This window comes from Alphaproteobacteria bacterium RIFCSPHIGHO2_01_FULL_41_14 (assembly GCA_001767855.1).
GTDB lineage: Bacteria > Pseudomonadota > Alphaproteobacteria > UBA7879 > UBA5542 > 2-01-FULL-41-14.
In genome coordinates, this window is record MEMF01000002.1 from 335,001 (window position 1) to 392,671 (window position 57,671).

Consider the following 57,671-nt stretch of genomic DNA (forward strand, 5'->3'; position numbering starts at 1 on the left):
GATAAAGAAAGGGAAAGGGAAAAGTGCGTTTTTCCTTGCACAGCTGCCATATTTATTTTACGATGAGCCCATGATTATCGTTTCTGCCTTACAAACGGGATTACCTGTTATCACAGCCTAGCTTCGGCATACATTTTTTTGTATGCCGCGCAACTCACCTTATGTTTTCCATAGCGCGGTTTTTACCCATTATTATTTATTAAGGAACAGCTCTATGATTCGTATTGAAAAAATCTCTAAAAAATATGCCGACCAACAAGTGCTTTCACATGTTACGTATCACTTTCCCGAAAAAGAACGGATTGCCCTGATTGGGGCCAACGGGCAAGGCAAAACGACGCTTTTAAATATTTTAACCGCCCTTGACGAGGCGGACGAGGGGCAAGTCATTACCCCTAAAAACTTTCGACTGACCTTTTTGCCCCAATCTTATAATGAACACCCCAAGAGTACCTTATTAGAAGAGTGTTTATCGGGGCACAAAGACTTATATGCCTATCGGGAGAAGATGGAAGAGTGCTTGACAGAGATGGGTGCCCATTATTCGGAAGAAACCTTTGACGCCTATGAGAAAACTTTGGCTCTGTACGAAGTCAATGGCGGCTACCAGATCGAAGGGCGGGCTGAAAAGATCCTCATTGGGCTGGGGTTTAAGGAAGGCGGATTCAAGCAAAATCCCCAAGAATTATCAGGGGGGTGGCGCATGCGTCTGGAGCTCGCGAAGATCCTGATCTCTGACCCTGATCTCATTATTTTAGATGAGCCAACCAACCATCTGGATTTGCCCAGCATTGAATGGCTTGAAAATTATTTGATGAGCTTTAAGGGAACCTTGTTATTTGTTTCCCACGACCGCGTGTTTTTGAATAGCCTCTCCACCATTACGGTGCATTTGCACAAAGGAAAACTGCGTGAATACAAGGGGAACTTTGATTCTTTTTTAAAGCAACGTGAGTTGCTCAAAGCAGGACAAGAATCCTCCATTAAGAAACTCGAGACCCAAAAACAACACATGCAAAAGTTTGTGGACCGATTTCGGGCCAAATCGTCCAAGGCAGCGCAAGCCCAGAGTCGTATCAAAATGATTCAGCGTATTGATGCCTCCTTAGAGACTATTTCTGTGGAAGAGGAAGCACGGTCCTTTCATTTGCCTAAGCTGGCCTATCCCAAAGGTGGAAAAGAAATTTTAAAGATGGAAGGGGTGACCATAGGGTATACCCAGCCTCTTTTGTCGAATGTCTTTTTACACCTGATGCGGGGTCAGAAAATTGGCTTGATTGGGGCAAATGGGATCGGAAAAAGCACGCTTCTTAAAACAATTTCTGGAATGATTCCTGCCTTAAAAGGACAGGTCACTCTGGGTACAGAAGTAAAAATAGAATTCTATACGCAAGAAGCAGCAGAACAAATTAAATCTCAAGAAACGGTTCTAGCCACCTTGCGTGCAGAGAATCCTGCCTTAACAGAACAAGAGTTGCGAGCCCTCCTGGGAGCCTTTTTGTTCAAAGGCAATGATCTTTCAAAAAAAACAAAAGTTCTTTCAGGAGGAGAACGCGCCCGTCTTGTGTTTGCGTGCATTTTTGGGCGACTGCCGAATTTCATTCTGATGGACGAGCCCACCAATCACCTTGATATGCTCAGCAAAGATGTGCTGGCCGAGATGTTGCGCCAGTATTCAGGAACGGTTTTATTTGTGTCGCATGATCGTGATTTTGTGGAACATGTGGCAGATGATGTACTGGAGATAGAAGACGGGCGCCTCAGGCGCCCCGTATAAAGTCGGGTTGGAGAAAAAAATAAGGGGTTGAAGTAGCTACTTCAACCCCAAAAGGATTTTGTTTGAGGTTTTTATTTATTTAGCCGACGATCAGATGAAAAATTATATCACTTTCAACTTGTGTACTAAAAAAACATAGGATAGTTTGGACTCTAAGTTTAATTAAAGAGGAAAATATGAAAAAAATCATGATAACTACATCCCTAAGTTTTATAATTGTTTCCTCTGCCATGGCTGCAGGTTTTGACATGCAGGAAGAAACCCTGCCGGTTAGGTCTCACTTGAAAGGCCAGGTTACTCTTACCTTTAAAGAGGGGGAGTTTATAGTATATACCAACGGTGCCCCTCACAAGATTGATTGGCAGAGTATCACAGGTATTCCGGAAAACGTTCAAGAAGCACAGCTTAAGGCCTTTTTTTCTAATGGAGGCTCCTTGCACCTAAATTCTTTGGGAGATGAGGAGGATTATTCTTTAAAGGCTCATACCCCAGGCTTGGGAGGAGGGTGGTTGGACGGACTATCGGGTTTTGCATTTAGAAAGGTTATTCTAGGCTTTAGTGAAACAAGCGACAATGATATGTATTTTACAAAAGGGGAAGTTCTTGAAAGACTGAGAGATTCTTTGTCCGTAATGAACAGTGAAAGAGATAAACAAATCATAAGAACGTGCATAGCGCAAATTAGGGCAGGAAATAAGGAGATCTTAGAAGAGATAAGATATAATGTAAATCCAGCTAAAAGAGCTCTACGCTTAAAGCTCGCGCAAAAATAACGTGCTTAAAAATCCAACAATGAGAGAGGAATAGGGACTATTTAATAGATGTTTTTTAAACAGTTATCTGGGATAGTCCCTAGTTTTTTTTAATTTTCCTAAGAAAATGGAAGAACGCAAAAGCTCCTTTCCAAAGAAGCTGTGCTGCAAGAAAAATACAAAAAATAAAAATGTTTTCCAAAAAGATAAGGTATAGGATAGTTTTTACTAATATTTTTAGGAACTGTCTCAGATAACTAATCAAAATCATTAAAAACCCATTGTTTTATCTGAATTAGTTATCTGGGAGTCCCAAAAAGAATTATTTTTTGCGGATCATCTTGTAGAAATCGGTCCATGCGACGGTGAAGGCTCCGAACAAAAGGATGTTCGCAAAAACCATGAGCAAGGTTCCTGGTAAAGTGAAAGGCCCAAAAATTCCCATCCCGATTTTTATCTGATACATCAAAATAGAAAAGAGTCCCATAAGGATGAAAGGCAAGTTTATCAAGAAGGTAAGCGTTAAAACCACCGCTAGGAATTTCCAAGAAAACCCACGGGATTGGCGCCAAGAATCCATAAACGTGATTTTTTCTCCGAGCGCCGCTGCTGGCAAGATAAAGGAAAACCGGTAAGAGATATAAAAGACCGCTGCCATAGACACGCACGCAATCACGCTTCCAAAGATGCTGGAATAGTGTCCAACAAGGGTAGAGATCCCCACGCCGAAGAAGAGAAGAAGAGCGACACCTACCAAAAACACGGTTGATCTTTGAAGGTATTCTTTATTGGTCTCTTCGAAAGCAAAAATCTTAATCCCTTTTTTGGGAGATTCATAGAAGTTGATCCACTTGGGCACCCAAACGGACGCTGCCACAAGATTGATGGCCACACTGACAATGGCGACGATGGCTGACACAAACCAATGAGTAGATGTGAGGTAATAAGAGCTTAACGCATAGAAAATACTTGAAACCAAAAAGGGTACGGCCCAGCATTTCAGAAAAGGAATGATATTTTTAAAAGTAAAAGAGAGAGATCTTTTGACAATTTTTAGAATTGGTTCATTTTGTTTCATGGTTTTTACCCCTGTTATTTTAATGCTATCTCGTTTAAAGATGTTTGTAAATATCTTTTTCTCTGGAGTTCAGGATGACGCTTAAGTTCAAATCAGATCAATATCGCAAAACGAGGGGAGGATACTCTCGTTTTTTAAATGTTTTTTGTGAACATTGTGGCGCAAAAATACTTGTTTATCAGAAAGACGGTCCCGGGCTATTAAAACGGCTTTATTTAGACAGAATCTTTGCGCCGAAAAATTTAGAAAATTTTCAAAAGCTCTCGATAAGTCAACTACCAGATTTGGTTTGCTCGGAATGTAAAACTGTTCTGGCTGTTCCATACATTTACAGAAAGGAACAGCGCAAGGCATATCGGCTTTTTGTTGGGGCGGTTACTCAAAAGATTACAAAAATATGAATGTTTTTGAAATCGGAAGGGGGTGATTGGTGGTGGGCCCGGTAGGACTCGAACCTACGACAGCACCGTTATGAGCGGTGAGTTCTAACCAACTGAACTACAGGCCCCCGTAGAACAACTCTATTTTAGACACTACTCAATTACAAGATCACGTCAAGTAAAAAGCTTACTCTTTAGACGGAAGCCCTTCACTTTCAAGAAAGCTTTTCAACTTACGAGAGCGGCTCGGGTGCTTTAATTTGCGCAAAGCTTTCGCTTCGATTTGTCGAATACGTTCGCGTGTCACAGAAAACTGTTGGCCCACTTCTTCGAGGGTATGGTCTGTATTCATCCCAATGCCAAAGCGCATGCGCAACACACGTTCCTCCCGTGGCGTCAGAGAGGAAAGCACGCGGGTCGTGGCTTCGCGAAGATTAGACTGAATGGCCGCATCAATGGGGATAATGGAGTTTTTATCCTCGATGAAGTCGCCGAGATGGCTGTCTTCTTCATCCCCAATGGGGGTTTCAAGACTAATGGGTTCTTTGGCGATCTTTAAGACTTTCCGAACCTTTTCCAAAGGCATGGCCAGTTTTTCAGAAAGCTCTTCTGGGGTTGGTTCTTTGCCTGTTTCGTGCAACATTTGCCGAGACGTGCGTACCAGCTTGTTGATGGTTTCGATCATGTGAACGGGGATCCGAATGGTGCGCGCTTGGTCGGCAATGGAACGTGTAATGGCCTGACGAATCCACCAGGTGGCATACGTGGAAAATTTATAGCCGCGACGATATTCGAATTTGTCCACCGCTTTCATCAACCCAATGTTGCCTTCTTGAATAAGGTCTAAGAACTGAAGTCCTCGGTTGGTGTATTTTTTCGCAATGGAAATCACCAGACGGAGGTTTGCCTCAATCATTTCTGTCTTCGCGCGACTGGCCTGACGAGCGCCTTTTTGAACACGGCCGACCAAATGCTTAAACTCTAGAAGAGAAAGCTCTAGAATAGAGGGGATTTCTTGAATGGTGCGGATCAAATCCATCACTTCTTTGTTGGTGGCAAACGTAGACCACTTTTCACTTTTGGTTTTCAGGTTCTCTAGCCAAAGAGCGTCCAATTCTTGATCTTTGTAGACCTGCATAAAGGCTTCTCGTTTGAGGCCTGCTTCTTCTGCAAACTTTAAGAGTTTTGTTTCATCAGCCGTCACTGTTTTATTAAACTCATGCAGCTCGGTGGTAAGCCCTTCGATGCGCGCATTGCTGAGCCGAAGGTCTTGAATGAATCGAACCATTTCTTGTTTGTATTCTTCGTATTCTTTTTCCAGCTTGGCAGGGACAGCTTCCCTTGTTTTCCGAGCCCGATTCCTCTGGAGACGAATCTTGTGCATCTTCTTATCAAGCTTTTTGATTTGATCAAAGAGCTCCAAAGCTTTGGGGAGCAAAGCCTCTTCAAGGGCAGCGAGGGAAGAACCACCTTCTTCTTTGGCAGAGTCTTCTTCGACTTCGGTTTCCTCTTCCTCTTCTTCAATTTCTTCTGTGATCAAAGTTGCGGCAAGAGGGTCACCTTCCTCTTCGAAATTAATGGTTTCTTCGTAAGGGGTATCAAGGGAGATAATTTCGCGCAGAAGAAGGTTTCCTTCTTTCAAAGCCTCTGCCCATTCTAAAATGGCGGCGACCGTGCGAGGGCTGGCGTAAAGAGAGTTCGCTAAAAGTTCCTTGCCTCCCTCAATACGTTTGGCAATTTCAATTTCCCCTTCGCGGGAGAGCAGTTCAACGGATCCCATTTCCCTGAGGTACATGCGTACAGGATCATCTGTGCGTCCTCCCAGGTCACCTGTGACCAAAGCTTCGCTGCTAACGGGAGCATCCAGCTCGTCGACGACTTCCTCTTCTTCCTCTTCAGCCGAATCAGCGTCTGTGGATCGGTCGTTGTCTTCTGTGGTAATATCGATGCCAATGTCAGCAAAGGTTTCAAGAATGGAATCCATCATCTCTTCGGAGACGTTTTTTTTGCCTTTTCCAACGATACGGTTAATTTCTTTTTGGGTTACAAATCCACGCTCTTTAGCATCATCGATGAGTTTTTTCAAGTCAGCTGCCATTTTTTCCTTGGAAGAGGCTAGAAGTTCTTCGTCCTGAAAATCAGTCATTTCTTTGTCCACGATCTCTGTCGTAAATTTGCTCATTATCTCACCTATAATCTACAGTTGTCCCTATCAGAGCCCTCCATCATATCATAAACGACATAAGTCGCATCAATAAAATAGAGGCTACTCTTCCTTCTGCTCATCGCTTAAGACAAAGCTTTCTTTCAGCCGTTTGTAACGTTGCCATTCTTCCGAAGAAAGAGTTGTACGCAATCGTTCTTTGGCATGCTCGAGCTCTTCTTTCTCCCCTAGTTTTTGCCCATATAATTGGTGCACTTGGTTCCAGCTTTCCAAAATGAGATCTAGAGTTGAAAGCCTAAGAAAAGGAGCATGGATAAAAAGATCTGTCGCCAAGATGGTTTGCAGCGTCTTTTCGTATCCATAGTTTATCAGATAAGAGGTCAAAGTCTCTTTTTCAAGAGTATTATTTTCAGAAAAGTAATTTATTATTTTTTTTTGTATGTCTGCGTGGGCAGGGGTTTGAAACTGCAGTAAGGTAAACTCTTCGTGAATGTGCTCTTCCAAAGCCGGATTCAGCAAAATACTGGCCAGTAAAATACGCTCTTGTATCAAAATAACGTCAATTTTTTTAGGAGAAAGGGGTTTAGACTTAGAAAAGGTTCTTTTGGAGGGTGCGTTCCAGAGAAAGAGACGATTCTTAAATTCTTGTTTGTAATAATTTTTAACAGCTGGATCTTGAATTTGGAGACAAAAATCTTCCAATGTTTTTTCAAGCAGCGCTTTTTCTTCAGGTGTTTTCCGCAGATAGTGGCGGATTTCTGTTTCCCATAAGAGATTAACGAGGGGTTGAGCTTGTTGAAAAAGCGCGTACCATCGGGCGAGGCCTTCTTTTTGGATGAAGGTGTCGGGATCTTCGAAGGCGGGCAAGGTGAGGAAAGACAGCGACCTCCCAGGTTTGAGAAAGGGAATGGCGCGTTCTGCTGCCCGTCTCGCCGCCCGTTGGCCTGCCTCGTCCCCATCAAAACACAGGACAGGTTCGGCACACAGTTTCCACAGCAATTGAATTTGCTCTTCTGTGAGGGCCGTTCCCAAAGGGGCAACCACCCGTTCATACCCATGTTGAGCAAGACTGATCACATCCATATAGCCTTCCACCACCACCAGAGGGTCTTTTTTTTGGGCAGATTGCTGCGCGTGGGGCCAATTATAGAGAGTATGCCCCTTGTGGAAAACGGGGGTTTCCGGTGAGTTTAGGTACTTGGGTTCCCCGGGTCCCAAAAGGCGCCCTCCAAAGGCAATGACTTTGCTTTTGCGATCTAGAATGGGAAACATGATCCGATGTCGGAATTTATCATGCCAACTGCCGTCATCCCATTCACTCAGCAGTCCCGCCATTTTAATTTGATCCAGGGTGTGTCCTTTGGCTAAAAGATGGGTCAACAGACCTTTGTCGCTGGAGGCCGAAACACCCAAGCGAAATTTTTTGAGAGTGGCGGGCACCAGGTTTCTTTGGCGGAGGAGATAGTTCAGAGCTTCCTTTCCGTCAGGAGAAGCTAATTGATGTTCGAAAAATTGGCAGGCATGTTCTAAAATCTGTTCCAGAGTTTGTTTGGTTTGATCTTCTTCTGGATGAGAGGGGGCGAGGCGAGGCAGGGTAACCCCAGCCATTTCTGCGGCGTGTTTCACCGCTTCGATAAAGGTGAGATGGTTCTGGTGAATGAGAAAATCAAACACAGACCCATGCTGACCACATCCAAAACAGTGATAAAACTCTTTCCCATTATTGACGGTGAAAGAAGGAGTTTTTTCTTGATGGAAAGGACATAGCCCATGGTACTCGTGCCCCTTTTTTCTCAGCTGAACTGTTTTGCCAATGAGTTCTGAAAGGGTAAGTCGTCTTTTAATTTCAGCTAAAAGAGATTGTGGGTACATCACATCAGTTTCTGTTTCACAAGCAAGGATGCTTTTCCAAAATCCATTTTGCCCGCATACAAGTCTTTGAGACAGGCCATCACTCTGCCCATGTCTTGGGGAGTTTTAGCTGCCATTTCTTGGATGGCTTGGCGAATGGCGGTTTCTATTTCTGCGTCGGTCATTTGTTGGGGCAGAAAGGATTCAATGACAGCAATTTCCACCTGTTCTTTTTCGATGAGATCTGGCCGATTTCCTTTGTCAAAAAGATCAATGCTGTCTCGTCTTTGTTTAATCATGGTTTGGAGGACTTGCAAGATTTGAGTATCAGAAATACCTTCCATATTGCCGGTCACGCGGACATCGATATCTTTTTGTTTTACATTGGCGAGAATCAAGCGAATGGCAGACAGGCGTTCTTTGTCTCCTGACTTCATGGATTCTTTCATGGCGGCATTCAGTGTATTTCTGAGCATAATCATTTCCTTTTTTCGTGACGGTTAAGACGGTTAATGTGCTGGGGGTACAGACTTTTCTTGCCCAAATGTTGGGCATAAATGGGCAAAGTCTCGGTAATGCGTTGAACATACCCGCGGGTTTCACCATAAGGAATACTTTCAATCCAGTCAATGAGATCTGCCTCTTTTGAGTCTGGGTCTCCATAAACTTTTACCCATTCTTCCGCCTTATGAGGGCCCGCGTTATAGCCCGCTAAAGCGACAACATAATTGCCCTTGAATTGCTTTAGCATCCCCGAGAGGTACACACTTCCAATATCAATATTTTTGTGGGGTTGGCGTGTCAAATCTTCTTTGCGGAGCGGAATGCCCAATCTCTTGGCGATTCTCCGGGCTGTTGTATACACCAGCTGCATAAAGCCGCGGGCATCTGCCGTACTAATGGACCGAGAATTAAAGTTGCTTTCCTGACGGATAATGGCATGAATGAGCACCTCATCCACGAAGGGATGAGAGAGGCTTTCTGGAGACAGTTTTAGGGTGGGATATGCTTTCTCTATGAGGACTGGGCTTTTTTGGCCCATGAATTTAGCCACAATAACGGCGAGCTGAGGCATGTTCACTTCATGACAAAACTCAACCAAAAACTCACCCATATCTTTTTGTCCATTTTTAGACAGATAGAAAAGTATTTTTTCTTTTTCTGAAGCAAATCCATAAGGGGCCAGCAACTTGAGGGCATGAATAAGCTCTGATTCTGGCTCGGTCAACGTGACTGGTTTGGGAGTCTTGGAGAGTTTAAGAGTAATGGATTTGCCCAGTTTTTTAAGGGAGATTTGACCATAGTACGTGTGGGGGAACTCGGCTGCTTTTTGGTACCATGATTCGGCATCAGATTCGTTTCCGGAAGCCTCGCGCGCGCGTCCACACCAATAGGCCATTTTGGATTTGCTGAGAGGGGTCGAGACAAAATCATAAAGCCCCTCAAAGCGCTTGAAAGCTGTGTCTGGTTTTTGTTGTTTTCTGAGCTCTATCCAGGCGGCGAGCCACTCGCCTTCTGTATAATCCACCTTAGTTTTGAGTGTTTCAGGAGAAATCGGATACTTTTCAAAAATGGCATATGATTTTTGAAAGTCTTGACGATGCAAAAAGTAGCGGGCGAAATAGTTTCGGTATCGTTGCAGTAGATCAGAATAGCCCTCAAAAGTCCCAGAGGCCACCGCCTCTTCAAACACTTTTAAGCCGGTGTCATCTTGATTCTTTGCGAGCAACCATTTGAGATATTGGAAGGTGAGTCCAGGATATTGTTTGAAATGGGGGGGGACGCCTGCCCATTTGAGGCGAAACTGGCTTTTCTTTTGAATGAGATTGATGGCAAAATCCACCACCGCGCGGTTCTTTTTAGAAATATATGGCTTCATTTGTTTCAGCCCATAATAGTTGCCGTCTAAAATGAGTCGATCAAGACGCTTATGGTTGGTTTCTGCAGATAGATAGGGCTTAAACAGTTGATAAAAAGCCTGTTCATCCTTGGGTTTAAAGTCGGTATGAATCCACAGATATTCAATTTTAGGAAGAGCTGTTTTCTTGGGGGTTGTCTTGAGCAATAGGTTGGCATAAATGAGCGCGCCTTTGGAAGTCAGGGGTGGATAGGCATTGAAATATACCATCACCGTTTTGTCGGGGGTTGTGGCATTGATGGATTGCTCTGTCATCTCTCGGATTTTCTCTGCGTCAGGCCAAAAAGGATTTTCTTTTAGAAAAAGGACCCTCTCTTCAAAAGGACCAGGATGGCGGGTATATTGAACCCACGCCGCTGTTTTGTATTCAAGGGGGCAGGCTTTCTGATCCGGCAACAGCGGCGGGCGATCTTTTTTCAGAGACTGGATGGCTAAATCAAAAGACTCTTGGCAAGATAATGGTTTGGGAGATTGTAAAGTAGTGGACCAAGAAGCAAGGCCAGACCCCAGCATAAGAAGGAAGGAGATAAAAAAGAGCACTTTTATTTTAATGACCTATCTAGAATAGTTTTGTAAAACACAGTTTAGATAAAATATGGATTTTGGGCAACTGAACAATCACTTCATCTTCCCTTTCAGGTCTATAAGGTTGCGTTAGGTGTAGGGGAATGATAGATTTTTAGAATGAATAAGTTTTTTTTAATGGGTATGGCGACACTTGCGACGGTTGCTCTTGCCGATCCCCCTTCCTTTGTGGGGGACTTTAAAGGGTTTTACTTTGGGCCTGCTTTGGCGGTTGGACGCACTACCATAGGGGTGACGAATCAGCGCTATAGGCAGAACCATTTGATGGTGGGTGGTCTGTTCGGGTATGGCCATGTGACCCTGTCGGATTTATATTATGGGGGCGAGGTCGGCCTTTCTCATGATACGTTCTCTCTCAAACAAAATGGGCAACGGGTGGAGAAAAACAACCAGGTGGAAGGAGTGCTTCGGTTTGGCCAGCTGATTCAAAATAACTTCTTGCCCTATGTCGGACTGGGTGCCGCCTATTCTGACTATAAAATGCAAACGAGCACCCAAAATAAAGAGTTCCATACAACGGATTTAATTTCAGAAGTGGGGGTGGATGCGTTTGTCCGATCCCATTGGGTGATCCGGTCTTCTTTCCGATATCAACGAGGGCTTTCCACACAGGGCAGCCTACCGGTGGATGTGCAGAAAAAACCCAACTCTTTTTTCATCAAGATTGGGGCGTCTTATATTCTATAAAGACGTTGAACCCCTACGCGTCACCATTACCCAGCTGAACAGCAGTGGCGAAGGCATGGCTGCGACAGAGGGCGGTGAGACTGTTTTGGTGCCCTTTGTTCTGCCCGGTGAGGTGGTGGAAGTCTCCCTTGATCCCGCCAGTGTGCGGAGTGCTGTCCGACGGGGACGGCTGGAGAAAATTGTCACCACTAGCCCCCATCGTCAAGTGCCACCCTGTCCTTACTTTGGTCGGTGTGGAGGATGTCAGCTTCAGCACTTGGATCCAGCGTTTTACAAGGCGTACAAAAAAGAATTAGTGGCAGAGGCTTTTCAGGCGCACAAGCTAGAGACACCTCTTTTAGATCCCGTTGTTTTTGGGCCAGGTGTGCGCCGCCGCATTAACTTTAAGGTCACCAAACAACAGACTAAAATTTTATTGGGTTATCATCAAAGGCGCAGTCACGAGGTTTTGGATATTGATCATTGCCCTCTCTTATTGCCTGACTTTAATCATCTTTTGGCGCCTTTAAAAGAAGCGCTGCGATCGTGCCTGATGGAAAAAGAAGAGGCCAATATCTTCCTCACCAAAGTGCAGAATGGGTTTGAGGGGGCCATCGTTTTTGAATCTCCCAAAAAGCTTTCTCTTTCTCAAATAGAGGCGTTGACTACCTGGGCGATCCAGCATCAGGTCATCCGTCTTATGGCTCAATCCTCCAAGGGCGAAGAGTTGTTGGTGCATCAAGCCTCTCCCCACGTGGATTTTTCGGGTGTGTCCGTTTTATTCCCGCCCCATGCTTTTTTGCAAACCAGTGAAGCCGCCGAAGCGCATATGGTGAAGATTGTTCTTTCCTTATTGCCCCCATCGGCGAAAAGAGTGGCTGACTTATTTTCTGGCCTTGGGACTTTTAGTTTTCCGCTGGCAGGGCACGCGGCTGTGGAGGCCTTCGACGGGGATTTGAAAGCCGTTCAATATCTGAATCTTTCTGCCCAACATAATAAATTACCCCATCTTCTCCGCGCAACTCAGCGGGATTTATTTAAATACCCCGTGTCCTCCGAAGAGTTAAAAGCGTATGATGCGGTGATTCTTGATCCGCCGCGCGCGGGGGCCGTGAACCAAATTAAACAATTGATGGGATCTTCAATAGAAACCATCCTCATGGTTTCTTGTAATGCCAACACCTTTGCGCGCGACGCCCACTTGCTGGTGAAAAGTGGATACAAGATGAACGAAACCCATCTAGTGGACCAGTTCTTGTGGTCTCCCCATATGGAGCTTATTTCTTCTTTTTCTCGTTAGACGATTTGTCTGCCTCTTTGGGTTTGCGATAGGGAGGGGTAATGACCCCCATGGACATCACCATTTTGATGCCTGTTTCCACCGACATCTCCAGAATCTTTACTTCTTTTTTGGGCACAAACAGCAGAATCCCAGAGGTGGGGTTGGGCGTTGTGGGGATGAACACATTCACAACTTCGTCAGAGGACTTTTCCTGAATCTCTCCCTTAGTGACGCCCGTCACAAAACACAATGTCCAAATGCCCCGTCGGGGATATTCAATCAGACCCACGTCTCGGAAAGACGAAGATTCTTTGTCCAAGACGGCCTGGGAGACTTGCTTAAGAGTGGCATAAATGTTGCGGACGATGGGCATGTGCGAGACAATTTTTTCGCTAAGATTCATAAAGTATCGACCCAAGAATCCTTTCATCAAAGCCCCCACGAGCGTGGCGCCTACGAGGGTCACAATCATGCCATAGCCCGGGAAATATCCATAGAGATGGGAGAGGGAATCTGGCATGATGGGGCGCACCATGTCATCAATAATCCGCACCACCCAGGCCACCAAATAAATGGTTAGAAGAATGGGTGTTGAGACAAGGAGACCACTTAAAAAATAACTTTTTAATTTAGAGAGTAAACTGGGTTGGGGAAGGGTGTTAGTCGCAGCAGTTTTCATGGAAATCCTTTTGGTGGGTGTGGGGTAAAACTTGGAAAAGACACTCGGCATGGGGATAGAGGCTGAGAAGTTCTTTTTTAATTTCTTTGGCAATTTGATGGGCTTGTTCCACGGACACTTCTTTCTTCATAATCAAATGTCCTTGGATAAACTCTTCCTGGCCAGACGTACGTGTTCTTAAATGGCAACATTTCCCCACCTCTGGGTGCGCCTCGATGACGTCTAAAATTTTCTGGCGATCGGGCAGGGGCAGCTCACTATCAAGCAGCACTTTAAAGGCGGACACAATGATGGTGTACGCGGTGAACATAATATAAAGAGCAATGCCTGTCCCAAAGAGAATATCCACATACTGCCACTGAAAGAGAATATAAGTTCCAATGGAAAAGAGAACGCCTAAGTTGAGATACAGATCTGCTTTGTAATGGGTGGAATCCGCCAAAATGGCGATAGACTTGGTTTTGTGAATGACATAACTCTGGAATCGTACCAAGGCAGACGTCAAGACGATGGCAATACAGGTCACGATGATGCCGGTCAAAGGGCGTTCTAGGGGATGGGGAGAGATGAGACGTTCTATGGCTTCTTTCAATACAAAAGCGGCTGATAAAATAATGGTAATCGATTGAAATAGGGCAGAGAGAGCCTCAATTTTGCCGTGTCCAAACTTGTGTTCTTCATCAGCCGGTTTCACGGCCAAATAAATGGCAATCATGTTAATCACCGAGGCGATGAAATCAAGAACAGAGTCCACGAGGCTGGAGAGCAAACTGATGGAGTGCGTCGTGTACCAGGCATAGCCTTTGGCACCGATCAGAATAAAGGACACAGAGACAGAGGCGTACGCTGCCAAACGCTTCAAAGCGTTCTTATCTTTTGAAAGGTCGCTCAATTTAAAATGTGAATGGCATGCTGTCATGAAACCCCGGTTGTTTGGGATCAGCCTATCACTCTCCCCTTAATTCTTCAAGATTTGTGAAAAAAGAGAGAGATTCCGGATTGGCTAAGGCTTCTTTGTTTTTGATGGGCAGGCCTTGCAAGGCGCTCGCAACAGCCTGTTCCACAAGTTTTCCATTTTTTGTGCGGGGGATATCTGGCACCTGAAAAATAAGATCCGGTACATGGCGCGGGGTGGTATTAAAGCGAATCTGATGCTTAATTTTGCCGATCAGCTGGGCATCCAGGGTGTGTTGATCTTTTAATTTCACAAACAAAAGGATGCGGATGTCGCCCTGATACGGTTGGCCCACCACGATGCTTTCTAGAACTTCTTCCAATTGTTCCACTTGGCGATAAATTTCGGATGTCCCAATACGGACGCCGCCTCGATTCAACACCGTGTCTGACCGCCCATGAATAATGAACCCTTTATGCTCTGTGATTTCTGCAAAATCGCCATGACACCAGACGTTTCTAAAGTCATCAAAGTAGGCGTCGTGATATTTTTGACCGTCGGGATCATTCCAAAACCCGAGCGGGCGTGAGGGGAACGGCTGGGTGCAGACAAGCTCGCCCTTTTTCTGGGTGATGGACCGCCCCTTGTCATTGAAAATTTTAACATTCATTCCGAGACCTGCGGCTTGGATTTCTCCTCGATGAACGGGTTTCAAAGGTGTGCCCAGGACGAAACATGAAATGATGTCCGTCCCGCCGGAGATGGAGGCGAGGAGCATATCTTTTTTAAGGTGTGTGTAGACGTATTCAAATCCTTCCGCCGGGAGGGGAGATCCTGTGGACGTCATGGTTCTGAGTGCTGAGAGATCATGGGTGGTTAGAGGGGAGGCGCCTTCATTTTGCAAGGCAGAAATGTATTTGGCAGAGGCCCCAAAGAGGGTCATTTTTTCTTGCTCGGCATAATCAAAAAGAATATGGATGTTCGGCCAGGCAGGCGACCCATCATACAGCAACAGCGTGGCGCCTGAGGCCAGTGCTGAGACTTGCCAATTCCACATCATCCATCCACACGTAGTGAAATAAAAAACCCGATCATGCTCGCGAATGTCAGAATGAAGTTGATGTTCTTTGAGGTGCTGCAGAAGCGTGCCTCCCGCCCCATGGAGGATACATTTGGGAACACCCGTTGTGCCCGACGAGAACATAATGAACGCCGGCGTATTAAAGGGGAATCTGTCAAAGACAATGTCTTGGGGGTGGTACGCCTCTAGAAGGGATGACCAGGGCGTCGCGTGAGGGGGTATCTCAGGTGTTTTCTCCCCCCCATAGGAAAACACAATTGTTTCTTCTAAAGAGGACAGTCCTTTTTGAACGGCGCCCAGTTTCTCTGTGATTTTATGATGTTTTCCCCGATAGAGATAGTAATCCGCAACAATCAGAAATTTGGGTTGAATTTGGTGAAACCGATCCAGGATGCCGGGCACGCCAAAGTCGGGAGAGCAAGACGCCCAAATACCCCCGAGCGCTGTGGTGGCCAGCATGGCAATGATGGCTTCGGGGGTGTTGGGGACCAAACCTGCCACACGGTCTCCTTTTTTGAGGCCCCTTTGTTTGAACGCTTGAATGAGGCAAGAGACTTGGTCTTGAAGATCGATAAAGGTGAGAGAGCGCTTCACTTGGTCTTCCCCCCAAAACACAATGGCCGTTTCGTTCGTTGTTTTTCGGAGGAGATTTTCTGCAAAGTTCAGCGTGGACGTGGGGAAAAAAACGGCCTTCTCAATATCGGTTTCGTTTTCTAAAAACGGGCCTGGTCCGATGTGGCCTTTCACGTCACAAAAGCCCCAAACTGTTTTCCAAAAGGTTGCCATATTCTTGACAGACCATTGATGAAGCGTGTCATAAGAGTCGCATGACACACCTTCTGTGTCGTGCAGATATTTCAGAAAAGCGTGGACTCTGGTTTTCTGAAGGAACGCAGCGGTGGGGGACCATAAGGCAGAGTTATTCATAATAAGCCCGCTATGCACCAAAAAAAAGTGTGAGAATAATTTTCCTGCAGTGGTTTTTGAATAGACTAAGCATGGGCTTCTAAAACTTGCTTCGCATGCTGATAATATTTAAATTCTATCAGATTGTTCGAAGGATCAATTAAGAAAAAGCTCCAGTGCCAGCCCGGTTTGTCTGTAAATCTTTCAAATAAGTCTTCATAAAAAGAAGCGTTTTTTTCTTTGGAATTTTCGTAAAGTTTCAAAAGATCTTCTTTTTTATTAAGAATGATTCCAAAATGGCGGGGGTACATTTTGACCTCTTTATCAATGCTGCTCGGATCTAAATGACAAACAAGTTGGTGCCCAAAAAAATTAAACACCACATAGTCATCATATTCTCGCCCTGCCCGTTGATTTAATATTCCTTCATAAAAAATCTTTGATTTTTCCAAGTTATCCGAGGGAATGGCTAAATGAAATATTGTCATACTATCAACCTTTGAATGAAAGGATCATACATGAAAATAGATGGTACAACAAATATTTTCAGATAGGATGAAAAAGGAATTTTTACAAATAAAGAAGGCCGTTAAACAAAATAGATATCTCTGATTTTTATGAGACATTATCCTCCACCAACCGAATCTCGATGCGCTCTAAAGACTTTCCGGGTCGAACCCTTTTTAAAGACACAAACCCCACTTCTTTGGTGGATTTCACATGGGTGCCGCCACAAGGCACCTCGGCAAACCCTTCGATTTTCCAGAAACGCCGCTGGGTGTCGCGGTCCGAAAAGTCGGTGAGAATGGGGTAATCTTTTTCGATGATTTTGTTAAATTCCGTTAAGAGGTCTTCAAAAATTGCTGAGATGTTTGTCTCTAATCTAAAATCTATGCGCGCTTTGGTTTCAGAGATATGGGCGCCCAATTTCTCTAACTGAAACTTTCGAGTGACCAGTTCCAAAATCAGCTCCGCGGCAAAATGGAGGCGCATGAGCCTATATCGACGCGGCCAATCGATGGCCATCTGCACCGCCAGGCCGGCGGTAAAGGGATGATTCTCCCCCACCGTATAGTAGATGCGGGTTCCCTCCATGCGAGAGCCTAAAATCTCAAGACCATTCAGGGTCGCCCGATCACTTTCTTGTCCCCCAGAAAAAGAGAAGGCGATGGTCTCTTCCAGCAACACCTCATTTCCGGTGACAGAAACGATTTTGGTGTCTAAGCTTGCTTGATACGGATTGATCCAAAAAACTTTTTTCATTTTTTATTCTCCTACGGGCGCTGTAACATTGTCCTTACTTTTGCATTGTTAAGATAAAAAGGAGAGCCCCTCTTTATCGTCTTTGAAGAAAGAGCGAAGCCATCTACACATTAAGGGAATATCCTTCATCAGTTGTCTTCAGCAGATTCTCTCCAGAGGCAAGCCCTATCTTTTGTTTCAGTTTATAGAGATGCGTTTCCAGCGTGTGGGTGGTGACGCCTTCCGTATATTTCCAGACGTCTTTCAGCAACATGTCTCGACTGACCGCAGCAGGATGAGCTTTATAAAGATAGGCCAGAATCTCTGTTTCTTTTTCTGTGAGAATACAATTTTTGGTGGCGTCCGGGTGCACGAGGCGACGATTATTTAAATACAGTTTAAACTCACCCAGGGTCAAAATAGAGGGGCTGAGGGGTTCTGCTAAATGGGCTTTGAGTACTTTTAAAGAAACGGGACGCTCGAGCACCCGCACGGGAAAAGGGAAGGGCGGTATTTTTGTGGAGGGGGAGACGAGGATATAAAGCATCGCGTGGGGATGTTCTTCGTGGTATTTTTTAATAACCGCCGCGGGGATAGCATCAAAAATAATGGCCTTGAGAGCGGGATCTTTTGGATTCTCTGTGATTCTGAAATCTGGTGCCAAATAATCAGTAAGAGCTTTGGCAACCACCGGAGACGCACAGTGTAAAAAAACCAGAGGCTTCATTTTAGGGGTGCCTTCGAGAGGATGAGTTGAACCGCTTTTTCTTTCATCAAATCTGGTTTTTTGGGCTGCGTCCCTGTGTCTTTAAAAAGGATATGGGGCACGATGCCTTGCTTATCCAACGATTGACCGGAGGGCGTGTAGTACAGTCCCGTTGTCAGCTGAATGGCCGCATATCCCGGAGGGATGGGGAGGATGGTTTGGACGGATCCTTTTCCAAAGCTTTTTTCGCCCACCAAGAGGGCTCGTTTATGATCCTTCAGGGCAGCAGCAACGATTTCGGCAGAAGACGCAGTCCCACCATTCATCAAGATCACAATGGGGGTATTCAGCAGGGCGCTTTTTTTTCCGTCCGCATAGTACGTTTTGTCATTCTTGGGATGCCGTGTTTTGATGGAGATGATTTTGCCCTTGGATAAGAAAAGATTGGTGACTTCTAAGGCCTCTTCCAATATACCCCCGGGGTTATTACGGAGGTCCAGGATGACGCCTTTCAGGGGCCTTTTCTGTGCCTTCAGCAGGTCGTGGAGATGACGCCCAATCTTATCGTTAAAGTGCGACAATCGCACAAATAAAATATCGTGGGTGAGGGACCATTTCAATGCTTTTAGATTGATTTTTGACCGCCGGAGTTTGAACGCCATCACTGCTTCTTTGCGGCGCACCTTTAAGGAGAGCAGCTCGCCCACCTGTCCCTTGATCTTATCCCGAATCTCGAAAAGCGGCAGGCCCACCACCGGTTCGTCATCGATTTCCAAAAGTTCATCACCTGCCAATAATCCCGCTTCAAAAGCGGGAGAATCATCAATGGGGCTGAGGATCACAATTTTGCCATCCAGCAAAGTAAACTCAATGCCAATGCCCCCAAACTGGCCTTTTAAACTGTTCAGAACGTCTTGGTATTTCTCGGGCGAAATATAGGTAGAGTTATCATCTAGATGGCTCATCATACCTTGAAGGGCGGATTCGATGAGGGTTTCATCCGAAACAGGACGGACGCTTTCACTGCGCACGTAGCGAAAGACATCGTCGAAAAGTTTGAGCTGGCGATAGGTCTCAGAGTTGCCAAAGGAGGAGAGAGAAAAAAGACAGAGAAGAGCAATAAAGAGTTTAGGTGTCATGTTAAATTTTCAAAATATGGGGTTTGATGGGCACGCCATGATTGCGTAATTCGAGATAGAGATAGTTTTTGTCCTCTGTTGGGAGCAGCCCAAGGGGGTCTCCCGCGTGGACCTCTTGCCCCACAGAGACGTCTAATCGGTCTAGCCCTGTTAAGAGCAAGGAATAGGTTTTCTGGAATCCGATGATGAGAATTTTATTGTACCGGCGGAAGGGGCCGGCGTATAAGATTTTCCCACTCACGGGCGACAAAATATGGGATCCTGCACGGGCTCTGAACACAACCCCTGAGCCATCCGGGTTTTGGGATGTCTTTTGATTAAACGGGGTAATAATGGGGCCTTGAGTGGGTGACAACAAAGAGATTGTTGGGACGGCGGAGGGCTTTCTAAAAGACGTCTGATCTTTTTCAAGATGCTTGATGAGATCCGCAATGGAGCTGGATCTTTTGGCCAACTTCTGGGCTTTGTCTTCTGTTTCTTTGCGCTGAGACAGTGTCTTCTGGATTTGACTTTTCTTTTGTCGCAGCAAGTCTTCAAGGTGGGCATATTTTTTCTGATACGTGGCGAGCTTTTCATTCAGCTCTGCTTTTCTTTGAGAGGTTTGTTCCTTCGTTTGTTTGAGGGCAGAAAGCTCTTTTTGCAGCGTCTGCATTTCTTTGTGGAGCGCGCGAACATAGCATTGGAAAATGGAAAAATTCCGTAGCACATGGGGGCTCTGCTCATCCGACCGAATGATGTGCGAGGGTGCCTCAGCCTTTAACGTTCGGAGCAGCAGAATAAGGCGGGAAATCTTTTTTTGTTGGGAGAGAAGGTGAGAGGTCTTCTCATAATAGAGAGATTGAACATCGCCCAAATCCGCTTCAAGGCGTGCCACTTCTGCTTCAGAGTGACGACACTCTTTGGCCACCTGATTCAGATCGGCTTCCAAAGTGCGTGAGGATGCAAGGCTAACCCAAAAAAGAACCAGAAAAGCAATGGAAAAGCGGCACAGCATCAAGCGTTCTTTTCTTTCTCAAGGAGGGGTTCGCCAGTCATTTCATGGGGGGCCAGAATGTCTAAAAAGGATAACACGGTGGGGGCCACATCGGCCAGTGCCCCGTGAGTTCTCAGTGCCTTGTACGGGTGATGGGTCACACAGATAAACGGTACCAAACTAGTGGTGTGTGAGGTGTGAGGTTGACGTGTTTTATTGTCATACATCATTTCGGCATTTCCATGGTCGGCGGTCACAAACAATGAGCCGCCGTGTTTCAGAACGGCTTTCTCCAGCTGACTTAAACAGTGATCCACCATCTCAACTGCTTTGATGGTGGGTTCTATTTTCCCCGTGTGCCCCACCATATCCGTGTTGGCATAGTTCATAATAATAACATCTGCTTTGTTCTGATCAAGAGAGGCAATCACCGTATCCGTTAATTCTTGGGCAGACATCTCTGGTTTTTGGTCATACGTGCTGACTTTGGGCGATGGAATCAGAGAGCGATCTTCACCCTGGAAAGGGGTTTCTTTCCCCCCATTAAAGAAGAACGTGACGTGCGCATATTTTTCCGTTTCCGCAATGCGCAGTTGTCTCAAATGGTGCTCGGATAAAATTTCTCCCAATGTATTTTTCAGCGAGACGGAGGGGAACAAAACCTCCAACTCGTGTGCGAGGGTTTGAGAGTATCCTTTCATGCCGATTTTATGGGAGAAAAGGGGGCGGGTGGATCGAGGAAAAGCGGTGAAAGAAGGCTCCACAAGCGCATCCAAAAGTTGGCGCACACGATCGGCCCGAAAGTTTACCATGAGGAAGGCATCCTCGGGGTGCATCCCTCTATATCCCTCCACAATGAGGGGGGGGATAAATTCATCCGTGATACCTTGTCCATAAAAATCTCTAAGTGTGCTGAGGGGGTTTGAGGTGGAGGTGCCTTTGCCACCCACCAATGCTTCGTAAGCCTTTTGGGTTCTGTCCCACCGACGGTCTCGATCCATGGCATAAAAGCGGCCCATGAGGGTGGCGATTTTGACGGTGGGGTATGATTTAAGGATGGCCTCCAAAGATTTCAGATCTTCTAAGGCGCTTTGGGGGGGCGTGTCTCGACCATCCAAAAAAAGATGGAGCCGTACGGTAATATTTTCGGAGCCCAAGATTTTGATGAGCCCTATAAAATGGTCTTTGTGGCTATGCACGCCGCCGGAAGAAAAAAGCCCCATGAGATGGCAGGTTTTTCCCGATTTTTTAAGCGTCTCAATGAGTCCTAAAATAAATGGATTTTTGTTGATTTCTTTTGTCTCAAACGCCTCGTGAAGACGGGGTAAATCTTGCAAGACCACTCGACCCGTGCCGATGGTGGTGTGACCCACCTCCGAATTCCCCATCTGACCCTTGGGGAGCCCCACCGCGAGCCCCGAGGCGTCTAATAAAACCTCTGGGTATGTCTTTTCCCACCGGTCCCACGTGGGCGTCGCGGCCTGAGTAATGGCATTGGTCTTGGAATCTCTTTTATGCCCCCACCCATCCAAAATACAGAGGATCAAGGGCAAGCAGGATTTGTTTTTCATGTATTTACTTTGCATCGATGTTGAGAGAACCTTACCTGGTTTTAGAGGGGCTTTCAAGAATTTGCGTGAGGAGTTGATCAAACCGTTCATCGGAGAAAAGCAAGGTATTTAAATATTTGTTTGATTCTCTTCCCAACTTATGAAAAGATCCCTCTCATGTATTTTATGAGTCCTGTGGTTCATAAATAGGGAAAAGAGATGGCATTCAAATTTCGCCTTAATTTAATTACCCAGCTGGGGGTTTCTGTTTTGATCGCCCTCTTGTTTGGGCACATGATCCCTGAATTCTATCGCAGTATTTTTTATACCATAAGTGTTCAGATTCAGGAAATACTGATCTTTTTCTTGCCCTTTATTATCTTCAGTTATCTTTTTGCGTGTTTGATTAATTTCGAGAATAACATCATCGTCTTTCTGCTCTCGGTACTCGCCTTTGTGGTGATCTCTAACTTTTTAAGCCTTCTCTATGCTTACGAGTTAGGCCTTGGGTGCTTTTCCTTCATGAAGATCGTGAATGCCGAGATTCCAGCCAGCGGATTGCAAAGTTTCGGGTGTTTCAAGCTCCCAAAAATCCCCAATAATTATGCGCTGATCAGTGGTATCGTGATAGGGAGCATTTTCTTTTATTTTAAAAACAAGACGGCCATGAAGGTTTCTGCTTTCTTGAAAAAAGGCGCTGACTTTTTCTTGAAAAGGATGTTCATTCCGATTGTCCCCCTCTTTATCTTCGGGTTTATGGTAAAGATGGCGGGAGATGGAATTTTAGCTCATACGCTCCAGGCCTATGCGCCCGTGTTTATCGCTGCCATTTTGGCCCAAATTGTTTACATCTGTCTCATGTTCGGGATTGCGGCACGGTTTCGCTTTAGGGTTTGGAAGACCTATATCCGTAATTCTCTGCCCATGGCGGTGACGGGGTTTAGTACCATGTCAAGCGCTGCCACCATGCCCCTGCTGTTGGATAGTGCCGAGAAAAACACTAACCACTCTCCCGTGGTGCGGGCGTATATTCCGGCGGCGGTGAACGTTCATCATATTGGAGATGGCATTGTTTTGCCCATTGTGATGATGGCGACCCTTTTGACCTTTGGCATGTCCGTGCCAGATTTTTCCTTATACCTCAAGTTCTGTCTTTATTATGTGGTTTTGAAATTTGGGGCTGCAGGCGTCCCTGGTGGAGGCGTGATGGTGATGATGCCTATTCTTCAAGAGCTCATGGGGTTTGATCCCACCATGCAAGGGTTTATCATGGGGCTCTACATGTTGTTTGATCCTTTCATTACCGTGACGAATGTGATGTGTAACGGGGCGGCGGCTGTCGGATTTGCCCATATTTTTGGAAAGAAAGCGTGAAATTATGAATGATACGGAAACCTTAAGTTATAACTCTCGATTGATTCAAAAAGTTCTTGAGGAAAAGGGGATACAATCTCGTGTTGTGGAGTTTCCCGCAAGTACGCGCACAGCGGTGGAGGCCGCCGCAGCCATTGGATGTGAGGTGACCCAAATTGCCAAGTCTCTGATTTTCAAAACAAAAACCACCCACCAGCCTGTTCTTGTTCTGGCAAGCGGCCCCAATCGGGTCAATGAAAAGACAATCGCACAGCAAGTGGGTGAAGATATCGTGCGGGCTGACCCAGATTTTGTGAGAGACATCACCGGATTTGCCATTGGGGGCGTGCCTCCCCTTGGGCATAAAAAAAGAATCGATCTCGTCTTTATTGATGAGGATTTGCTGCAATGCGCAGAAATTTGGGCTGCAGCCGGCACGCCCAATGCCGTCTTTAATTTACAGAAAGAACATCTGATCCCCTTAAGTGGCGGGAAAATTATTTCGATTAAGTAACTCGTTCTTTCCCCCTTTATTGTCCCACCTTCTTGTCATCCTTATGGACCTCCTCGCAATGACGGGAATAAGGTATACTTCCTAGATGGCCAGCTTCCACACTTTATTTCCCTTATTTAAAAGTAATTACTTGACATTAATATTATTTTTCCCTATAAGAGCAGGCCATTATTGAGTCTGTTAGAAAAATCACCATGTTTATACTATTTGTTTTATGTTTTTTATTCATTAGTTCGTTTTGCGTTTCTGCACCTTGGCAAGAAGACCTTTATCTTTTTTCTCGCAGTGAAGAGATTGGTTTAGGAATAAAGGCTCCCAGAACCAATTTCTATGGCGTGCGCGCCTTCCCCACAGACGCATTGGATGAGGGAGACTCAGTGATAGGGACAGATAGTGCTGTTGGGTCAGAAGGAATCGACGACGAAGAGCTAGAGGAGCTTGCTGAATTGGCGAGCGCTCGAGATTCTGGTGTGGGTTCTTCTCTGAAGGAAAGAGGGGCCAGTCTTCCTGAGAGCCGGAGCGGTTCTCGGGCGAGCTCTAACCTTTTTGACAAAAGGCAGAACCGGTCTGCTTATTATCTGCATCAGAGAGCAGAAGGACAGACGGAACAGTCAAGCGATGACGATCCTATGGGTACACACGTCTCCAAAAGAAAACGCGGCTTGGAAGACGATGAGGGGTTCTCCGCGCTGATGAATGTTGACTCTGAGTCAGAGCCATTCTTAGGAGAGGGCGATGAGCAGAGGTCCTCTAAAAAATCTCGATCTCGGTATGCTTATTAGAACGAGGCCTCTCAGATAAAGGGTGGATTTTTGTGTAGGCGGAAATCAAGTTCATTTGTGAAGTGATCCTTTTTCTGGTCACTCCTTCAACCCAAATTATTCCCATTAGATAAATTGAATCTTGTCCTGGCTTGTGATAGACATAAAACACGGTATAATTACAGAATCTCAATAAGGTAGAGATGGGACTCTCACATGAAACTTTTAGTTGATCGGTCATTTTTATTAAAGGCTCTGGGGCACGTTCAGGGCATCGTGGAACGACGCACAACGTCTCCCATTTTATCCAATGTGTTGCTCACCGCCCAAGACGGTCATCTTATTTTAACGGCAACAGATTTGGATGTCTCCGTTGTGGAAACCATGCCCGCCAGGGTCGAAATCCAGGGGGCCACTACGGTAGCGGCGAGTACACTCTATGACATCGTGCGGAAATTCCCCGATGGCGCCGAAATTGAATGTACGGAGAAACTCGAGAACAATCATTTGGTGATTCGGTGTGGGCGCTCCCGGTTTAATTTGCCCACCTTGCCGGCCAAAGATTTCTCCACGTTGAAAACGACGGATCTCCCCCACCAATTTGTGCTCCCCGCGGCTGATCTGAAGTATTTGATTGATAGCACGCGGTTTGCCATCTCCACAGAAGAGACACGGTATTATCTGAACGGCATTTATTTACATTCCCGCACCCATGACAATGATTTGGTCTTGCGCGCGGTCTCCACAGATGGGCATCGCTTAGCTATGGCGGACATTCAAGAGCCTAAAGGGGCGGCTGGTATTCCAGACGTGATTATCCCGCGCAAAACGGTTTTAGAATTGGGCAAGCTTGTGGAAGGGGTTGATTCTGACGTGACTGTTTCTTTGTCACTCACTCAAATTATGTTTAGCATCGGTCGCACGCTCTTGGTGTCGCGCCTCATTGATGGGACTTTTCCTGATTACGAGAAAGTCATTCCGTCCGAGAATCAAAACTTGCTTACTGTCGATTGCAAAAAATTTGCCGAGGCGGTGGATCGAGTGGCGACCGTTTCTAATGAAAAAGCGCGCGGCGTTAAGCTCACCATCGAACCGCAGAAAATTATTATCTCTGTCTCGAGTCTGGATCAAGGCATGGGCGTGGAAGAAATAGAAGCGTCTTATAATGGCAAGCGATTGGTGATGGGGTTTAATGCCCGATACCTCTTGGATATCACCCAACAAATTACGGGGGATACTCTTTCTTTCTATCTCTCTGATGAAAACTCTCCGGCGATTATCAAAGGGGGCACAGCACAACGTATTTTATACGTTTTGATGCCAATGCGTCTGTGAGCTTTCTAGAGTCTTCTTTTCTCTCTTCTCTTGAGGAACCTATCACCGTTTCTCCTCAATGGGTGCAATTTTTGTCGCTGCAGAATTTTCGGTGTTATGAGGCGCTGACCTTAGAAGTGGATCAACGACCCGTGGTGCTGACAGGCGAAAATGGGTCGGGGAAAACCAATATTCTCGAGGCGCTCTCTTTTTTGTCTCCGGGTCGCGGGTTGCGGCGAGCAAAATTATCTTACGCCACAAATCTGAATCATGCGGAAAAAGGATGGTCAGTGTTCTCGAAGGTGTGGACGGGGAGTGACAGAGAAGACATTGGGACTGGTTTGACGAACACGGAAAGTGGTGACGAACGTCGCGCCATCAAGCTGAATCAAACGGCTATCTCTCAGATAGATCTCTTGGAAATGTTAAGCATTTTTTGGGTGACGCCTCAAATTGATCAGCTGCTTACTGAAAGCATGGGCACGCGCCGTCGCTTTTTTGATAGGTTGGTGACCTCTTTTATCCCGGCGCAGGGACAGCATCTTTATCGGTATGACTATGCGCTCCGTGAGCGGTCTCGTCTTTTGAAAGAGGGCGGAGGTGACGCCCAATGGTTATCCATTTTAGAACAAAAAATGGCGCAAGAAGGCATGGCCATCACCTCTCTGAGGCATATCTTTTTGTCCGAGATTCTGCCGCTCATCGAAGTGTCTGTTTCAGGCTTCCCACAAGTTCACCTTTCTTTAGAGGGGGTGGTGGAATCTTTGTGTTTAGAAATGTCGGCCCTCGAGGCGGAAGAGAGAATCGAGGCCCTTTTACGGGAGTCACGTGGGGTGGATGCCCGACTTGGGGGGAGCCAAATCGGCCCTCACCAAACCCAAGTTCAGTTTTTTCATGTGGAAAGAAAAAAATTTGCCGAATTTTGTTCAACTGGAGAGCAAAAAGCACTATTATTAAGTCTGATTTTGGCAAACTGTCGTCTACATAGAAAAAGTAAGAACAGAACGCCCATTTTATTGTTAGATGAAGTGGTTGCCCACTTGGACCAAGAGCGTCGAGAAACTTTATATACAGAAATCTTAGACCTTGGCGTACAGTGCTGGATGACGGGAACGGATCAAAAAGTTTTTGCCCCATTGGGGGAAAAAGCTCAGTATTTTTATGTGCAGGATCGTAAGGCTGTAAAGCAAACTATGAAAGTTGAATAATGTCAAATTCCTATGATGCAGGATCGATTAAGGTCTTAAGAGGCTTGGACGCCGTTCGTAAGCGGCCCGGGATGTATATCGGGGATACCGATGATGGATCAGGCTTGCACCATATGATTTATGAGGTGGTGGATAACGCCATTGATGAGTCATTGGCGGGGCACTGTGATCAGATTTGGGTTATTCTAAATGAGGATGGGTCAGTCACAGTTCGCGATAATGGGCGCGGTATTCCGGTTGATATTCACGCGGAAGAAAAAGTATCTGCCGCTCAGGTCATCATGACCCAGCTTCATGCTGGTGGGAAATTTGATCAGAACTCCTACAAGGTTTCTGGGGGGTTGCATGGGGTGGGTGTCTCTGTGGTGAATGCCCTCTCTGAAACTTTGAAGTTGCGGATTTGGCGGAACAATAAGGAATACTTGATAGAGTTTCGTCATGGGGATCCTGTGGCGCCACTGAGAGAGATCGGTCCAGCAGAAGGGAAGAAGGGGACAGAAGTCACCTTTTTGCCCTCGAAAGAAACTTTCACCCAAACAGAATTTGATTTTGCGACCATGGAACATCGTATTCGCGAGCTTGCCTTTTTGAACTCGGGCGTGCGCATCTTTTTGTGTGACCACCGCCAAGCAGACCAAAAGCAGCTAGAGCTTTATTACGAAGGTGGTATCCAAGCCTTCGTAGAATACTTGGATCGGAATAAAACAGCCTTGCATCGTCCGGTTATCTTGATGTCGGGGGAGAAAGAGGGAATTCTGGTGGAGGTGGCGCTCGAGTGGAACGACACCTATCATGAAACCATGCTTTGTTTCACCAACAATATTCCCCAAAAAGATGGGGGAACTCACTTGGCCGGCTTTCGGGCGGCGTTGACGCGCGTTATTAATAACTACCTTCATTTAGCCGGTCCTAAAAAAGATAAACTCTCTATTACAGGCGATGATGCGCGGGAAGGGCTCACCTGTGTGGTGTCCGTTAAAGTACCAGATCCTAAATTCTCGTCCCAAACCAAAGAAAAGCTTGTTTCTTCCGAAGTACGTCCCGTTGTGGAAGGCATGGTGAATGATCGCTTGAGCCAATGGTTCGAAGAAAATCCCGCCGATGCCAAGGTGGTGATGGGGAAAGTGGCCGAGGCGGCGCTCGCCCGGGAGGCAGCGCGGAAAGCCCGCGAGTTGACGCGCCGGAAAAGCGTGTTGGACATCAGTTCTCTACCAGGGAAGTTGGCGGACTGTCAGGAAAAGAATCCGGCTCTCAGCGAGCTTTTCATCGTGGAAGGCGACAGTGCTGGCGGCAACGTAAAACCTGCCCGAAATCGTCAAAATCAGGCGGTACTTCCCATTCGGGGAAAGATCCTCAATGTGGAGCGGGCGCGGTTTGACCGCATGATTGGGTCCGAGCAAGTGGGGACCATCATTTCAGCTTTAGGCACCAGCATTGGGAAAGAAGAGTTTAATATTGAAAAACTGCGGTATCATAAAATCATTATTATGACAGACGCGGATGTGGATGGCAGTCACATCCGCACGTTGCTCCTCACTTTTTTTTATCGTCAAATGCCTGAAGTGATTGAACGGGGGTATCTCTATATCGCTCAGCCGCCTTTATTTAAGGTGAAAAAAGGGCAATCTGAAACGTATCTGAAAAACGAAGAAGCATTGGATCAATACCTGATCACAGAAGGGGTCAAGAACGCCCGTCTTGAATTGGGGTCTGGGGTTGAGATGGTGGGGGCAGATTTGTATGACACTGTCTTAAAAGCCTGCCACCTCAAGCGTCTTTTGGAAGAAATTAACAGCAAGGGGACAGACATTCCTGTCTTAGAGCAAGCCGCTATTTTAGGATTGCTCGATGCTCAAAAAATTAAAAATCATCGCTATGATGACCAAAATGCTCATCATTTGGCGGGTCACCTCAATAAACTTCACCAGCTGCCAGAAGAGGATTCCTGGACGGGGGCTGTGAATGAGCAGGGAGACATCTTGTTAAGCCGTCTTTCTCAAGGGGTGCCGCAGTATGTGACGCTTCCCTGCGATATTACACACTCCATCGAGGCCCGCCAACTCTCTCAGAGAGCGGATGACCTTGTCTTGTATAAAATGCCCAACACGCTGCATCTGAAAGCTAAAAGTGTGGAGACGTCCGGTTTCTTAGATCTTGTGGCGGCGATCCAAGGAGAAGGCCGTTTTGGGATGACGATCCAACGGTATAAGGGATTGGGAGAAATGAATGGAGAGCAACTGTGGGAAACAACTTTGGATCCTGAGGTTCGTTCGTTATTACAGGTCAAAGTAAGCCATCTGGATGAGGCAAACGATATTTTCTCGGTGTTGATGGGGGAAGTGGTTGAGCCTCGCCGTAACTTTATTCAAGAAAATTCTTCGAAAGTCAAAAATTTAGATATTTGAGATTTAAATGATCAAAAAAAACCCGATTATACTAAAAGGACAAGGTTCCTCTAGATCTTCCTTTGGAAGAAAATTATTAAAATTTATTCTGATTGTGGGCATTTGGGGCGCCATTGCCTTGGCAGGTCTATTGAGTTGGCATGGCTATCACTTGCCGGATATCAAGAAACTAGAAACTTCTGTTCGGCAGCCCAGCATTGTCTTTCTCACGCAAGATCGTCAGGAAATTGCCGTTCAAGGCGACATGCATGGCGAGACCATTACCTTAAAGCAAATCCCAAAATCTTTGATTCAAGCCTTAATGGCGACGGAAGATCGCAATTTCTACAACCACTGGGGTGTTGATTTTAAGGGGCTCTTACGGGCGGTGGTGCGCAATGTGGTGGCAGGAGCGTATGTGCAAGGGGGTAGTACCATTACGCAACAGTTGGCAAAAAATTTATTTTTAACCCCAGACAGATCTTTGAATCGAAAGTTAAAAGAAATGATGTTGGCGTTCTGGCTTGAGCATCATTTTACCAAAGATCAAATTCTGACGATTTATTTAAATCGGGTGTATCTTGGAAATCAAACCTATGGGGTGGATGCTGCGTCCCAGCAATATTTTGGGAAATTAGTCTCTTATATGACCCCGCTCGAATCCGCTGTCATTGTTGGGTTGCTCAAGGCGCCGTCTCGCTTTGGTCGAAATCAGGATCTCTTGAAAAAACGGGCGTCCGTTGTGTTAACAAACATGTTGGAAGAGAGATATCTCACCAATCAGCAGTATGACTACTATCTGAAAAAACTAGAGACCCTCCATCTGCATCGCAATCCCTACGGCAATAATAACCGCTATTTTACGGACTGGGTTTTGTCAGAAGTGGTGAAGTTGGTAGACGTAGACCAAGATCTGATTGTGACTACCACCATTAATCTACCCATTCAAAATGTGGCTGTCCAAAAGATTAAAAATCACATCGCCATCAATGGGGAGCAATACAACGTGGGTTCCACTGCTTTTGTAGCCATGTCCTATGACGGAGCTGTGCGTGCCATGGTGGGGGGGCAAGATTATAATTTGGCTCAGTTTAATACAGCCGTTCAGGCCAGTCGACAGGCTGGGTCCATTTTCAAAATGTTTGTCTTCTTGGCAGCCTTAGAGGCGGGTTTCCAGACGGATATGATGATAAAGGACACCATTTATCAGAATAAAAATTGGGTGGTGCATAATTTTGGATATAAAGAACGAGGGGAAGTCAGCTTAGGGGAGGCCATGGTCCATTCTGTGAATACGGCGACCGTCAGACTGGCCCAAAAAGTCGGGGTATCCTTCATCGGCAATGTGGTGGAGCGCTTAGGATTTGAAAAACCTCCAGCGGGAGATCTCTCCATTGCTTTGGGGACCTATCAAACCAACCTTCTCAACTTGGTGCGGGCGTTTGCCATCTTGGCGAATGATGGGCATTTCGTTCAGCCTTATGGGATCCTAGAGATTCGGGCGTCATCTGACGGTAAAATCTTGTACCAAAGAGAACCCCAGAGAGAGGAAAAACCAGAAAAGCTATTCAGTGATCATGCCTTATCCACCATGCAGGACTTGTTGCAAAAAACGGTTGAAGTAGGGACAGCAAGAAAAGCCCAGGTTCCAGGTGTGGTGGTGCGCGGCAAAACAGGCACCACTCAAAAGTTTAGGGATGCGTGGTTTGTGGGATATATTCCCAATCTTGTGGCTGGGGTTTGGATGGGGAATCTGGATGATTCACCCATGAATCGTGTGGTAGGCGGTAATCTTCCCTCCCAATTATGGGCGGATATCATGAGAGAGGCGACGCGAGCCGGGGGGATGGAACCCGTCGCGGCTGAACCAGCTGCGACATGAAGCGGCATAAGTCTAAACGATACGGTTTATCGTATCATTAAAAAATCAAAGGATTAAAATGGCAAAGTTACATTTTTATTATTCCGCTATGAATGCCGGAAAAACAACCACTCTTTTACAATCCAGCTATAACTATCAGGAACGTGGCATGAAAACATTGCTCTTTATTCCTGTGATCGATGATCGATTTAAGGTGGGTACCATTACCTCGCGCATCGGGCTTTCTTCAGACGCCATTGCCTTTGATGCCCAGATGAATTTCTTAGATTACATTCGTCGATCCCACGCAAAAGACAAAGTTAGTTGCATCTTGGTGGATGAGGCCCAGTTTCTTTCAAAGAACCAGGTACAGCAATTGGCCGATGTGGCGAGCCAACTGAACATCCCTGTTTTGGCCTATGGCCTCAGAACAGATTTTCTGGGAGAACCTTTCGAAGGCAGCAAGTATTTACTGGGGTGGGCCCAAGAGTTAAACGAAATAAAAACCATCTGCCATTGTGGCCGCAAAGCCACCATGAACGCTCGGATTGATGGGGAAGGGCGGATGGTAACAGAGGGCAATCAAATTGAAATTGGAGGTAATGATCGTTACACGGCCTTGTGTTACAAGCACTATCGACTCGGCCAAGTAAAGTCTTAATAGCGAAGTTTAATTTAGAATGACGACTCCTCCCCAAAGAATTCTTGTTTATGTCTATGAAGATTTGTTGGGGGACGGCATTCTCAAACTTCCCTTTGTGGGCGCGCTCAGAAAAGCCTTTCCCAAGGCCCATATGATCTGGTGTGCTGGCGGTGGGAAGAGTGTGTATCGTTCTTTCCTTGCCCCCCTCATTCATTCCTATCTTGATGAGATTTTAGAAATCCCTTTGGGAAGAACCTGGGGTGAGCTTGTGCGATCCTCTCCCTTGAAGGATCAATTCTTTGATCTCATCATTGATACACAGCGCGACCTTAAAACAACGCTGGCACTTAAAAAGGTGCCCCATAAAACGTTTATCTCTCGCACAAGTGGATTTTTCTTTTCGGAGGCAAAACCTAAGAAGTCTCAAAAATATGGGACTCATCTCTCCTATCAACTCCTTCGTTTGTTAGAGATAACTACTGGTAAAAAGAGTGTGTTGGAAAAGACCTCTCTCATCGCCCTAGAAGATCAAAAGAAAAAACTGCGCTTTTATTTTCCCAAAGGAAAAATATATATTGGGTTTGCACCGGGGGCGGGTAATCGGAAAAAATGTTGGCCGCTCGATCGGTTTATGGAGGTGGCGCATTGTGTGAGGGAGAGTGGCAAAATTCCTGTGTTTATTTTGGGTCCTGCAGAACAAGAATGGTACACAGAATTGAGATCAAAGGTACCAGGGGCTCTTTTCCCTTTACAAGAGAATCCGAGCTTTCTTTCCAATCCGCTTTACACGGCAGCTATGGGGTTTTTCTTAGAAAAAGTTATTGTGAATGATTCTGGTGTTGCTCATTTGCTGAGTTTGTCAGACACTCAAATGATCTCTCTTTTTGGCCCCACAAAGGCAGAGAAGCTACATCCTCTCACAAAAAATTTATGCCTTGTTAAGGCCTCCGATTTTGGGGGAAAAACTATGGACCATATTCCCTCGCATTTTATTATGAGTATGTTGAAAAAGAGTTGAATTTATTGAGAAATAATCTATCCTGCTCTTTCCAAAGAAGGAAGAAATCTGTACTATAGCTAAGATACTTTAAAATGAGACGAGGAACGAGGAGCGACGCGTAGTTCACTTGACGCAAGAGACGATGTGGCGATGTATTCAGTTTATAAGGAGCCAGCTATATATAAATATCAAAGGAGTTTAGAGTGATGCCCCAAAAGAAACAGACTAATAAAACCCAAAAAATGAAAAATAAAGATCAAGAAGTGATGCCTCTTTTGGTTAATAATGCCAATTATATTAAAGATTTGTCTTTTGAGAATCCTGGTATTTTGCGAGAAATACCAGATCCAGCGGCGGGGCCAAATTTAGACATCAATATTCATGTGGATGTGACGCCTGTGGGGGAGCATGTGTATGAAGTGGCGTTGGTGTTGAATATTCAAGCAAAACAAAATGATCACAACATGTTTTTAATCGAGCTCTCCTACGCGGGCATTTTCCGCGTTGCAGAAGCAGCCGATCACGACGATGAACAAAGAAAGCGACTTTTGCTTATTGAGGCACCGTCTTTGCTGTTCCCCTTTGCCAGAAGTATTGTCTCTAATCTGACCCGCGAAGGAGGATTGCCACCTCTTCTTCTGAATCCGGTCAATTTTGAAATAATGTATGAGCAAACCGTTCGTGAGATGGAAAAAACAAAGCATTGATGTTACGTGGGTATTAAAAAACATAAACTGTTTAAGCTTCTTTTTAAAAAGGAACAAGAATCCCATTATCGGTCTTTGTTTAGGCTTTTGCCTTACGTTCGGCCTCATTGGGTTTATCTCTTAAGCTCTCTTTTATTTATCATCTTCAGTAGCCTCAGTGTGTTGTGGTTGGGGTATGGATTGCGACGCTTGATTGACAAAGGATTTCAATCAACCGAGCAGCTCACCAGTTCTGTGATTCTATTAAGTTTTTTTGTTCTCCTTTTAGGCCTTTCCAGCTATGGGAGGCTGTATTTTGTGGCGCAGTTGGGGGAAAAGATAGCGGTCAGCTTGCGTCGGTCGTTGTTTAAAAAACTGATCTATCTGGATGCCAATTTTTACGAACAACATATGGCGGGGGATCTGTTGTCGCGCTTGGTGCATGATACGGGGGCCATTCAAACTTTTGCCACCAATGCGGTTCCTTTGATCATCCGAAACCTGATCATCGCCATAGGGGGCATTGTTTTGTTATACTGTAGTAATTTAAAGCTTGCTCTGATCGTCACCACTTCTTTTCCATTGGTGGTGATTCCCTTGTTTATCTCCAATCAGCTCATCCGGTTTAATCGCAAGAAACAGCAGGAGGGATTGGATATTCTCAGCGTGCAGGCAGAGGAAGTTTTGTCCTCCATTAAAACCGTTCAAGCGTTCAGTCAAGAAGCCTTAGAAGAAGAAAAATTTAATAGGGCATTGAACAAGGGCACCATCTATGTGCAGCGTCAGGCAAAAATAAGATCTTTGTTGGCCTTAGGGGTGGTGATTGTTGGGTTTGGGACCATCGGGCTTTCGGTTTGGGTGGGAGGGATAGATGTTATTTCTGGTGTTATGACGAGTGGAGAGCTAACCGTTTTTTGTTTTTATTCTTTGGCCATTGCAGGGTCCTTAGGGGCTATGAGTGAGTACTGGGGTGACATTCAGCGGGCTATTCGCTCCACAAAAAGGCTGATTTATTTGTGGGAAGTAAAGTCACTCACTCCCTTGGTGGATCTTCCAAAACCCTTGAAAAAGAAAGCCGCGGAATTTCATATCTCATTTAAAAATGTGTCCTTTTTCTATCCCGGTCGACCCCACTTGCCAGTCTTGAAAAACGTCAGTTTTGACATTCCTTACGGACAAACCATTGCCTTTGTAGGCCCGTCCGGATCCGGAAAGACAACCATTTTTGAGCTGCTGATGCGGTTTTATGATCCTGTGGCAGGGGAAATTCTGGTGGGGGGACAAGATATTCGAACGATTCCACTCCTTCACCTTAGAAATCAAATGGGATTGGTGTCGCAAGAGTGTATGGTTTTCTCCGGCAGTGTTTACGATAATATTGCCTATGGCACAAAGTCGCCCTCGCGTGCGCAAATTCTTGAGGTGTCTCGCATGGCCCGGGTGAGTGAATTTGTGAATCGTCTGCCCAAAAAATTTGAGTCTTACATTGGTCAACGCGGTGTGTCTTTGTCAGGAGGGCAAAGACAACGCCTTTCCATTGCGAGGACTCTGTTAAAAAATGCTCCCATTTTGTTATTAGATGAGGCAACCTCTTCTCTGGATGCGCAGCAAGAGGCCTTTGTGCAGCAGGCAGTAGAGCGCTTGGTGGTGCACAGAACCACCCTTGTCATCGCGCACAGACTCACCACTGTTCAAAAGGCGGAGAGAATCTTTGTGTTAGAGAAGGGGAAAGTTGCAGCTTCAGGCACTCATCGAGAGCTTTTGAAAACATCAAAAATCTATAAGAATTTGGCAGCACTGCAGTTTTTAGATAAAGAGATTGAAGAATAAGGTAATATTTATTATAAGATTAAGAGTTATTTTAGTTAACCTTATTTTTCAGTTTGGGTATAGTATAAAAGAAGGGTTACGAGCGTTTCTTATGAAGAATTACATTAACAAGGTTGTCTCTTTTCTAAACGAACAGAAGCAAAGGGCCTCAGAGCTTCTTAAAAGTATAAAAAGCAAGAAGTCACCCGTGCATTTTAAGGCGCCGGTTTTGAAGATGTCCATGTTCTCTTTGTCGCAGACAAAAATGCCTTCTTTGAAAGAGGGAACGCTTCGGGGCATTTTGGTTTTTCAAACAGTATTAATCATTGGGGGCCTTTCTTTTGGGGGATGGTTCTATTGGACCAAGATGAGACATCCGGAAGAAGCAAAGAAAAGAGATATTCCCCAATCCATCGTAGAAGCCTTGCCCGTTGAACTGGGCACCTTTGAAACTTTTACCTCGGTGGTTGGAACGCTCAAAGCGAATGAATCCATCATTGTGCGTCCTGAGGTAGAGGGTAAAATCAAGGAAGTTCGTTTTAAAAGCGGGGATCCTGTCTCTCAGGGGGATATTTTGGTGACGCTGGAAGACAGTGTTTATAAGGCCATGAAAAGAGAAGCCAAAGCCAAAGTAGACCTCTGGCAGGGTAAGTACAATCGAGCCGAAATTTTATATGAAAAAAGATCAGGAACCTTAAGGGAAAAAGAAGAAGCGTTTGCCCAGCTTGCCATGGCCCAAGCCGATTTGGATCGAGCGACCAGTCAGATGAGAAAAACAACCATTCGTGCCCCTTTTACGGGGGTCATTGGGTTTAGGACCATTAGTCCCGGTGCGTATGTACGGCCAGGAGAAGATCTGGTAACGCTGGATGAAATGGATCCCATGAGTATCGAGTTCCGTATTGCCGAGAACATGATTGATAAAGTATCCATCGGCAAGATTGTTCAAGTTGAGATTGATGGGTTCCCCAATAACGTGTTTGAGGCGACCATTGATGCCATTGATACCAACATTGACCCCATGGGACATAGCGTTCGGGTGAAGGCTCAGCTCTCGAATAAAGAAGAGCTCTTTAAACCAGGTCTCTTTGGAAAAGTGAAGTTTTTAGTGAGTTCACATGAAGATGTCATTATGGTTCCAGAATCTGCCGTGGAAAGCCGTGGAAATCAAGAGTACGTTTATCGTGTGGAAGAGGGGAAAGCGCGCTATACTGTGGTGAAAACCGGGGGCAGAAATGGGGAAAAAGTAGAAATTTTGTCTGGTCTTGAGCCGGGTCAAACGGTCATTGTGGCGGGCCAAATGAAGATCCAAGACAAATGGCCAGTGATGGCTGTTCCTCCGTACGTTTTAAAAAGATTTTAAGAGAAGAATCCCGTGAATCTGTCTGAACTTTGTATTCGTCGACCCGTCCTTTCCATCGTGATGACCTTATTGATGGTCATTGTGGGGGCGGTGAGCTATACCTATTTGCAGCTTCGTCAATTTCCCCAAGTGGAACGCCCTATCATCAGCGTCACCACCACCTATGAAGGAGCGAGTCCCCAGATCGTAGAATCCCGTATCACGAAACCGCTTGAGTCTGCTTTAGCGGGTATCGAAGGGGTGGAATTTATCACCTCCATTAGTGAGTCTGAAAATAGCCGCATTAACTTGAACTTTAAACCTGATCGAGATATCGATGCCGCCGCTAGTGATGTGCGTGAGAAAATTGGCCGCGTGCGGATGCGCTTGCCAGAAGGGGCGCGAGACTCTTTGATTAAAAAATCAGATGCGGATGCGGCGGCCATTATTTACTTGGCTCTTTCCAGTGATAATCCAGAGATAGGGACAGCTGAATTATATGACTATGCCCACCATTATCTAGAAAATGAATTTGAATCCATTGGGGGAGTGGCCGCCATAGAACTTTTCGGTTCCAACGGCAATATGGTTCATATCTGGCTCGATCCGGTCAAGATGGCGGCCTACAATGTCACGACCCATGAAGTGTCCGCGGCTTTAAGGCAGCAAAACGTGCACATTCCAGCGGGGCGCTTGGTGGGAGACAACCGCGAAGTGATGGTGACCACGGCGGCGAACCTAAAAAGCATCAAAGAATTTAAGAACGTCATCCTCCACAGAGAAAAAGACTATTTGGTGAAATTGGAAGATGTGGCTCGCGTGGATTTTTCTCCCGCCGAAGATCGGAGCTTGGCTCGGTTCAATGGGAAGCCGGCTATTTCCATTGGATTAATTAAAAAATCCATTGCCAATCCCTTGCAGATTGCCGAGGAATTGGATGCGTTGCTTCCTGCCGTCAAACAGAACTTGCCCAAAGACTTTAAGCTGGCCATTGCTTACGACAAAACTATCTACATTGATCAATCGTTGAAAGAAGTGTATAAGACGTTCTTTGAAGCCACAGGATTTGTTCTGGTGATCATCCTTCTTTTCTTGTGGTCGTTTCGGGCGTCTTTGGTGCCACTGGTTACCATCCCCATCTGTGTGATTTCCACCTTTACGCTTCTTTATATCTTTGGGTTTAGCTTGAATACGTTAACCCTCCTCGCCATTGTTCTCGCCATTGGGTTGGTGGTGGATGACGCCATTGTGATGATGGAGAATATTTATCGGTACATGGATGAAGAAGGACTTTCTCCGCTCGAAGCTGCCTTTAAGGGCAGCAAGGAAATCAGCTTTGCCATTATTGCCATGACGCTGACGCTCGCGGCCGTCTATGCACCCATTGCCTTGTCACAGGGGGTTATTGGGAAAATGTTCACCGAGTTTGCGTTGACCCTTGCGGGGTCTGTGATCATTTCAGGATTTGTGGCCCTTACCCTGTCTCCCATGATGTGTGCCCATCTTCTGAGGCCTCATAAACTGCCGGAAGAGGGAAAAAAGAGGCGGAGACTTAACACGCTGCTCGAAGTGAATCGGTTTGATCCGTATTATCAGAAGCTGGAAAATGGGTATGGGGTTCTTTTGCGTAAACTCATGTCTGTCAAAGGAATGGTGGTCGGTGCGGCCATTGGTTTCTCTGTGGTGGGAGGGATAATTGGCGCCAAATTCTTGCCCAGCGAACTCACACCGCAAGAAGATCAGGGGCTTATTAATGCAGGAGCGATGATTCCACAAGGGGCAACGATTCAATATATGTCTCAGTATGTGGCAGAAATGGAACGGATTCTCCAAGAAATCCCAGAACTGAGCAGCCAACTCTCCACCATTGTCCAACCCAGCCCACTGATTTGGACTCTCTTGGTAGATTGGAAAGATAGAAAGCGTTCAAGTCTTGAGATCATCGAGGAAATCCGACCAAAATTAAGGGCTATTCCCGGGATCAATGCCTATGCGTCTCCTGGAAGAACACTGCTGAGTGGGGGGGGAAAGACGGAAGAGTCCATCCAATTTGTGTTGCAGACCACCAAATCCCAAAGTGAATTAGATGCCGCGTCCGAGATTTTAGAACGTGCCTTGAGACAAGAGCGCATTATTCCTTACCTCATCACAGACCGAGGCGAGGATACGCAAGAATATATCGTGGAAATCAACCGCGATAAAGCGGGTCTTCTAGGGGTTGATGTTGCCACCATCGGAGAAACCTTTGATACCTTTGTGAGTGGGCGCCGAGTCACTGACTTTAAAAAAGACAGCGAGCAATTTGACGTAGTCGCCTCTGTGGCCACAGATCAAAAAAGATCGCCCAATGATCTCAGCAACATGTTCGTGAAGGGCCGATTTAGAGACAGAGAAGTCATGGTGCCTCTCTCCAACATCGTGACCTTAAAGAAGGAAAACATTCCCATCCAAATCAACCACTACAACCAATTACGTTCAGTGACGTTGTCGGGCGAGTTGGCGCCAGGGATCAGCTTGGGTCAGGCGGTGGAAACCTTTGAAAAACTTTCAGCGGAGATCTTACCAGAGGGGATTCGAGCAGAATTTTCGGGAGAGACAAAGAAATTCTTAGAAGCACGGTACACCATCTATCTGATCTTTGGCCTGGCTCTTATTTTTATCTATCTGGTGATGGCGGCGCAATTTGAAAGCTTTGTGGATCCCTTCATTATTATGTTCACCGTTCCGCTCTCTCTTTCGGGGGCCTTGATTACTTTAAAGCTTGTGGGGGGATCCATTAATATTTATAGCCAAATTGGGCTCATTACCTTAATTGGGCTGATCACTAAACATGGGATTCTTATTGTGGAATTTTCTAATCAGATTTTGGATAAGGAAAAGAATCTCACCCTTGTGGAAGCCGTGACGCGGGCGGCACTCCTGCGTCTCAGGCCCATTCTCATGACCACTGCGGCCATGGTATTAGGGGCGGTACCCCTGGTGATTGCCACCGGGGCGGGGGCAGAAAGCCGTCGTCAAATAGGCTGGGTTGTGGCAGGAGGTATGATGATTGGAACCCTCTTTACCCTCTTTGTGATCCCGGCCGTTTATACATTTTTATCGAGTCGTAGAAAAAGAGAAAGACAAGAGGAGATATAAGCCGTGACATTACAAAGAGCTAGATTCTTCCGGTTAATTAAAGAGCCAACAGAAACTCCCTCGAATATGGGGCGTTCAACCCATTATTATTTGGGCATTTTCGACCACTTTACCACCGGCAAGACGTGGTTCCCCAGTTGGAATTGGACAAGCTTTTTGTCCGCCCTCTTTGGGATCGAATTGGTGTGGCTTGTGTATCGACGGATGTACGTGTATGCCGTTTTTTACTTAGGGATTTTGGTGGTGCTCACCAATTTAGGATTTGTGGGGTTTTATTTCCTCAATAAAAACTTATCTCCTGAGACCAAAACCTATTTATTAGAAAAATTTTCCGATAAGGATTTCTTGTTTTTCTCTTTGAAAATGCTTTTATGGTTGATTAAACTTCCCGTGATCTTGATGTTCGGAGTGTTTGGAAATGCTTTGTACTTTAAATTCTTAGAGAAAGAATCTCATAAAAAATATCTTCCTAAAAGCGGTATCTCAACGGTAGGCGCAGGGATCGTCCTTTTGATTACGCTGGCGCTCGTTCTTTTAAATAATTACCTTTTACAAACCGCCAATACCAATCTTTACAGTAAGCTTCATGAGTACTTTGTATAAGCCGTCCCTTATCTTAATCGGCTGCGGGGATTGGGGCAAAAATATTGCGAGAACCCTCTCCAGAATGGATGTCTTGGCCGGCATTGTGGATCCATCTCCTCACGCGATACGTCTGGCGGACGAGCTTCATGTGCCCGTGTTCAGTTTAGAAGACGCTCTTCAGAAAGAGGCCGTTAAAGGGGTGGTCATTGCAACGCCCACTCCCACCCATTTTTCTCTGGCTGAGCAAGCTTTACAGAAGGGAAAAAGCGTTTTAGTCGAAAAACCTTTGGCGGTGAAAGACACAGAAATTAAGTCTCTAAAAAAAATAGCGGATGAGCGCGGGCTAACCCTCATGGCGGGGCACCTTTTGGTGTACCACAAGGCCTTTCAACACTTAGTTTCGGGGGTGCGAGCGGGGAAATTAGGGAAAATTTTGCGGATCGAGACAAGTCGCAAAAACTTCGGAAAAGTCCACGCTCATGAAGGCGTTTTGTGGGACCTTGGCCCCCATGACTTCTCCATGATTCTGAGTCTCACGAAGACGCTGCCCACCCAAGTTTTTTCCCAGGCTGAAAGTTACGTGTATGAGGGGAAACCAGACAGTCAAACAATCCTTCTGTCCTATGAAGAGGGTCCGTCGGTCAAGATCGAGCTTTCTCGCCTGCATCCCTTTAAAGAACAAAAAGTGGTGGTCATCGGCACAAAGGGATCTATTGTCTTTGACGACACAAAAGAATGGGCAGAAAAATTAATCTTTTATGCGAATCAGATCGAGATAGCCTCCCCGCTTTTGACCCGACAGGCGGGGGAAGCTATGGCTCTTACACCAGGAGAACCCTTAAAGGAAGAATTAACCCATTTTGTGGAATGCCTCCGTACCCAAAAGGAGCCTTTGTCGTCTGCTCTTCAAGCACAGCAGGTTTTATCCTTGATCAAAGCGGCAGAATCATCTGATCAGAACAAATCTTGGGTTCTGATGCCCCAAAAAGAATAAAGGAAAGATCATGCGTACGGAAGATACATGTCAAGAGCTGACAGAGCTCACCACCCTTCCCAACGGATTTCGGATTGTCACCCGTCGCATGCCACACGTGGAGACTATTTCCATGGGCGTTTGGGTGGGGGCGGGGTCGAGACGGGAGACGCTCTCCAACAATGGTATTGCCCATTTTCTAGAGCATATGGCCTTTAAGGGAACCACCACGCGATCAGCGTTTGATATCGTCCAGCAGATTGAGGCCGTGGGCGGCGATTTAAATGCCGCCACAAGCCAAGAGGTTACCTATTACCACGCGTCCCTCCTCAAGGAACATACGGCACTGGGGATCGAGATTTTGGCAGATATTCTGCAGAACTCCACGTTTTTATCGGCAGAGATTGAAAAAGAACGAAAAGTAGTGCTGCAAGAGATTGACCAAACGGAGGATACGCCCGATGACGTGATCTTTGACCATTTTCAGGCTGTCTCTTTTCCTGATCAACCTTTGGGGCGGCCTATCTTGGGGTCACGCATGACAGTGAATGGGCTAACTCAAAACATGCTCCACGATTTTGTGGCACAATACTATGTGCCGCAGAGGATGGTTTTTTCTGCCGCTGGGAATTTGCAGCATGAAGAGATTGTGGCCCAGGTGGAACGCGCCTTTCTTACACTCCAGGCTTTACCCGAGGCGCCCCTGCCGCGCGCTTCTTATAAAGGAGGATATGCCCATACCTTTAAAAAACTTGAGCAACAGCATATCGTTCTCGGGTTTGAGGGGTTGGCCTTAGAGAGTCCTGATTTTTATCTGGCCCATTGTTATTCTTCCCTCCTCGGAGGGGGGATGTCGTCGCGCCTCTTCCAAGAGATCCGTGAAAAACGAGGCCTTGTTTATGGCATTTCTTCCTTCATGTCGTCGTACCAAGAGACGGGGCTTTTTGGTATCTATACAGGCACCAGCGAAGATAAAACAGAAGAGATTATAGAGATCATCTTCCAAGAGATAGAAAACACCGCTTCCCATATAACGTCGGAAGAAGGGGAGCGTTCTAAAAACCAGGTGAAGGCCTCGATTCTGATGGCGCAAGAAAGCACAGCCTATTGGGCCAACACGCTGGCCCGGCAAGTGCTTGTTTTTGGAAGACCGCGGACGGTAGAAGAAGTGATTTCTAAGATCGACGCTGTAACGGAAGAGAAGATGGGGCAATATGCGTCGCAGTTACTGTATTCCACCCCTTCGTTAGCCTTCATTGGCCCTCGCAAGAAAAAAATTAACTACCGTTTCGAGGCAAAAAGGGGGTAATCAAATACTAAAAAACCCCCAGAGGTGTAATCTCCAGAGGTTTTTTTGTCTCAGGCTAACTTACCAAGCCTGAGGTGGGTTCCAAGCTTGAGGCGGGGTATACGATAGAGCTTGTGGTGGAGTCATCAGTGTTGTTGTTCGAGACATTTTATTCTCCTATGTTTCGTGTTATACGCCTCCTATCTATACCCTAATTTTAAAATAATCAAATAGAAAAATAATAATTTTTCTATTTAGGGAGAATAAATTTTTGGAGACTCAGAAAAATGAACTCAGACTTGTTTTTTAAGCCCAGAGAATATCAAAAGAGGAAGGTTTAGTGAATAAATAATACCCGCTCTCTCGTGGCCTTCTGTTGGTTCACCTTTTCGATCAAATAATCTCTAAAGGCAATCACTCTTTTTGAGTTCGCCAAAATTTGGGGATAAATAAAGAAAATATCCACTTCTGGGCCAGGAAGTTCGGGCAGAATTCTAACCAGACGTCCTTGCTTAATGATGGGAAGTTCTTCTGACAAAGATCCAATGCCGATTCCGCTCAGGACACAATCGATGAGAGGCTGTGAGGATTGAATGCGGAGATACGGTTCTCGGGGGAGGTCATCCGCCCGCTTTCCGATGGTTAAGAACCAGTCCACTTCCCTATAAGGTTTAGCATTGTCTTGACCGGTGGTAATGGCAATCAATCGATGATTATCCAACTCGTCTGTCGTTTTGGGTATACCAAATTTTCTAACATAATCGGGGCTGGCATAGAGACCTACATGCCAGGTCATGATATAATGCTGGATGATATTCTGACCATCGGAGATGAGGGGTTGAATCAACACATCTGCTTCACCAAGAGTGACATCGGGGGTGTGATTTAGGGGAGAGATGGACAACCGTACGTCTGGATATTTTTCTAAAAATCCGGGTAAATATCTGGAAATCCACAAAGAAGCTAAGCTAGGGGTAGTGATCACCCGTAAAGGCCCCGACACATCGTCTCTGCTGTTTTCATCTAAAATGTTTCGGGCGGATTCTATTTCAGACAAAATAATGCGTGTTTTGCGGAACAACAGCTCCCCTTGCAACGTCAGCGTCCATAATTCTTGTCGGCGATTAAACAAAAGTGTTTTGAGGTCTTGTTCCAAGGTGGAAATTAATTTTTCAGCGCTGTCAGCAGAAATACTCAGCTCTTCTGCCCCTTTTGGAACAGAACTATGACGAGCCACAGAATAGAAGACCTTTAACTTTTCAAAGTTCATGATGAAAAATATCCAAATTTAACAAAAACATTACTGAATAACGAGGGGGGTGTCAAGAGAGGGCCTAGAGGAAAAGATTTACATTATACCTCAGAGAATCTATATAAAAGAGATCGTGCCCGTAGCTCAGTTGGATAGAGCACAAAATTCCTAATTTTGGGGTCGGAGGTTCAAGTCCTCTCGGGCACACCAGCTTCTGATCACGTATGGATTGGTTATTGGCTGGGGTGGAAGGATTCGAACCCTCGTATGGTGGTACCAAAAACCACTGCCTTACCGCTTGGCGACACCCCAAGAAAATTTTTGTCTCAGATGAAATTAATAACAAACCTACGAAAAGGCAAGGGAATATTGATCACTAGGTCGGGGAACTTCGATTTCTTACCGGGGATCTTTGATGCCCTTTTTCCAGGCACCCTCGTAAAAATTATACGAGAAAGGGTTGCGCGAGCGTTCTTTGGGCGGGGCAGAAGAGTCCTCGTATCCTACCGCAATCACCGCCATGGGAATACAATCGTCTGGCAACCCAAACTCTAAAATAAGCTCTGGCCCATTAAACCCGCCCATTTGGTGGGCCATCAGGCCTGACGCTGCGGCTTGCAGGCATAAATAAGCAGAAGCCGCGCCCGTATCGTGAGCCGCCCATCGGTTGTTTTTGCCTGTTTTTCTAAAGGTATAGTCGGCCACCGATATGATCAGAAGAGGGGCATTTTTCGCCCACTCTTGATTGGGTTTGGCGAGTGCGTGGAACACTTTTTCATAGGCCCCGTTTTTATGGTCCTTTTCACAGATAATGTACCGCCAAGGTTCTTCGCCGTAACACGAGGGCGCCCAGCGGGCCGCATTCAGAAGGTCTTTCAAAACAAAAGCGGATACGGGTTTGGTTTTATCAAAACTGTATCCGCTATGCCGTTGTTTAAAAAGAGGATTCATAAGGGGTCAAGTTATTGCCACTCCTCGTTATCGCCCTCATCATCATCCTCTTCATTGCCCTCCATCATAGCGGCGCGTCTTTCTGCTAGTTTTGCTGCTAGAACAGGAGATCCAGCTAGAGCGCGTTCCTGAGGATTAACAGAAGCAGGCGATGGAGCACGACTACCACTTGGAGACACTTTCTTTAATCCTTTGCCTCTCTGTATGTCGGCCAACAAAGCGCCGCGACCAGAATCGCCTTGAGGATTCCGAGAAGGCTCTCTGTGTCTTAATTGTTTTCCTGCCTGGATCTGGGCTTGAAGAGCTCCTGGTAGTCCTTCCCTTTGTGTAGAAGGTTGTTGGGGCATCGGAGGGGCTAGCGGAATCCGTTCTCCTCCAGAGGAGACCCGTGAAGGCTTCCACCCTGCTGGGGGCATCGGAGGCGGTGGCGGTGGCGGCGCAAAGGACTGTTGAGGAGCCGCAGGCGGCGGCGGTGGCAGAGGCTCATCAGAAACAGGCTCATCGAAGAAGCTAGCGGGAGGAGGAGGGAGACGACTAGGGTCAAAAGACGACTGGCGTCGGCTGAGTCTGGCGGCCTCTATGGCCTTCATGACCTTAGGAGATCTAGGTGGCACTGCAGGTTTCTGACGGATGGCCTTTTCTCTCTGTTCAATAACAGCGATGACTCGACTAAGGTGAGCGGCAGAGCGCCGATCCCCAGCGGCTTGAGCCGCACTCATTTGTGCTTGAAGGTTTGCCTTCTCTCTCTCTAGCTTCTTCAGAAGATCGGTGTTTGGGGTGCGACGAAATCTTGCGCTCCATCGTCCTCTTTTTGCCTCTTGCACCTGCCGTTCTCTTACAAGGGCGCGGTTCAGATTAGCAAGATATTTTTCTGAATTTGGGTCAAAATAAAAGTTTTTGTATAAAGTTTCTCTTGTTTTTCTGTCAAAACGAGCGAGAAGGGAAGAATCAAGACAATGTTTTGCACAGAGAGCATCTGTTTGCTTGTCGGCCGTCGAGCGGGGACCCAGACAGTTTTCTTTACAAAACTTGTACACACAATTCCCCGAGGGGCTGGCACAACCCATCTTGTATTCACTCTGAAATGCTGTCGGATCTTTGCAGATATTACTGTTATGGAATTTGCAGCGCACGGATTGGGCATATGTCTCGCTCATCAGAAAAGACGAGGTAACAACAAGTAGGGATAAAAGCAATTTGTTCATGGTTATGGGCCTCCTGTTACTTTCAGTATCACCCCCCTTTGGGGGAGGAGTCAAGAATAAATTACAGGCAGGGGTGTCAGAAAAAAGAGCGGCTCAAGAAGAACAAGAACCGCTCTTTTGATTTCCTTCTGATGCAGAATTTATCTTGAGCTTCTGTGGGATTTTCTACTTTTTGTGGGGGGGGCTAGTCTTTTATACTTCACAAGAAGACGAGAGTTACTCGGGCCGATTTCCGTTACACGCAGAACTTTATTAGGGCTCGTTTTATCAAACCCGACATAATCTCCCACTTTTAATCCGTAAACTTTATCGGGGTGAATAATGACATATTTTACAGAGAGAGGATCGCTTCCAGGGGCAGTTTCCTTTATCTCGACGGCTGTACCTCTATCCTCTGACCGGATTGCTTGCCCGATATAATTTACGATTATACCGTTCTCGAAAGTTTTTCCTAAGTAGGTGTTTCTGTAAAAAGATTTTATACGATCTGCTTCCTCACGAGCTTCGCGTTCTTTGCGCTCTGCTTCTCTCCGTTCATCATCCGTGTCACGGGTATCGGCAAGGGTGCGACGTGTGGCTGTGAGGTCTTCATAAAGCTTCGAGTTTTTGGTTTTACGACCGAAAGGCTTCCATTTTTTGTTCTTTGCTTGTAGAACGTACATTTCTTCAGAAAGGGCTCTTGTGACATTTATGATGGCCTGTCTTGGGGTCAATCCTTCAGTTGGTAAAGTACCAGCATACAAAGCGCGCCTTTGGTCCATATTGAAACGAGAAAGAAGCCTGGTGTTCAAACACTGTGCCTTGCAGAGGGGGCGAACCTCTGGGAGGGAGACGTCCCTACAGTTTGCTTTACAAAACTTGTACCGACAATTTCCTGCAGGGCGGACACAGCCGGAGGCGAGTTCTTCCTGAAATTTTACCGGATCTATACAGTTGTTACTGTTGTGGAATTTGCAGGGCAAAGATCGGGCCTGCGTTTCTCCCAAAAGAAAAGACAATGTAAGAAAAATGAACGATAAAAATAGTTTGTGCATGGTTATGGGCCTCCTGTTCATTTAAGTATCAATGCTCTTTTGGGAGAGGTCAAGAAAAACTTTGAGAGGGGAGTGTCAGAAGAAAAAGGAACAAAAACTGTTCCTAAATTTTTCTTCTGACTTACACTTATCCTACGTTTTGAGGCCTGGGTCTTGGTCTTGGTGGAGATGGAGGCCGCCTTCTGGGGGCAGGCTCCGGACGCATAGGTGTGGCCATAGATTGGGCAGCACACTGCTCTGCATGTTCTTTGATATCCTTTATGAACCAACATTGTTGGGCACAAGAAGGCCAACGCGTGTCAGAGGCCGGGCCTTTAAATTGGCAGGATTCTGGAGCATTCTCATCATAGTCACACTGGTCCTCACACCATATTTTCATGCTGAGAAGTTTGGCTATGGCTGCAGTTATTTCGCGTTTTCTTCTGAGGGTTCTGTCATTGAATCTTTCATCGAACGTTTTTCTTTCTCCTCGTGAAAAACCGCTGTCTTTTTCAGTATCGAAATTTATCCCTCCGCTATCGCAATTTATCTGACACAGGCGATAAAGATCACTTCCCTTTTCGGGAATGGTGGCGCCGAGACAATTGGCTTGGCAAAATTTACGGCGGCAGTTTCCATCGGGTTTCGCGCAGCCATCTTTTTTGTCTCTTAAGAAAATATCAGGATTTTTGCAATAATTGCTGTTTCGTAGACGGCACGGCACCTTAGAGCTGGCGGCAAAAGAGCAGGACGGCGCTAAGGCAATCCAGCCGAGAATGAACATAAGACTCAGAAAAAAACGTGATACAATCATGATTTAACTCCCTATTATTCATTAGCGTAACGGAGAGAAAAGATTTGCACAAGACCCTTGTTATTTTTTCTTTAAAGGGGTGCCGGGCTCTGGGCTAAAGAACTTTAGTTTGTTAGGCTTTCCCACCCATTCTTCGGCGTCCAGGGGAGACAAACCGGCAACTGTGATAGAGGGCCATAAGGCAGCATATTTTTGGTTATGCTCCACCCATAGTTCGCTGCCGGGGGTTGTTTCAGGCAAAATGGCGTTAATGGGGCAGGCCATTTCGCAGACGCCACAATCAATACAGATCGCGGGATCGATCACCACCATATTTTCCCCTTCATGGAAACAATCCACAGGGCAGACTTCGACGCAGTCCATGTATTTACATTTGATGCAATTTTCTGTTACCACATAGGTCATGATGTTTCCTCTGTTTCAAGATTATAAATATGTTTAACATCTATGGAAATAAAAGATCAATTTTTTTTGGGAGACTAGACACATGATCATTACCATCGATGGTCCCTCAGGGGTCGGAAAAGGGACCGTTGTTCGGTTGCTGGCGCAGCATTACGGGTTTGCGTCTATGGATACGGGCCTTCTCTTTCGTCGGGTGGCTTATCTTTTGTTGCAACAAGGCGGAGACCCGCACAATGAAACCGATATTTTAAAAGCAGCAGCGGATTTAGAGAGAACAGAAGCGGTGCCAGCTACAGAGTTTAGAACAGAAGCTATCTCTCAAACAGCATCTAAAATCTCTATGGTTCTCCCTTTAAGAGAAAAATTGCTTGAAGTGCAACGGCACTTTGCTGAGATAAAAGGCAACGCTATTTTTGATGGTAGAGACATGGGGACTGTGGTGTTTCCCCAGGCAGATAAAAAAATCTTTCTAACAGCGTCAACGAAAATCAGGGCTGAGCGTCGTCTCAAGGATTTAGAAAATCAAGGATTGATAGGTGATTTTGAGGAAATATTAAGAGGTATTGAAGAGCGTGATCTGAGGGACGCCACCCGGGTGATTGCCCCCACCAAACCAGCAGAGGATGCCTTCATTCTGGACACAAGTCACCTCTCCATTGACGACGTTTTCAAAAAGTGTGTGTCGTTTATTGGGCCAGTGGGATAGGGGGGCGTTTTTTTTGCAACAGAGCCAAAGTTATATTGAGGTTTTATAAAGAGAGAAAAAATACTAGGATTAAGCCTTTTGAGAAAGGGGTGCCTTTGAAAGTCTCAGTGCATTAAGAATGACTGAAACAGAACTCAAAGCCATAGCGGCACTTGCAATCATAGGATTTAGAAGGAGCCCAAAGAAAGGATATAATATGCCGGCTGCTATTGGAACTGATAAGATATTATAAACAAAAGCAAGGAAAAGGTTTTCACGAATGTTTCGCATCGTAAATTTACTTAAATTTCTTGCTTTTATAATGCCCTTTAGATCTCCTGAGAGGAGGCTAATCTTTGCATTTTCTATGGCAATGTTGGTTCCTGTAGCCATGGCTATTCCGACGTCTGCTTGTGCGAGAGCTGGAGCGTCATTTATCCCATCTCCGACCATGACTACTTTATGTCCTTTGTTTTGAAGAGAACGAATAAATTTATATTTATCTGCAGGTAATACGCCGGCCTCTACATTGGTTATTCCTAGTACGTGGGCAACTGATAAAGCTGTTGTTCGATTGTCTCCTGTGAGCATAAAAATTTGTAATCCCATTTTCTGAAGTTGAGCGATCACTTCTTTCGCAGCAGGTTTGATACGATCTGTAACAGTTATGAGCCCCTCAATTTTATTATCTATGGAGAGAAGCGTTACAGTGTGCCCTTCTTGTTGGTAGGAATGGACTTTATCTGTGATCGTTTTAGTGTTGATATTAAGGCCTTTCATAAGCTCTATATTTCCAAGAGCTATTTTATGATTTTTTATTTTCCCCGTTATTCCTTTTCCAGCTAAATAATGAAAATGAGTATAGGGGGATAATTCTATTTTATCTTCTTGGGCTTTCTTAATCGTAGACATAGCCAAAGGATGTTCACTCCCCCGTTCCAAGCTTGCAGCAAAGCTCAATATTTCTTGTGTCGTAAAATCATTAAAAGAGATAATAGTCTCAACACTTGGTTTACCTTCCGTAATTGTCCCTGTCTTATCTAAAACGAGAACGTCTGCTTTTTCCATACTTTCTAAAGCTTCGGCATTTTTGATTAAAACGCCCTCTCGTGCCCCTAATCCAGTTCCAACCATAATAGACATAGGGGTTGCAAGCCCTAATGCACAAGGGCATGCAATAATCAAAACTGCTGTACTTGTTAAGAGCATATGCCCCATTTTAGGGTCTGGACCCCATATATACCAAGAGAGCGCCGTTATAAAAGCAATACCTATCACCGCAGGAACAAAATAAGAGGAGATAACATCTGCTAATCGTTGAATAGGAGCACGCGTTCTTTGTGCCATCGCAACCATATTAATAATTTGGGAAAGAACGGTATTGATTCCTACTTTTTCAGCTTGCATTGTAAAGCTTCCTGTCCCATTGAGGGTTCCTCCAATGACAAAGTCTTTGGGGCCTTTTTCAACTGGAATGGCCTCTCCTGTTATCATGGATTGATTGATACTACTATTTCCCTCCAAAATGAGACCATCTACGGGTATTCTTTCTCCAGACCGAACACGAAGAATATCCCCAACATGAATGGAAGATACGAAGACATCTTCCTCGCGTCCATCCGGATACACTTTTCGTGCCGTAGAAGGCGCTAATTCTAAAAGGTGACGGATTGCACTACTCGTTTTAGAGCGTGCTGTAAGTTCAAAAACCTGACCGAGTAAAACCAAAGTCGTAATAACAGCTGCTGCTTCAAAATATACATCCAATTTATAAGGCACGTTCATCCAGCTGCGCAGAAAATTAGGGGCTATTGTTATAAGCGAGCTGTATCCATAAGCAACACCAACTCCAAGAGAAATGAGCGTAAACATATTTAGACTTTTATTTAAAAGAGATTCCCACGCACGAGAGAGAAAAGGCCATCCACACCAAAACACTACAGGTGTTGCAAGGATGAATTGTATCCAATTAAAAAGTGGATTTGACGTTATTGTATGAACCCATGCTTCTCCTAAAAAATGAAGGCCCATATTTCCTATTAATAAAGGAACAGATAGCAAAGAAGCCACCCAGAAACGAAGCTTCATATTGTGCAATTCACTTTCATCTTTTTCTGTATGAGAAAGGCTTTCCGGCTCTAAGCTCATTCCACAGATGGGGCAATTTCCAGGGCCTTCTTGCCGTATTTCTGGATGCATGGGGCATGTATATATAACAGGGGAATTAACTTTTTCGTTTTGTGTGTTTTTGAGAGATTTATCAGAATGACAACACTTTTTGGAAGGAAAGAGATTTTCTTTTTTTATCTTCTTCTTACGGGGCATCTTTTGAGGAATATCCATATGATCTTCTCCTTTTTATCATTTCCGCACTTCCCTATTGTTATTCCCGCGGAGACGGGAATCAAGTCTTTCTTACATCGATCATGCAGAAGTTTCTTCTGAGCCCCCGAGAAGCACACTGATAAAAATCAAGCCAAACACAACAATTCTCTTGAAAAATAAAGAAAAATCTTATAAGGTGTGGGCGATGTTTTTCGTCAGGCTTCGGCTGTAAAAAACGACAAAGCATCATATCTTTTAGAAAATCAAGGTTATTTATATGACAAAAAATTCATACGCGGAAAACTTTTTAGAACTTTTAGACGAATCCTTTAAGGCTCAGTGTCGGGTCGAAGGAACCGTCGTCAAGGGGACCATCATCGGACAAGATAAGGATGCCTTTGTGATTGATGTGGGATTAAAATCAGAGGGACGCATTCCAACGCGTGAGTTTGGATCGTCACGGGGAGCCGATCTAAAAATCGGAGATGTGATCGATGTTTTCGTCGAGCGCATGGAAAATCGGGAAGGAGAAATCGTTCTCAGTCGTGACAAAGCCCGTCGGGAAGCCGCCTGGGAAGAACTCGAAGTGATGCATAAAAAAGGCGAGCATGTGACAGGGGTGATCACCAGTCGCGTGAAAGGGGGATTCACCGTGGATCTCTCCGGTGCTACGGCCTTTTTACCAGGAAGCCAAATTGATGTGCGCCCTATTAAAGACACAAACTCTTTAATGAACATTGAGCAACCTTTTGTTATTTTAAAGATGGATCGCTTGCGGGGTAACATCGTTGTCTCCCGCCGTGCCATTTTGGAAGAATCCATGGTGGAAACACGCAAAGAACTCATGTCAACCATCCAAGAAGGCAGCATCCTCGAAGGCGCTGTGAAAAACATCACGGATTATGGAGCGTTTATCGACCTCGGGGGGGTAGATGGATTGCTTCACGTGACAGATATTTCTTGGTCTCGGGTCAATCATCCGTCAGACGTTTTCCAAGTGGGGGACATTGTAAAGGTTATGGTTATTAAAATTAATGAAAATAACCGTATTTCCCTCGGGGTAAAACAACTTCAAGATGATCCTTGGAAATCCATCGAAAATAAATATCATGCTGGTATGGAAGTGGATGGTATCATCTCTAACATCGCAGATTATGGGGCGTTTGTGGGATTGGAATCAGGGATTGAAGGCTTAATTTATAATACAGAGTTAAGCTGGACAAAGAAAAACGTTCATCCCAGTAAAGTTGTGTCCATTGGTGACAAAGTTAAAGTACGCATCTTAGAAGTTGATAGAGACAAGCGTCGTATTAGTCTTGGACTAAAGCAATGCACCCAAAACCCATGGGAGAGCTTTGCTGAGAAGTACCCAGAGGGTAGCATTATCGAAGGGGAAGTCAAAAACTTCACCGAGTTTGGCTTGTTCGTAGGGCTTGACGGAGATATTGATGGCATGGTTCACATCTCTGACCTTTCTTGGGACAAACCAACGGAAGAGGCAGTGACTCAATTTACCAAGGGTCAAAAAATCAAGGTCAAGGTTCTAGATGTCTCTGCTGAGAAGGAACGCATTAGCCTTGGGATCAAACAGCTACAGAAAGATCCTTTCGTTGACGCCTCGGCAGATGTGAAAATGGGCGAAGTGGTGACGTGCACCATCACCAACATTTCTGATCGCGGCTTAGATGTTGTCACAGAAAAAGGGGCAACCAGCTTTATTCGTAAGGTTGATTTGGCCAAAGATCGTTCTGAACAACGTCCGGAACGGTTTGCCATCGGTGAGAGAATCGATGCTCAGGTAATGAGTGTGGATGCGAAATCAAGAAAGGTTACTCTTTCCATTAAGGCCCGGGAAGTGACCGAAGAGCGTGCTGCCATGGCAGAATATGGATCGTCTGACAGTGGGGCTTCTCTAGGAGACATTCTAGGGGCAGCCTTCGATCTCGGAAAAATCCAGAAAGCTAGCCAAAAAGCTGAAGAAGGCACAGAAGCCGCTGAACCGAAGGCAAAGAAATCTGCCGTTAAGAAGGCGCCTGCTAAGAAAACGAAGGCGGCAAAAGAGGACTAAAGTCCTTTTTTCGTCTGAAATAAAAAAGAGGGCATCGCCCCTCTTTTTTGTTTTTCTTGATAGTGTCTCATTTTCTTCCATCACAAACTGAGACACTGTCGTCTTCTATTTATCCTCTCTAATTAATTGAGAAAGGATCATATAGTTGATCGGATTGTTCAAATTATTTTGAAGAATTATGTAAGACTCTTCATTCACATTTACGTTCACGACAATTAGCCGTATTTGTCCTGCAAATCCAACATTTTCTTTCTATAAGATTTTTATTTTTTTTTAACTAGCATGTTATTTGTTATTCTCTAAATTCTCTTCCAATTCTTCCTTAAATTCTTCTTCATCTGGCAGAGCTTCTTTGAGTTTTTGTTCCAACTCTTTATTGAGTTTATATTCCGACACTCCCAAAGGTCTCTTTATCCCATCTAAAGAATATTTGACCGTAACATTTCGTTTGTCCCTACACAGGATAATCTCGATGCTTGGGCTATCGGTTGGATGACGTAGTGTGTTGTCCACAAGGTTTAAATAAAAATTCATTTTCCCCGCATGCTCTGGTAGAAATTTTCCTGCCTTTAGCTCGATAATGACAAAACAGCGTAGTTTGATATGGTAGAAGAGTAGGTCTAAAAAATAGTCTTCTCCTTCTAATTCTAAATGGTATTGATTTCCTACAAAGGCAAAACCTTTTCCGAGTTCTAAGAGAAAATCTTTTATATTATCTGTGAGAGCTTTTTCGAGAGATCGTTCCTTGATGTTGTCCTCGATATTTAAAAACTCTAAATTATAGGGGCTTTTTATTAACTCGTGAGATAGGTCTGATTGGGGGGAGGGAAGGGCCTCTTTAAAATTTGTGATGGCTTTTCCCTGTCGTTCATACAATCCGCTTTCTATTTGATGGACTAAAACATTGCGAGACCAACCGTTTTCTATGGTTTTGTGAGCATACCACAGTTGTTCTTCGTCCTTAGTTTTTTCTAATAAAGCCAGATTATGATACCACGTAATTTGTGCAAGGGGTGCTTGCACAATTTGAAAATCTTTCCATCTGTCTGCAAAAGCTCTCATATATTTAGGTTAGTGAGAGAAAGACCTTTCATCTCAGGAAACTCCTTTCTTAAATCTTGGGAAACTTGTTCGAGTATTTTTGCTCCCCACCCTTCTTTCTGCTGCATTTCTAGAATTTGATTCCCTATCTTCCAATAAAGAAGAACGAGCTCTTTGTTGACAGAAAGATTCGCTTTTATTCGTGCTTGAGAGATCTCCTTTTTGAGAGTTTCTATGTAGGTCTTATACGAGAGATCCATTGTCATATTATGTTGCTCCTTAATTTTGTGTGGACTATAGTACGATTTGTATTGTTCATCAATTGTGCTGGAATCGAAGGGACCTGTTTTAGAACTGACCCACGAACTTTTTCTTGACTTATTTAAAAAATTATTTTAGAAGGGTCGACATAATCTATTCTTCTTAATCAAAAAGATCTTTCTTAATAGCTTTTTTTAGTATACCAGCTTACTCTTGTTTTATGTACAAGGGAGAGATGGTTCTTTACAGGTTAGTGTGACGCATGAAAAATGGGCAAAAACTTATATTTCCCTATGCGCTTGTGTTTTATGAAGCGGTTCTTTATTTGGCAAATGATATGTATTTGCCAAGCCTGCCGAGAATCGCGCGGGATCTCGGTACTTCCCAAGACATGGTCCAATATACTCTGTCGTTGTGGTTTATGGGCACCTGCAGTTTGCAGATTTTCTTGGGGCCTCTCTCTGACCGGTTTGGTCGTCGACTCATCTTGGTGTGGGGGGCCGTTCTGTTTTTTGTCAGCACCTGTTTTTGTGCTATGGCAGACTCCATCGAAATGCTTTTGGTGGCGCGATTCTTCCAGGGGTCTGTGGTGGGAACAGTGACGGTGGCAGGCTATGCGGCTATTCACGAATTTTATGACAGCCGTCGCACTGTCCAATTGCTATCCATCATGGCGTCCATTATTATTTTAGCCCCCGCTGTGGGACCCATCTTGGGAGCTTGGGTGATAGAGTTTTATTCTTGGCGGGTCATTTTCTTTGTGCTCGCTGGATGGGGCGCTTTGGGGGTTGTTGGTCTTTATTTCACTATGCCTAAAGGAGGTTCGAGACGAAAAATCCGCATCAAAGGCGTGATAGAAGATTATAAATCTTTGATGAGGAACAGCTCTTTCTTGAAATACGCTTTGGGGTTTTGTTTTATCCTCAGCTCGTTCTTCATTTGGATTGTGGAGGGGCCTTTTGTGATTATTGAGGGGCTCAAGTTAAGTCCCACCGTTTTTGGCTGGATGCAACTTTTTGTTTTTGGCTGTTTTGGGGTGGGGGCGCAGATTGCCAAAATTCTTATTAAAAAGCGTCCTGTGTCCGAACTTGTGCGATTGTCCATCCTTGTTACCCTAAGTGGCGCTGGGTTGTTCGTGTGGATGAGTCTCATGATGAGCACCCATTGGGTGTTGATAACGGCCGCCGTTATGGTGATTTCGCTGGGGGCGTCCATGGCTTTTGGCTCTTTGAATCGCCTGGCCATTGAAGCCAGCACGGTGACCATGGTGAATCGAACCGCCGTTTTCTCTTTGTTGGTAAGCGCCATTGGTACGCTGGCTTGTTTTGTCATGACGCTCTTTAATAACCACACGTTTTTGAACTTATCTTTTGTAATGACTGCTTTTCTGATCTTGGGGGCAGCACTGATCTGGCCGGGATCGAAAAGAATCCGATTCTTGGAAGACGCTTAAACTGACTGACAGAAAAAAAGATCACCCCTCAAACCCTCCTCACCGAGGGTTTTTTTATGTGTAAAGAAAGGAGACTTGAATGTTGAACTGGAAAACGTTGATGGGATGGAGAAAAGAGAAACCCTCTGCGAAAGACCTCGCGTGGGTGCAGGGAGGCCGACCCATGGGGGCCTCGCGCACCTACACTCGATTGGCAGAGGAAGGGTACGAGCGCAATGTGATTGTTTACAGATGCATCAACCTCATTGCCAAAAATTTGGCCATGCCTCCTTGGATTTTATACGAGGGAGATCGCGAGGTAGAGCGGCACGTTTTGGCGGACCTCATAGAAAACCCCAACCCCTTGCAAACGCGCACCACGTTTCTAGAATCTCTGGCCAGTTATTTGCTGCTCGACGGCAATGTGTATGTGCAAGCTGTGGGGGAGGAAGGTGTCCCTCGTGAGCTTTTTCTTTTAAGGCCCGATCGGGTGCAGATTATGGCGGGGGACGGTACTCTGCCGCGGGGATATGTGTATCAGGTGGAAGGCAAAAAATCCTATTACCCGGTAGATCCCGAGACGGGGGCATGTGCCATTCTGCACCTCAAGTTATTCCATCCCAGCAATGATTGGTATGGCCTGAGCCCCATTCAGGCGGCAGCGGCAGCTATTGATCAACATAATGCGGTGGGGAGTCATAATCTTTCTTTGCTGCGCAATGGGGGACGACCTTCTGGTGCCTTGGTGATGCCAGGGAATGAGGGTTTGACGGATGAACAACGGATGCAGCTCAAAGAAACGGTGCGAAATCTCTATCAAGGCTCCGAGAATAGCGGGCAGATTTTGGTGCTGGAAGGCGGCATGAAATGGTGCGAGATGGGCCTCACCCCCAAGGACTTGGATTTCATGGCGGGCAAACATATTTCCACCCGCGAAATTGCCCAGGCCTTTGGGGTGCCCTCCATGTTGGTGGGGGTGCCGGGAGATAGTACGTTTTCGAACTATCGTGAGGCTCGATTTCATTTGTGGGAAGACACCGTCTTGCCCCTCCTCCACATGGTGATGGAGGAAATGAACCGGTGGATTGTGCCGGCGTACGGTGAGCAGTTAGCCTTTGCTTATGATGCAGATCAGATTCCCGCTTTGGGATGCCGGCGTGAACGGCTGTGGAACCGTATTCAAGATGCCACCTTCTTAACGGTGAATGAGAAGCGATCTGCCCTGGGGTATTCGCCCCTTCTAGACGGAAACAATTTAGAAAACATAGAAAGGAAACACAATGATTCAACAAGATAAAAAACTGACTCTAAAATCCACCACAGACGCCGGATGGTTTTCGGGATATGCGAGCGTTTATGAGTGCCTAGATCTCCACAAAGATATAGTGGCTAAGGGTGCCTTTACAGAGACGCTCAAAGGGGAAGAATGGCCCAAAATGTTGTGGCAGCATGACCCAGCGCATCCCATCGGTCGGTGGGAGAAAATAGAGGAAACAGAGGAAGGTCTTTATGTGGAAGGGCGACTGTTTTTGGAAATTGAAAAGGCGCGCGAGGCTTTTGTGCTGCTGTGCGAGGGGGTTTTGAATGGTCTCTCCATCGGGTTTCAGGTGGAAAAATCCCGCCGGCTTTCCGGGGGGAGGTTGTTGGAAAAAGTGCGCCTTTATGAAATTTCACTGGTGACGTTTCCGGCGAATGGGAATGCCCGGGTTCTGACGGTGAAGAACCAAGATTTGTGT

47 protein-coding genes, 3 tRNA genes and 1 pseudogene (1 of these 51 only partly in view) are annotated in these 57,671 nt (G+C 45.6%); 27 read left to right on the forward strand and 24 right to left on the reverse strand.

Translation table 11 applies throughout. The annotated features are described in order from the left end of the window. The first annotated feature begins 214 nt into the window (after positions 1-214). Positions 215-1,777, forward strand: coding sequence for a hypothetical protein (locus tag A2621_01670; protein OFW89604.1), 1,563 nt, complete (start codon positions 215-217; stop codon positions 1,775-1,777). 176 nt (positions 1,778-1,953) lie between these two features. Next, a complete protein-coding gene (locus A2621_01675; GenBank protein OFW89605.1) occupies positions 1,954-2,550 on the forward strand; it encodes a hypothetical protein in 597 nt (198 codons plus the stop codon). 301 nt (positions 2,551-2,851) lie between these two features. On the opposite strand, the gene A2621_01680 is transcribed toward A2621_01675, so the two are convergent. Continuing rightward, positions 2,852-3,607, reverse strand: coding sequence for a hypothetical protein (locus tag A2621_01680; protein OFW89606.1), 756 nt, complete (start codon positions 3,605-3,607; stop codon positions 2,852-2,854). A gap of 74 nt (positions 3,608-3,681) precedes the next feature. On the opposite strand from A2621_01680, the gene A2621_01685 reads away from it, so the two are divergent. Then, on the forward strand, positions 3,682-4,008 hold the full coding sequence (locus A2621_01685) for a hypothetical protein (protein OFW89607.1): 327 nt from the start codon (positions 3,682-3,684) through the stop codon (positions 4,006-4,008). 30 nt (positions 4,009-4,038) lie between these two features. On the opposite strand, the gene A2621_01690 is transcribed toward A2621_01685, so the two are convergent. The 5 genes from A2621_01690 to A2621_01710 all read right to left on the reverse strand — a co-directional run bounded on the left by A2621_01690 (position 4,039) and on the right by A2621_01710 (position 10,460). Continuing rightward, positions 4,039-4,115, reverse strand: a tRNA-Met gene (locus A2621_01690). Between the two features lie 59 nt (positions 4,116-4,174). After that, positions 4,175-6,169: an RNA polymerase sigma factor RpoD gene (locus tag A2621_01695; GenBank protein OFW89608.1), complete on the reverse strand. Its 1,995-nt coding sequence runs from the start codon at positions 6,167-6,169 to the stop codon at positions 4,175-4,177. Between the two features lie 84 nt (positions 6,170-6,253). Further along, positions 6,254-8,026, reverse strand: coding sequence for a DNA primase (locus A2621_01700; protein OFW89609.1), 1,773 nt, complete (start codon positions 8,024-8,026; stop codon positions 6,254-6,256). Then, entirely contained in the window at positions 8,023-8,478 is a 456-nt protein-coding gene (locus tag A2621_01705; GenBank protein ID OFW89610.1) for a glutamyl-tRNA amidotransferase, read from the reverse strand. Before A2621_01705 ends, A2621_01700 begins: the two co-directional genes overlap by 4 nt. A 2-nt stretch (positions 8,479-8,480) precedes the next feature. Then, complete coding sequence (locus A2621_01710; protein ID OFW89611.1) at positions 8,481-10,460, reverse strand: hypothetical protein; 1,980 nt, start codon at positions 10,458-10,460, stop codon at positions 8,481-8,483. Between the two features lie 144 nt (positions 10,461-10,604). Here A2621_01710 and A2621_01715 point away from each other — a divergent pair, with 144 nt between their 5' ends. Together A2621_01715 and A2621_01720 are read left to right on the forward strand one after the other, a co-directional pair. Beyond that, positions 10,605-11,192 carry a hypothetical protein gene (locus A2621_01715; GenBank protein OFW89612.1) on the forward strand — a complete coding sequence of 196 codons (588 nt, stop codon included), beginning with the start codon at positions 10,605-10,607 and terminating at the stop codon, positions 11,190-11,192. After that, positions 11,170-12,471: a hypothetical protein gene (locus tag A2621_01720; GenBank protein ID OFW89613.1), complete on the forward strand. Its 1,302-nt coding sequence runs from the start codon at positions 11,170-11,172 to the stop codon at positions 12,469-12,471. The genes A2621_01715 and A2621_01720 overlap by 23 nt, the downstream gene beginning before the upstream one ends. Here the strand turns inward: A2621_01720 and A2621_01725 are convergent. The 9 genes from A2621_01725 to A2621_01765 all read right to left on the reverse strand — a co-directional run bounded on the left by A2621_01725 (position 12,449) and on the right by A2621_01765 (position 21,618). Further along, complete coding sequence (locus A2621_01725; GenBank protein OFW89614.1) at positions 12,449-13,132, reverse strand: hypothetical protein; 684 nt, start codon at positions 13,130-13,132, stop codon at positions 12,449-12,451. The genes A2621_01720 and A2621_01725 overlap by 23 nt on opposite strands. Beyond that, positions 13,113-14,051: a hypothetical protein gene (locus tag A2621_01730; GenBank protein ID OFW89615.1), complete on the reverse strand. Its 939-nt coding sequence runs from the start codon at positions 14,049-14,051 to the stop codon at positions 13,113-13,115. The genes A2621_01725 and A2621_01730 overlap by 20 nt, the downstream gene beginning before the upstream one ends. A gap of 28 nt (positions 14,052-14,079) precedes the next feature. After that, positions 14,080-16,038 (reverse strand): acetoacetate--CoA ligase, encoded by a 1,959-nt coding sequence (locus A2621_01735; protein ID OFW90111.1) that lies wholly within the window; start codon positions 16,036-16,038, stop codon positions 14,080-14,082. 62 nt (positions 16,039-16,100) lie between these two features. Then, complete coding sequence (locus A2621_01740; GenBank protein ID OFW89616.1) at positions 16,101-16,502, reverse strand: hypothetical protein; 402 nt, start codon at positions 16,500-16,502, stop codon at positions 16,101-16,103. A 127-nt stretch (positions 16,503-16,629) separates the two neighbouring features. Beyond that, positions 16,630-17,277, reverse strand: a complete 648-nt coding sequence (locus A2621_01745) for an alanyl-tRNA editing protein (protein ID OFW89617.1) — start codon at positions 17,275-17,277, stop codon at positions 16,630-16,632. 103 nt (positions 17,278-17,380) lie between these two features. Beyond that, a complete protein-coding gene (locus tag A2621_01750; protein OFW89618.1) occupies positions 17,381-17,983 on the reverse strand; it encodes a hypothetical protein in 603 nt (200 codons plus the stop codon). Beyond that, the gene (locus tag A2621_01755; protein OFW89619.1) at positions 17,980-19,101 is read right to left on the reverse strand and encodes a hypothetical protein; all 1,122 of its coding nucleotides are present in this window, start codon (positions 19,099-19,101) and stop codon (positions 17,980-17,982) included. The genes A2621_01750 and A2621_01755 overlap by 4 nt, the downstream gene beginning before the upstream one ends. Position 19,102: 1 nt before the next feature. After that, the gene (locus tag A2621_01760; protein OFW89620.1) at positions 19,103-20,095 is read right to left on the reverse strand and encodes a hypothetical protein; all 993 of its coding nucleotides are present in this window, start codon (positions 20,093-20,095) and stop codon (positions 19,103-19,105) included. Continuing rightward, positions 20,095-21,618, reverse strand: coding sequence for a phosphoglycerate mutase (2,3-diphosphoglycerate-independent) (locus tag A2621_01765; GenBank protein ID OFW90112.1), 1,524 nt, complete (start codon positions 21,616-21,618; stop codon positions 20,095-20,097). The genes A2621_01760 and A2621_01765 overlap by 1 nt, the downstream gene beginning before the upstream one ends. A 225-nt stretch (positions 21,619-21,843) precedes the next feature. Between A2621_01765 and A2621_01770 the strand changes: the two genes are divergently transcribed. The 16 genes from A2621_01770 (at position 21,844) to A2621_01845 (ending at position 42,504) form a co-directional block, all read left to right on the forward strand. Continuing rightward, on the forward strand, positions 21,844-22,998 hold the full coding sequence (locus tag A2621_01770; protein OFW89621.1) for a hypothetical protein: 1,155 nt from the start codon (positions 21,844-21,846) through the stop codon (positions 22,996-22,998). Positions 22,999-23,002: 4 nt separating this feature from the next. Further along, positions 23,003-23,491 (forward strand): hypothetical protein, encoded by a 489-nt coding sequence (locus A2621_01775; protein OFW89622.1) that lies wholly within the window; start codon positions 23,003-23,005, stop codon positions 23,489-23,491. A gap of 194 nt (positions 23,492-23,685) precedes the next feature. Then, positions 23,686-24,273: a hypothetical protein gene (locus tag A2621_01780; GenBank protein ID OFW89623.1), complete on the forward strand. Its 588-nt coding sequence runs from the start codon at positions 23,686-23,688 to the stop codon at positions 24,271-24,273. A 195-nt stretch (positions 24,274-24,468) separates the two neighbouring features. Then, entirely contained in the window at positions 24,469-25,587 is a 1,119-nt protein-coding gene (locus tag A2621_01785; protein ID OFW89624.1) for a DNA polymerase III subunit beta, read from the forward strand. Positions 25,588-25,628: 41 nt separating this feature from the next. Continuing rightward, positions 25,629-26,774, forward strand: coding sequence for a DNA replication/repair protein RecF (locus tag A2621_01790; GenBank protein OFW90113.1), 1,146 nt, complete (start codon positions 25,629-25,631; stop codon positions 26,772-26,774). Continuing rightward, complete coding sequence (locus tag A2621_01795; GenBank protein OFW89625.1) at positions 26,774-29,179, forward strand: DNA gyrase subunit B; 2,406 nt, start codon at positions 26,774-26,776, stop codon at positions 29,177-29,179. Before A2621_01790 ends, A2621_01795 begins: the two co-directional genes overlap by 1 nt. 7 nt (positions 29,180-29,186) lie before the next feature. Next, positions 29,187-31,040: a hypothetical protein gene (locus tag A2621_01800; protein OFW89626.1), complete on the forward strand. Its 1,854-nt coding sequence runs from the start codon at positions 29,187-29,189 to the stop codon at positions 31,038-31,040. Between the two features lie 58 nt (positions 31,041-31,098). Then, complete coding sequence (locus A2621_01805) at positions 31,099-31,680, forward strand: thymidine kinase (GenBank protein OFW89627.1); 582 nt, start codon at positions 31,099-31,101, stop codon at positions 31,678-31,680. A gap of 19 nt (positions 31,681-31,699) precedes the next feature. Continuing rightward, positions 31,700-32,680, forward strand: coding sequence for a hypothetical protein (locus A2621_01810; protein ID OFW89628.1), 981 nt, complete (start codon positions 31,700-31,702; stop codon positions 32,678-32,680). Between the two features lie 224 nt (positions 32,681-32,904). Next, positions 32,905-33,369, forward strand: a complete 465-nt coding sequence (locus A2621_01815) for a protein-export chaperone SecB (GenBank protein ID OFW90114.1) — start codon at positions 32,905-32,907, stop codon at positions 33,367-33,369. Positions 33,370-33,375: 6 nt separating this feature from the next. Beyond that, the gene (locus tag A2621_01820; protein OFW89629.1) at positions 33,376-35,178 is read left to right on the forward strand and encodes a hypothetical protein; all 1,803 of its coding nucleotides are present in this window, start codon (positions 33,376-33,378) and stop codon (positions 35,176-35,178) included. A 91-nt stretch (positions 35,179-35,269) separates the two neighbouring features. Then, entirely contained in the window at positions 35,270-36,520 is a 1,251-nt protein-coding gene (locus A2621_01825) for a hypothetical protein (GenBank protein ID OFW89630.1), read from the forward strand. 12 nt (positions 36,521-36,532) lie between these two features. Then, entirely contained in the window at positions 36,533-39,637 is a 3,105-nt protein-coding gene (locus A2621_01830) for a hypothetical protein (GenBank protein OFW89631.1), read from the forward strand. 66 nt (positions 39,638-39,703) lie between these two features. Further along, positions 39,704-40,240: a hypothetical protein gene (locus A2621_01835; protein OFW89632.1), complete on the forward strand. Its 537-nt coding sequence runs from the start codon at positions 39,704-39,706 to the stop codon at positions 40,238-40,240. Beyond that, the gene (locus A2621_01840; GenBank protein ID OFW89633.1) at positions 40,224-41,216 is read left to right on the forward strand and encodes a hypothetical protein; all 993 of its coding nucleotides are present in this window, start codon (positions 40,224-40,226) and stop codon (positions 41,214-41,216) included. The genes A2621_01835 and A2621_01840 overlap by 17 nt, the downstream gene beginning before the upstream one ends. A 10-nt stretch (positions 41,217-41,226) precedes the next feature. After that, positions 41,227-42,504, forward strand: a complete 1,278-nt coding sequence (locus tag A2621_01845) for a hypothetical protein (GenBank protein OFW89634.1) — start codon at positions 41,227-41,229, stop codon at positions 42,502-42,504. 316 nt (positions 42,505-42,820) lie between these two features. Here the strand turns inward: A2621_01845 and A2621_01850 are convergent, their stop codons facing one another. Beyond that, complete coding sequence (locus A2621_01850) at positions 42,821-43,753, reverse strand: hypothetical protein (GenBank protein OFW89635.1); 933 nt, start codon at positions 43,751-43,753, stop codon at positions 42,821-42,823. Between the two features lie 115 nt (positions 43,754-43,868). On the opposite strand from A2621_01850, the gene A2621_01855 reads away from it, so the two are divergent. Beyond that, positions 43,869-43,945, forward strand: a tRNA-Arg gene (locus A2621_01855). Positions 43,946-43,972: 27 nt separating this feature from the next. On the opposite strand, the gene A2621_01860 is transcribed toward A2621_01855, so the two are convergent. From A2621_01860 to A2621_01885, 6 genes are all read right to left on the reverse strand, one after another. Further along, positions 43,973-44,047: transfer RNA gene (locus tag A2621_01860), tRNA-Gln, on the reverse strand. 87 nt (positions 44,048-44,134) lie between these two features. Continuing rightward, positions 44,135-44,686, reverse strand: a complete 552-nt coding sequence (locus A2621_01865) for a hypothetical protein (protein ID OFW89636.1) — start codon at positions 44,684-44,686, stop codon at positions 44,135-44,137. An 11-nt stretch (positions 44,687-44,697) separates the two neighbouring features. Continuing rightward, positions 44,698-45,891, reverse strand: a complete 1,194-nt coding sequence (locus A2621_01870) for a hypothetical protein (GenBank protein ID OFW89637.1) — start codon at positions 45,889-45,891, stop codon at positions 44,698-44,700. A gap of 140 nt (positions 45,892-46,031) precedes the next feature. Continuing rightward, complete coding sequence (locus A2621_01875; GenBank protein ID OFW89638.1) at positions 46,032-46,925, reverse strand: hypothetical protein; 894 nt, start codon at positions 46,923-46,925, stop codon at positions 46,032-46,034. Between the two features lie 127 nt (positions 46,926-47,052). After that, on the reverse strand, positions 47,053-47,718 hold the full coding sequence (locus A2621_01880; GenBank protein OFW89639.1) for a hypothetical protein: 666 nt from the start codon (positions 47,716-47,718) through the stop codon (positions 47,053-47,055). A 60-nt stretch (positions 47,719-47,778) separates the two neighbouring features. Continuing rightward, positions 47,779-48,123 (reverse strand): 4Fe-4S ferredoxin, encoded by a 345-nt coding sequence (locus tag A2621_01885; protein OFW89640.1) that lies wholly within the window; start codon positions 48,121-48,123, stop codon positions 47,779-47,781. 82 nt (positions 48,124-48,205) lie between these two features. Between A2621_01885 and A2621_01890 the strand changes: the two genes are divergently transcribed. After that, positions 48,206-48,829, forward strand: coding sequence for a cytidylate kinase (locus A2621_01890; protein OFW89641.1), 624 nt, complete (start codon positions 48,206-48,208; stop codon positions 48,827-48,829). 69 nt (positions 48,830-48,898) lie between these two features. On the opposite strand, the gene A2621_01895 is transcribed toward A2621_01890, so the two are convergent. Then, a complete protein-coding gene (locus A2621_01895; GenBank protein OFW90115.1) occupies positions 48,899-51,133 on the reverse strand; it encodes a copper-translocating P-type ATPase in 2,235 nt (744 codons plus the stop codon). 277 nt (positions 51,134-51,410) lie between these two features. On the opposite strand from A2621_01895, the gene A2621_01900 reads away from it, so the two are divergent. Next, positions 51,411-53,201, forward strand: coding sequence for a 30S ribosomal protein S1 (locus tag A2621_01900; GenBank protein OFW89642.1), 1,791 nt, complete (start codon positions 51,411-51,413; stop codon positions 53,199-53,201). Positions 53,202-53,486: 285 nt separating this feature from the next. Here A2621_01900 and A2621_01905 read toward each other — a convergent pair. Then, positions 53,487-54,508, reverse strand: a pseudogene (locus tag A2621_01905) (hypothetical protein). Positions 54,509-54,765: 257 nt separating this feature from the next. Here A2621_01905 and A2621_01910 point away from each other — a divergent pair. The 3 genes from A2621_01910 to A2621_01920 all read left to right on the forward strand — a co-directional run. Continuing rightward, positions 54,766-55,956, forward strand: a complete 1,191-nt coding sequence (locus A2621_01910; GenBank protein OFW89643.1) for a hypothetical protein — start codon at positions 54,766-54,768, stop codon at positions 55,954-55,956. Between the two features lie 79 nt (positions 55,957-56,035). After that, positions 56,036-57,232 (forward strand): phage portal protein, encoded by a 1,197-nt coding sequence (locus A2621_01915; GenBank protein OFW89644.1) that lies wholly within the window; start codon positions 56,036-56,038, stop codon positions 57,230-57,232. Then, on the forward strand, positions 57,216-57,671 hold the 5' portion of the coding sequence (locus tag A2621_01920) for a hypothetical protein (GenBank protein OFW89645.1). It continues 84 nt past the right edge of the window; only the first 456 of its 540 coding nucleotides appear in the window; the start codon lies at positions 57,216-57,218; its stop codon lies beyond the right edge, outside the window. The genes A2621_01915 and A2621_01920 overlap by 17 nt, the downstream gene beginning before the upstream one ends.

Coding starts and splice junctions, on each gene's coding strand:
- A2621_01680 (OFW89606.1), bottom strand. CDS start 3,607: ATGAAACAAAATGAACCAATTCTAAAAATTGTCAAAAGATCTCTCTCT.
- A2621_01750 (OFW89618.1), bottom strand. CDS start 17,983: ATGAAGCCTCTGGTTTTTTTACACTGTGCGTCTCCGGTGGTTGCCAAA.
- A2621_01845 (OFW89634.1), top strand. CDS start 41,227: ATGCGTACGGAAGATACATGTCAAGAGCTGACAGAGCTCACCACCCTT.
- A2621_01810 (OFW89628.1), top strand. CDS start 31,700: ATGACGACTCCTCCCCAAAGAATTCTTGTTTATGTCTATGAAGATTTG.
- A2621_01875 (OFW89638.1), bottom strand. CDS start 46,925: ATGCACAAACTATTTTTATCGTTCATTTTTCTTACATTGTCTTTTCTT.
- A2621_01900 (OFW89642.1), top strand. CDS start 51,411: ATGACAAAAAATTCATACGCGGAAAACTTTTTAGAACTTTTAGACGAA.
- A2621_01825 (OFW89630.1), top strand. CDS start 35,270: ATGAAGAATTACATTAACAAGGTTGTCTCTTTTCTAAACGAACAGAAG.
- A2621_01815 (OFW90114.1), top strand. CDS start 32,905: ATGAAAAATAAAGATCAAGAAGTGATGCCTCTTTTGGTTAATAATGCC.
- A2621_01745 (OFW89617.1), bottom strand. CDS start 17,277: ATGAAAAAAGTTTTTTGGATCAATCCGTATCAAGCAAGCTTAGACACC.
- A2621_01705 (OFW89610.1), bottom strand. CDS start 8,478: ATGCTCAGAAATACACTGAATGCCGCCATGAAAGAATCCATGAAGTCA.
- A2621_01780 (OFW89623.1), top strand. CDS start 23,686: ATGTTTATACTATTTGTTTTATGTTTTTTATTCATTAGTTCGTTTTGC.
- A2621_01675 (OFW89605.1), top strand. CDS start 1,954: ATGAAAAAAATCATGATAACTACATCCCTAAGTTTTATAATTGTTTCC.
- A2621_01910 (OFW89643.1), top strand. CDS start 54,766: ATGAAAAATGGGCAAAAACTTATATTTCCCTATGCGCTTGTGTTTTAT.
- A2621_01850 (OFW89635.1), bottom strand. CDS start 43,753: ATGAACTTTGAAAAGTTAAAGGTCTTCTATTCTGTGGCTCGTCATAGT.
- A2621_01725 (OFW89614.1), bottom strand. CDS start 13,132: ATGAAAACTGCTGCGACTAACACCCTTCCCCAACCCAGTTTACTCTCT.
- A2621_01840 (OFW89633.1), top strand. CDS start 40,224: ATGAGTACTTTGTATAAGCCGTCCCTTATCTTAATCGGCTGCGGGGAT.
- A2621_01865 (OFW89636.1), bottom strand. CDS start 44,686: ATGAATCCTCTTTTTAAACAACGGCATAGCGGATACAGTTTTGATAAA.
- A2621_01770 (OFW89621.1), top strand. CDS start 21,844: ATGGCATTCAAATTTCGCCTTAATTTAATTACCCAGCTGGGGGTTTCT.
- A2621_01795 (OFW89625.1), top strand. CDS start 26,774: ATGTCAAATTCCTATGATGCAGGATCGATTAAGGTCTTAAGAGGCTTG.
- A2621_01890 (OFW89641.1), top strand. CDS start 48,206: ATGATCATTACCATCGATGGTCCCTCAGGGGTCGGAAAAGGGACCGTT.
- A2621_01775 (OFW89622.1), top strand. CDS start 23,003: ATGAATGATACGGAAACCTTAAGTTATAACTCTCGATTGATTCAAAAA.
- A2621_01695 (OFW89608.1), bottom strand. CDS start 6,169: ATGAGCAAATTTACGACAGAGATCGTGGACAAAGAAATGACTGATTTT.
- A2621_01670 (OFW89604.1), top strand. CDS start 215: ATGATTCGTATTGAAAAAATCTCTAAAAAATATGCCGACCAACAAGTG.
- A2621_01785 (OFW89624.1), top strand. CDS start 24,469: ATGAAACTTTTAGTTGATCGGTCATTTTTATTAAAGGCTCTGGGGCAC.
- A2621_01805 (OFW89627.1), top strand. CDS start 31,099: ATGGCAAAGTTACATTTTTATTATTCCGCTATGAATGCCGGAAAAACA.
- A2621_01760 (OFW89620.1), bottom strand. CDS start 20,095: ATGCTGTGCCGCTTTTCCATTGCTTTTCTGGTTCTTTTTTGGGTTAGC.
- A2621_01870 (OFW89637.1), bottom strand. CDS start 45,891: ATGAACAAATTGCTTTTATCCCTACTTGTTGTTACCTCGTCTTTTCTG.
- A2621_01730 (OFW89615.1), bottom strand. CDS start 14,051: ATGACAGCATGCCATTCACATTTTAAATTGAGCGACCTTTCAAAAGAT.
- A2621_01755 (OFW89619.1), bottom strand. CDS start 19,101: ATGACACCTAAACTCTTTATTGCTCTTCTCTGTCTTTTTTCTCTCTCC.
- A2621_01895 (OFW90115.1), bottom strand. CDS start 51,133: ATGCCCCGTAAGAAGAAGATAAAAAAAGAAAATCTCTTTCCTTCCAAA.
- A2621_01835 (OFW89632.1), top strand. CDS start 39,704: ATGGGGCGTTCAACCCATTATTATTTGGGCATTTTCGACCACTTTACC.
- A2621_01740 (OFW89616.1), bottom strand. CDS start 16,502: ATGACAATATTTCATTTAGCCATTCCCTCGGATAACTTGGAAAAATCA.
- A2621_01800 (OFW89626.1), top strand. CDS start 29,187: ATGATCAAAAAAAACCCGATTATACTAAAAGGACAAGGTTCCTCTAGA.
- A2621_01915 (OFW89644.1), top strand. CDS start 56,036: ATGTTGAACTGGAAAACGTTGATGGGATGGAGAAAAGAGAAACCCTCT.
- A2621_01715 (OFW89612.1), top strand. CDS start 10,605: ATGAATAAGTTTTTTTTAATGGGTATGGCGACACTTGCGACGGTTGCT.
- A2621_01880 (OFW89639.1), bottom strand. CDS start 47,718: ATGATTGTATCACGTTTTTTTCTGAGTCTTATGTTCATTCTCGGCTGG.
- A2621_01685 (OFW89607.1), top strand. CDS start 3,682: ATGACGCTTAAGTTCAAATCAGATCAATATCGCAAAACGAGGGGAGGA.
- A2621_01885 (OFW89640.1), bottom strand. CDS start 48,123: ATGACCTATGTGGTAACAGAAAATTGCATCAAATGTAAATACATGGAC.